Source organism: Cryobacterium zongtaii (assembly GCF_002909375.1).
GTDB classification, from domain to species: Bacteria; Actinomycetota; Actinomycetes; order Actinomycetales; family Microbacteriaceae; genus Cryobacterium; species Cryobacterium zongtaii.
On record NZ_PPXD01000004.1, the window covers coordinates 1 to 57671 of the forward strand.

The following is a 57671-nucleotide window of genomic DNA, read 5'->3' on the forward strand; positions in this document are numbered from 1 at the left end:
TGCAGCCGGGGTGAACGTCACCACCCTGGTCGTCGCGTTATAAGCAGACGTGCCCGCCACCGAGGTACCGGCCCTGGACAGAGCCAACGTCGGAGTGCCCGAAGCCGGAGCAGCCGACAGAGTCGCCGACACCGCACCAGACACCGCAACATTCGTCGCACCCGCCGCCGGGGTGGTCGACGACACCGTCACCGCCGCCGGAGCGGCCGCCGTGGTGAACGACCACGCCCCGCCGGACACCGCGGCCCCCGCCAGCGTCACCGCCGCGGAGTACGACGTTGATGCTGCCAAGGCCGCAGCCGGGGTGAACGTCACCACCCTGGTCGTCGCGTTGTAGGCGGACGTGCCCGCCACCGGACCCGCGGCGCTGGACAGGGCCAACGTCGGAGTGCCCGAAGCCGGAGCAGCCGACAGGGTCGCCGACACCGCACCGGACACCGCGACATTCGTCGCACCCGCCGCCGGGGTGGTCGACGACACCGTCACCGCCGCCGGAGGAGTCGTCGTGGAGGTGGAGAAGACCACGTCGACGAAGTAGTTCGCGGCTTGCCAGGTGCTCTCCGGGAAGCCTCCGGCCGAGGCATAGAGGTATCGGCCGTTGTTTGCCGTGCCGGCCGTGAGGGGACCGACGGTGCGCGGGGTGGAGAAGAAGTTTGTCGTGGAGGCGTAGCGGCCGTTGGGTGCGAAGTAGGACACCACGTAGGTCTGACCGGCGGTCAAGACCACGGGTGTCGCCAGCTGCGCGGTCTGCCAGCCTGACGCCGTCTCGTTGGTGAAGGTCACCGTCGCCAGCCGTTGGCCGGTGGACGACCAGAGCGACCCGGTGTGGGTGCCCGTGTTCGCCGACCCCTTGTAGAACCGGATCGCCGTGACAGAGCCCGATTCGGCCGAGCTGAAGGACATTCCCAGTTCAACCGGCGAGGTGTCGTCGGGTGACGCGGCCTCCGCCGGGGTGAGGTTGCCGAGCAGGCTGTACGAGGTGCCGGTGCCGGGTGCTGCGGCCGTGGTGAACGACCAGGACCCACCGGGGAGGGCGGCGCCGGCGAGGGAGACGACCGCGGAATGCGCCGTGCCCGCCGGAAGCGCCGCCACCGGGGTGAACGTGACGACCCGAGTGGAGGCGTTGTAAGTCGACGCACCGGCAACCGCGCCGGTCTCGTCGGATACGGAGAGGGAGGGTGTGCCGGACGCGGGCGCGGCCGTCAGGGTCGCGGACACCGTCGCGGTCGCCGCGACACCGGTTGCGCCGGCGGCGGGAGTCGTCGAGGACACCGCGACGGCCGCCGCGCCTCCTCCGGTGAAGACCACGTCGACGAGGTAGTCGGTGGAGGTTTGGTTGGTGGGGAAACCGGCCGCGTAGCTGAAGGTGCCCGCGTTGACGCCCGCGCTGAGCGGACCCCGCGTGTACGCGGCGGAATACCCGCCCGGTGTCGCGGAGTATTGGCCGACCGTGGTGCGATAGCCGGCGACATACTCCGTGGCCGCCTGGATACTGACCGGCGACGCGAAGACCAGGGTCTGCCAACCGGAGGTGCTCTCGGCGGTGAAGGTTCCCGAGGCGAGGACGGTTCCGTCGGAGGCCCACAGTGTGCCGGTGTGGCTACCCGTGTTGCCGGGCCCCTTGTAGAACTTGATCCCGGTGATCTGTCCGGCGGTCTGGGCGGAGAAGCGCACGCCCAGGGTCACCGCCTGGTTGTCCGCGACGGTCACCACGCTGGGCGTGGTGCTGTCGTCGTACAGGCTGCACGGGCATCCGCTGCCCGGGGCAGCTTGCACAGTGGTGAACGACCACGTGCCGCCCGAGCTGAGCGCGGCCCCCGCGGCGTCCCTGGCCGCCAAGGTCACGGTATACGTGGTGGCCTCGGCGAGCGCACTGGTCGGCGTGAAGGTGGCGACGCGGGTGGCGGCTGTGTAGCTCGTGCTGCCTGCGACGGCCGCGCCCTGCGCGTTACGCACCGTGAAGGCGACGGAGGAGGCGACGACCTCTGTGGAAATCGTGGCGCTGATGGCCGTGTTGAGGGCGACGCTGGAGGAACCCGGTCCAGGGGACTGGGCCGTCGCCGAGGGGGCGGTGTTGCCCGACCGGGTGAACACAGCATCGACGTAGTAGTTGCTCTGACCGTAGATGTCGGTCGGGAAGTCGCCGTTGGTGTTGTAGACGCTGGCCGGTTGGGCGCCGAAGCCGCCCGCGACGGCAAGGGGCGCACGGGTGACTCCCCGGTAGGCCCAGGGGTCGTCGTCAGCTGAATACCGGCCCCTCGGCGCCCAGTACGAGGCAACGTAGGTCGTTCCAGCGGTGACGGTTACCGGGGTGGCGAAGGTGGCGGTCTGCCATCCGGACGCGGTTTCGTTCGTGAAGGTCGCGGTCGCCAGGCGGGTGCCGGTGGAGCTCCACAGCGATCCGGTGTGGGTTCCGGTGTTGGCTGTGCTCTTGTAGAACCGGATGCCGTCGATCGTTCCGTTCTCCGTCGGTGTCACCCGAAGGCCCAGCTCGACCGCGCTGGGGTCCTGCGAGTCGGGCTTGGCCGGAGCCTGGGCTCCGAAGACAGAGTGCGGCCCGGTGACGGTCACGGCGAGTGTGGTGGGCGTGGTCGGATAGTTGGCGCTGTCGTCGATCGCCCGGATTCGGATGCTCTGGGTGGCGACGCCGTGTTGAACGTAGGTGTACGACCAGTTCGAGGTGCCGGTCGCCGCGCTCCAGCTGTTTCCGCCGTCAGTGGAGACCTCGACGCCGGCGACGACCCCGCCGGAGTCGGTGGCCGTTCCACTGATCGTGGTGCTGGCGCCGTTGGGCACGGAGGTTCCTGCCGCGGGAGAGGTGACGGTGACAGAGGGTGCGGTGGTATCGGTGCTCGCTGTCGTGGCTACCAGGCCGGCCGCCAACGTGGCGGGGGTGGCACCCATATCGGCCAGCAGGTTCACCTGTGCCTGTTGCATCCGCACGTCTGCCGGTGCGCCGGGGCCGTCGTGCTCCCGGTCGAGCCCCCACGTCCACTGCACGCTGCCGGCCGAGAACACGAGGGCCCCGCTCGGTGCCTTGTAGAGGGTGACATGGTGCGTCGTGCTGCCTTGCCTGACGGTGTTGCCGAAGTCAGTGAGGTATTCCGGCACCGATCCCGTGGTCGTCGACAGCCTGATCAGACCGGCCGGTCGGAAGCCGTTGTCGATGTCTTCGTTTGATTCGTAGCCGACGGTGTGCGGGGCCAAGGCCGCGGAGGTTCCCGCCGCGAGGCTGGACAAACCGGTGTTCCGCCACAGGCGTGTCTTGCCCTCAGCGGCCGAGACCGTGACAGGCAGGTCAGAGTAGTTGGACTGGTATTGCGTGCCGGTCAGCCCGTTCTCGGGGAGGCCCCCACCGTTGGCCGAGGACGCAAACCGGGGGTCACGCCAGGTACCGGTCCACTCGGCGGAGGGGTCGATCTTCCGCTGGCTCCAGGTCTCCTTGTAGGACACCAGGGTGCGGTAGGCCGTTGCGCTGCTGTCGGCGGACGGCTCGTACCGGGTCCGCCAGTACACCTCGTTGCCGGACAGGAACTGCAGGTTCACACCGGCGTCTCGTGCGGCCTCCACGTTCTTGCGCTGGGCTCCTGACCAGTACTCGTCGTGGCCGACGGAGAGGAAGACTTCGTGGTTCTTCAGGCTGGCCCCGAAACGATCGGTGTCGACGCCGCTGAAGTAGGAGACGTCATAACCGTTCTTCTCCAGGAACCTGACTGCCGGATACTCGTTGCTGAAATAGAAGTCGCGACCGTCGATCCCCCCACGGGTCGCGACGGGCCGGTTGTAGCTGACCTTGTAGGCGCGGCCGTTATCGGCGCCCTGGTAGAAGTCGGAGCCGCCGTAGGTGTTGTAGGCCTGCCAGGTGGGATCGGAGGTCTGGAACAAGACCTGCGACGTGCTGGCCTGGTCCCTCACGACGAAGGTGATGTGGCTTTGGCCACCGGTGTCGGTACGGGTCAGCAGCGCGATGTACACACCGGAGACCGCGTCGGCGGGCACCGGCCAGGATGCCGACAGGGCCCAGTTGCCGCAGTCGTAGAACTCGGTCGCGGCCTCGGTGATGCACTGGGGTTGGCTCTGTGGGAGCGCCGCGGCCGGTGTGACGTCGGCGATCTTCCGGGCGCCGTTGCCCTGATACCAGCCGGTGCGGTAGATCGCAATCGTGTACGCCCGGGCGTTGGTGTCGATCTTGAACCCTACGGTGCCGCCGACGTTGGTGCTGATGTCTGTGGAGAACCCTTGGATGGACGGATCACCGGCTCCGCTGATGTCCCACACCGACGCGGCGGTCCCCGGAAGGGCGTTCTCGCACACGATGGGGTTGGGCGCCGTTCCGCATCCGGCCGCATTCGCCGGCAGCGCCCCGAGCGGGATCAACAGTCCGCTCACGACAACGATGACCGTCGCCAGAGCCTTGGCGGCGAGGGAACCGAACGTCTGGAAGAACGTGGAGGTTCTGGCTCGGCCGTCGACGGCGGGCAAACGTTCAGACACGGTGCTCCTCTGATTGCCTGTGCGAAAGAACGGGAGATCGGGCGGCAGTCAGCGTGACAGCTGAGTATCGCTCACACCGCACAGAGTGCCACGGGGGCCATAGGCCCGCTCGCCCCCGAAGGGGGGTGTTCGAATCCGCTCGCCGGGGATGCGCACCGTCGGGATCGGTGCAACGATCTCACCCGCCTGAGAGCATCGCTCACTCGCCTGCGCCCGCGCTCGGGCTCTGTCGCTACGGCTGACCCCTGTCTGAGGGCCTCGCCCCAACCGTCCCGAAGGCTGGTATCGATGTCGATAACCACAGAACCGCCCACCCCCACCGAAATCTATGACTGCTGCGTCGTCGGAGCGGGACCCGTCGGTCTCTCCCTCGCCCTTGAGGCCGCGAACGCCGGGCTCCGGGTTCTCGTCCTGGACGCCGGGACCCAAGCCGCCAAAGAGGATGCCGCGGCCCGGGCGGCACGTCCTCCGGTGCATGTGCTCGATCCCGCCACGCACGCACCCATCGAACAGGCAACCCGACGCGGGCTCGGCGGATCGTCCTGGTTGTGGGGCGGCCGGTGTGTGCGCTTCGAGGCGATCGACTTCGAAACCCGCGACTACGTCGACGGAAGCGGCTGGCCCCTGAGCCAAGCCGACGTGCTGCCTTCGGAAGCGGCCGCCGCGGCCTACCTGGATTGCGGAGCACCGACCTTCCGGAGCGCCGCCGCGGACTGGGCCGGCCTGGGAGAGGTCAGCCTTTCGCAATTGGAACGCTGGGCACGACAGCCCAAACTGGCGGCCCGGCTGGGCTCCAGGGTTGCCGCGCATCCCGGCATCTCGGTGCTGTGCGAAGCGACCGTCACCGACATCATCATCAACCCTGACGGCGCCGGCGTCACCCACCTCCAGGTGCTCCACCAGAGCCAGACCTTCGCGATACGCGCCGCGACGTACGTCCTGGCCTGCGGAGGACTGGAAACCACCCGACTGCTCTTGACCGTGCAGCGCCGGCTGCCCTCCCACTTCGGTGGCGCCGACGGACCGCTGGGCCGCTACTACATGGGTCATCTCACGGGAAGCATCGCGAACATCCAGCTCACCGACGCGGCGGACATCCGCGACCTCGATTTCAGCCTCGACGACCACAATGCCTACGTCCGTAGGCGCTTCACGTTCTCCGAGCGCACCCAGCGCGAGAGACACCTATTGAACACCAGCTTCTACGCCGACAACCCGCCGTTCTACGAGGAAGGGCACCGCAACGCGACTCTCTCGCTGGTCTTCCTCGCCCTCTCCCTGGCCCCGGTGGGCCGGCGGATCCTGGCTGAGGGCATCCGCCTGCGCCACATCGGGCCGCGCCCGCGCCGGTACGCACCTCATCTGCTGAACATCGCGAAGCGGCCGTTTCGCGCCGCGGCCGACGTGACAACGATCCTCCGCAAGCGCTACCTCTCACCGGTTCGAAAACCCGGCTTCCTGCTGCGGAACGCCGGGGGCAGCTACGCGTTGCACTTCCACGCCGAGCAGACGCCCAATCCGGATTCCAGGATCCGGCTCAACGGGACGACGGGCGCCGACGGCCAGCCGGGCCTGGACATCGATTTCAGGTACGCGGTGCAGGACCTCGACTCGGTGCTCGCGGCGCACCAGTACCTGGACGAGCAGCTGCGAGCATCCGGACGCGGTCGGGTGGTCTACCTCGACGCCGAGGACCAGAGGGTGTCCTCGGTGCTCGCTCAGGCAACGGATGGATTCCATCACATCGGCACGACCCGCATGAGCGCCGATCCAGGCGACGGTGTGGTCGACAGCGACTGCAAGGTGCACGGCATGGCCGATCTTTTCATCGCCTCCAGCAGCGTCTTCAGGACCGCCGGCGAAGCCAACCCGACGTTTCTTGCGGTGTGCCTGGCGGTGAGACTGGCGCGGCACCTCTCCGAGGAGTTGGCTGCGCCGGCTGCCGATGCCCCGCCTCGGCCGGTCGAAGCCGCGTAGCCGTTGCAACCTGACCCCCTTTCAGGTCACAGCGCCGAAATCTGATTGCAGGGTATGGTCAGCTCGTGAGTTGCTGAGGATATATCAGCTCACTCACGAGACCATCTGCGACACCCGTCACAACGTGACACCTGCGCCATCCGACATTTCCGTCACCCAGTACCCGTTTCACTTCCCGTACGAACCTGTAAACCCGAACTGCAGGGGAATCTCCGTGAATACGTCCTTGACGTGTCGACCGATCCGTCGACCCCGAAAACCTCAACCCCCGAACCCGGCCCGGCGAGCCGGCCCCGGGCACGCCTGGTCTGCGGCCGGAAGCTTCGGTCACACATGAGCGCGCCCAAGCCGGGTTCTCCGCTGACCGAAGCGATCCCCGGCGGATACCGCGCTCCGTTACGCCTGGTCAGGCCCGCGACGGTCCCGGTCCCTGACGTTCAGGCCACGGCCGCCGCCGCCAGCGGCCTGTCCGGTGCGGCGTGGGCACGCCAGTACCGCACCAAGCTCCAGCTCACGGACGCCGCGGTGATCGTCGCCGCCGTCACCGCCGCCTTCCTGGCGCGGTTCGCGTTGGGCACCCCGATCGCGGACACGACCCCGATCCCGCTGTCGGCTTGGGCGGTCATCGGACTGGTGATCGGAACCTGGATCGTCACGCTGTCCACCTTCCGCACCAGGGCGCCGCGGGTCGTCGCGGTGGGAGCCACCGAGTACAAGCTCGTCATCAACGCCAGTGCGCTGGCCTTCGGTCTTCTCGCCATCGCCTTCCTGCTGTTGCAGGTCAACACCGCCCGTGCGTACTTCGTCTTCGCCCTGCCACTCGGGGTCGCGGCCCTGGTCCTGGAGCGGTGGCTCTGGCGCAAGTGGCTCATCCACCAAAGAAAGTTCGGTCACTACCTCGCCCGGGCCATCGTCGTCGGCGGCCGGGACGACATCGAATACGTCGTGCGGCAGATCAACGACAAGTCGGGCGCCGCCTATCACGTGGTGGGGGCGGCGCTGGAGGACGAGAACACGACCAGCGTCACGTCGGCCGGGCACCGGGTTCCCGTGGTGTCCGATTTCGCTCACGTCGCCGCCGCGGCGCAGTCGTTGGGGGTCGATGCCGTGATCGTGGCCGGGCATCCGAGCCTGGGAAACACCTTCATCCGCAACCTGGGCTGGGACCTCGAGAAGACCTCGGCCGAGCTCGTGCTGTCGAGCCGGTTGACCGACGTCGCCGGTCCCCGCATCCACTTCCGCCCGGTCGAGGGCCTTCCCCTCATCCACGTCGAGATCCCCCAGTACGACGGCGCCAAGCACGTGCTCAAGCGCGCTCTGGACATCACCCTCGGCGCCACCGCGCTCCTGGTGATCAGCCCACTGCTCGTCGTGATCGGCGTCCTGGTCAAGCTGGACAGCCCTGGACCCGTCTTGTTCCGGCAGGAGCGAGTCGGGCGCAACGGTCGCACCTTCCACATGATCAAAATTCGTTCGATGGTGCGAACGGCCGAAGACGATCTGGCCGGGTTGCTCGACAAGAACGAGGGCGCCGGGGTGCTTTTCAAGATCCGCAGCGACCCGCGGATCACCCGGGTGGGCCGGGTCCTGCGCAAGTACTCCCTCGACGAATTGCCCCAGCTATGGAACATCGTGGTCGGCCAGATGAGCCTCGTCGGGCCGCGCCCGCCGTTGCCCGCCGAGGTCGAGAACTACGAGTCGCACATGCACCGGCGTTTGTACATCAAGCCCGGTCTCACCGGCATGTGGCAGGTCAACGGGCGCTCCAACCTCAGCTGGGAGGAAAGCGTTCGCCTCGACCTCTATTACGTCGAGAACTGGTCACTGGCCGGCGACCTGATGATCATCTGGCGAACCGTGAAGATCGTCATCCGCCCCCTGGGGGCCTACTGACATGGCGGATCCCGGCCACACCGATCCGGTCACCCCCTCCAACGTGGGGGCGCTCCGGATCGCGATGATCGGCACCCGAGGCGTGCCGGCCGCGTTCGGTGGATTCGAAACGGCGGTGGAGGAGGTCGGCCGCCGACTGGTCGATCGTGGGCACGCCGTGACGGTCTACTGCCGCTCCCGCAACTCGGCGCCCGGCCACCTCCCCCCGGCCACCGTCTACCTGGGAATGCGTCTCGTGCATCTGCCGGCACTGCGTCTGGGCGCATTCGGACCGCTCAGCCACACCGCTTTCTCGGTGGCACACGCCGCCACCGGGTCGCGCCCGGACGCCGCGTTCGTCTTCAACTCGGCGAACGCACCATTCGTGCCGTTCCTGCGCAGACGCGGCATCCCGACCACCGTGCATGTCGACGGCCTCGAGTGGAAGCGGGACAAGTGGGGCGGGACTGCCCGCCGCTACTACCGCTGGGCCGAGCAACAGGCGGTGCGATGGGCAGACGCCCTCATCGCCGACGCGCCCGGCATCGTCGACTATTACCACGCGGAGTTCGCCATCCCCACGGAGCTCATCGGCTACGGGACACACCTCCTACAGAATTCCCCGGCGACGCGGCTGGCCGAATTGGGCCTGCGGCCCCATGGTTATCACCTCGTTGTGGCCCGCTTCGAACCCGAGAACCACGTTGACGTGATCATCGACGGCTACCGGCGCAGCAGTGCCGCTCTCCCCTTGGTAGTCGTGGGTTCCGCCCCTCATCCAGGCGCATACGCGCGCAAAATCACCGCCCTGGCCCACGACCCGCGGGTGCGATTGCTCGGCAGGCTGTGGGACCAGGACCAGCTCGACCAGCTGTACGCCCACTCGGTCAGCTATCTGCACGGCCATTCCGTCGGGGGAACGAACCCGTCACTCCTGCGCGCGATGGGAGCCAGGACCGCCGCAATCGCCTGGGATGTCAGGTTCAACCGCGACGTGCTCGGCGTGTATGGAGCGTATTTCCGGGACGCCGGGACTCTCGCGGCCCTGATCGAGGACGCCGAGCTGAATCCCCACCACACCCAGGAGGTCAGTGAGGCTCTGCAGCGTCGCGCCGCCGCCCTGTACAACTGGGGCCACGTCACCGACGGCTACGAAGATCTCGCCCGTCGCCTCGTCTCCGGATACAGCACCCAGGGCAAAAGCCCGGGACGCACCGGTCGCTCTCCCCGAAGAGGACGCACCGGCGCGCGGCCGCCGTCCACCGCGGCGCGAGGCGCTCTGTGACCATGTCGGCGGACCGGAGTCCGGGTGCCGCTGCCCGCTGAGCTGGGGATCGTTGTCGTCAACCACGGCGAACCCGATCTTCTCGAGCTCAATCTGGTCGGAATCGGGCGGCGCGCGCGCACCGGACGGGTCGTCGTCGTCGATAATTTCAGCGGACTCGCCACCCGCGAAGCGACGACGGTGTTGTGCGCTCGCGAAGGCTGGACGCTGATCGCGCCGGGAATCGACCTCGGCTTCGGAGCGGCGGTCAACGCCGGGGTGCGGCTGCTTCGATCGCACGGCTGCGATCGCCTGTTGATACTGAGCCCCGACGTGCGCATCGACGAACCGGGGATGCTCACGCTGGCCCAGGGCTGCTCAGCGGAACCCCAGCGCATCCTGAGCCCTCGCATCGTCGGCACGGATGGCTCCTTGTGGTTCGGCGGCGGCACTGTGGACATCCGTCGTGGCCGCGCGCTGATGGCCGATGATGCGGATAGTTCCGCGCCAGGAGGCTGGCTCAGCGGGGCGTGCCTGATGATCCACGCCTCCCTCTGGGATTGGCTGGACGGATGCGACGAGGGCCATTTCCGCTCGTGGGAGGACGTCGATCTGTCCTGGCGTTGCGTGGCCGCCGGCGGCTGCCTCGCGGTGCACAGCGACGTCACCGCGGTGCGGAGCACCCGTTCGTTCCCGGTCGCCGGAGTGGTGTCGCCGCTGGACGTCTACTCCGCCTGCCGCAGCCGGCTGACATTCGCCGCGCGTCACCTCGGCCGGCGTCACATCGTGCAGTGGCTCCTAGCCAGCCCGGGGTACGCCGTCAGCGTGCTGCGCAACGGGAGGCACCGCTCCCGGACGGGTCGGCCGGGCGCGCTACTGGTCGCCGCCGTGCGTGGCACCGCCGCCGGTGCCGGGACGGCGCTCCGGACTATCGGCGCTGACACGCACGGTACCGGCGGTCGCCGTGTGCACGCAGAACAGACGGCCGCCGGGTGATGCCGATCCTGACCCCGCAGGCTAGTTCGCGAAGCGGTCGGTGGCGTCGAGCAAAGCGGCGCGGATGCCGGGCTCCTCGAAGGAATGGCCGGCATCCGGGATCATCTGGAAGTCGGCCTCCGGCCAGGCCTGATGCAACGCCCAGGCGGTGAACGCCGGCGTGCACATGTCGTAGCGGCCCTGCACGATGACTCCGGGAATGTCCTTGAGCTTGGCGGCGTCACGGAGCAGCTGCTCGGGTTCGAACCAGCCCTTGTTCATGAAGTAGTGGTTCTCGATGCGGGCGAACGCCACGGCGAAGGCCGGCTCGGTGAACCGCTCGATGGTCTCCGGCTGTTGCAGCAGGGTGATGGTGGAGGACTCCCAAGTGGACCAGGCCACACCGGCGCGTTCACGGGTTGACTGATCGGGGTCGTGCAGCAGGCGGCTGTACGCCTCGATGAGCCGTCCCCGTTCGTCGACGGGTACCGGCGCGATGAAACCCTCCCACAGATCGGGGTAAATGGCCGCGGCTCCCCCCTCGTAGAACCAGTCCAGCTCGATCGGGCGCAGGGTGAAGATGCCGCGCAGAACGAGTTCGGTGACCTTCTCTGGGTGTGTTTCAGCGTAGGCGAGCCCCAGGGAACTGCCCCAGGAACCGCCGCAGACCAGCCACCGGTCGATGTCGAGGTGCTCGCGGAGACGCTCGATGTCGGCGACCAGGTGCCAGGTGGTGTTGGCTGTCAGGTCGGCATCCGGCGCACTGGCGTGCGGGGTGCTGCGGCCGCAGCCGCGCTGGTCGAACAGCACGATGCGGTACCTCTCAGGGTCGAACACCCGCCGCTGGGTGGCGCTGGACGCGCCGCCCGGCCCGCCGTGCAAGTAGACGGCCGGCTTGCCATTCGGGTTTCCGGACACCTCGTAGTAGAGGGTGTGGCCGTCACCGACCTCGAGCATGCCGGTGTCGTACGGTTCGATCTCGGGGTAGAACTCTCTCATACCTCGAGCCTACGGCCCGGGCCTCCGTCCCGGCCGGTGGCGCATCCGCCCGGCGCGCCATCGCCCGGGACCACCGCGCCGCCGCCGCGGACGTCTCGCGGCCCGTGGTGCGCGCCGCGGCCCGCCGTACGTGCGGCGGCCCGTGTTAGATCACGGGCCGCCGCAGCTGGCACGGGCCGCCGCGGGTTGCACGGGCCACCGCGGGGAGGAGGTCAGGCGTCCCGGCGTTTGAGCAGCACCGCGGCGCCGGCCAGCGAGACGACCACCCAGCCCACCACGATGAGGATGTTCTGCCAGGTCTCAAAAGAGGCGCTGGTGAAGCCGTTGAGCCCGAAGCTGGCGAGGCCGGCGTTGGAGATCAGGTACGGGAGCAAGTCCGCCAGCCACTGGGCCGGAATCATCGACAGCACGATCGGCAGCAGCAGCAGGATGCCTAGGGAAGCGGCAATGCCGCCGGCGCTGCTGCGCAGCATGGCGCCGATGCCCAGGGCGAAGACGGCGACCAACGCAAGGTACAGCGCCCCACCGAGCAACGGGAGCAGCAGGTCGGAGTCAGCCAGGCTGGCAGTGACGCCCTTACCGGCGAGGAACATCGCGGCCACCAGGTAGGACCCGATGGTGCTGATCAGGCCGACCACGAAGGTGCAGACGAAGAGCACCACGGCCTTGGCCGCCAACACCGGCAGCCGCCGGGGAACGGCGGTGATGCTGGACCGGATCATGCCCGTGCTGTATTCGCCGCTGATCGCGAGCACTCCGAGAACCGCCACGACGAGTTGACCAAAGAAGACGCCGAAGGTGGCGGGCTGGGCGAGGAAGGTGGCCTGTTCGACGGCGGGGATCTCTCGGCCGGCGAGGTCGATGGAGGCCGACATGAGAGCGGCCAGGCCGAGCGAGATCACGATGACGGTGGCGTACGACCAGATGGTGGAGCGCACCGTGCGGAGCTTGATCCACTCCGAGCGCAGTTCACCACCGAAACTGAGGCCGGGTCCGGAAGGGACGAAGGCACGGACGGGGGCCGGGGCGATCGTGGTCATCGGACACTCTCCGTAAGGTCGGCGGCCGAGTATTCGGCGGCGGGGTCATCGGAGGTGCCGCCGGTGCGGTACTCCACGTCGTTCTGGGTGAGGGACATGTAGGCCTCCTCGAGCGACGCGCTGATCGGCGTCAGCTCGTGCAGGGCAATGCCGGCACGGGCCGCCTGGTTGCCGATGTCGGCGGCGGTGATGCCGACGATCTCGAGAAGGTCGGCCTCGGTGCGGGTGACGGTGATGTCGGCGCTCTGGAAGAGGGCGGCGAGCTCCGGCGCGTACGGGGTGCGTACCCGCACGACCTTGCGCGTGGCGGCGCCGATCAGTTCGGCCACCGGGGCATCCGCGATGACCTTGCCGCGGCCGAGCACGATGAGGTGGTCCGCGGTGACGGCCATCTCGCTCATCAGGTGGGAGGAGAGCAGGACTGTGCGGCCCTCGGCGGCGAGGTGGCGCACCAGATGGCGCACCCACTGCACGCCCTCGGGGTCGAGCCCGTTGACGGGTTCATCGAGGATCAGCGTGGCCGGGTCGCCGAGCAGCGCCGCGGCGATGCCGAGGCGCTGGCCCATGCCGAGCGAGAAACCGCCGACGCGCTTGCGGGCGACGGAGTCGAGTCCGGTGAGTTCGATGACCTGCTTGACCCGGCTGGCCGGGATGGAGTGTGTCGCGGCCATGGCGAGCAGGTGGTTGTAGGCGCTGCGGCCGGTGTGGATGGCCTTGGCGTCAAGCAGCACCCCCACTTCGCGCAGGGGCGCCTTGTGCTCGCGGTACTGTTTGCCGTTGACGGTGACCGAGCCGTGGCTGGGCCGGTCCAGGCCCACGATCATACGCATGGTGGTGGACTTGCCTGCCCCGTTCGGGCCCAGGAACCCCGTCACCCGGCCGGGCTGCACCGTGAAGTCGACGGCGTCGACCGCGGTCTTGCTTCCGTAGCGTTTGGTCAGGGACTGTGCCTGAATCATCCGGTTCCTCTTCCCGTCGGCGGGGACGGAACGCATGCCGCGTCGACCCCACAGACGAGAGTATGACGCCGGACCGGGTGCCCGCATCCGTCGAGCGGATGGTTACGGAGCGCCGCCCCTCATCCTCTGGCCGGACCGGGCGGGGCCGGCGGGTCAGGGGCGGCGGACCGGTTTTTCGGGGACGGGAGCGGTGCCGGCGGCCCGCTGTGCTCGGTAGTAGGCGCGGGCCTCGACCTGGCGTTCGCGTTCGGCCCCGGTGGCGATCGATGCCCGCAGGTGTTCGGGGGCGTAACCGAACGCGTCGACGAGGTCGAGAGCGTGCGGCCGCAGCCTGGAAATGATGCGGTCGATGTACGCCGTGACCGCCAACGCCCGTTTGCCGGAGAGCCGTCCGTTGATGAGGTACCAGGCCGCATGCTCTTCGATCAGGCGCAGGCCGAACAGGTCGCGCAGCCAGGTGAGCACCTGCCGGGTGCCCGCGTGGGTGGTCGTCTCGACAGCGCGGGTGAACGCCTCCCACTGGAGAAGCTCCGCGTGGGCGCGGGCCGCCTCGATCAGCTCGTTCTGGTGGGAATTGAAGAGAGCGGCCGCCTCCTTCTTGGGCAGCTTGCTGGCGTTCCGCAACGACTGGGCGATGGCGGCGATCATGGTCTCAACCCTGTCGGTGAGCAGTGCTCGTTGGGTTCCGGTCTCCCGCAGCGCTCCGACGCTGCGCGCCGTGGAGCCGAAGTCGGCGACGGACTGGCCGAGTGTGCGCAGGCCGGTGCCATGGTAGGCGCGCCCCGCGGTCTGTTGCACCACATACCTGGCCATCGCTCCGGCATCCGCGCCGGCGAACTTGCGGTTGTAGTCGGTGAGCAGACGCTTGGCCACCAGCTGCAGCAAAACGTTGTTGTCGCCTTCGAAGGTGGCGTAGACATCGAGGTCGGCGCGCAGCCCGACGAAGCGGTTCTCGGCGAGGAAACCGGCGCCGCCGCAGGCCTCCCTGGCCTCCTGCAGAGTGTCCAGGGCGTTCCACGTGGACAGCGGCTTGAGGGCCGCTGCGAGGGTTTCCAGGTCCTGCCTGTCGATATCCGTGGCCGCGGCGCCGCTGAACACCTGGTCGAACTTGACCAGGAACTCGTCGTGCGCGAAGGTCTGCGCATAGACGGTGGCCAGGCGCGGGATGAGGCGGCGCTGGTGGCGCTGGTAGTCGAGGATGACCTCTTCATCGGTGTCGCTGCCGGCGGTGAACTGGCGGCGTTCGCTGCCGTAGCGGATGGCGATGGTGAGCGCCAGGGCGGAGGCCTGGGTGGCGGCGCCGTCGAGGGACACCCGGCCCTGCACGAGGGTGCCGAGCATGGTGAAGAAGCGCCGGCCGGGGCTGCCGATCGGGCTGGAGTAGCTGCCGTCGACGGCGACATCGCCGTACCGGTTGAGCAGGTTGGTGCGCGGGATGCGCACCTGGTCGAAGTGCAGCCGGCCGTTGTCGATACCGTTCAGGCCGCCCTTGAGGCCGTCGTCCTCGCCTCCGATGCCGGGCAAGAACGCCCCGGTGGCGTCGCGGAGGGGCACGTAGAAGGCGTGCACGCCGTGGTTGACGCCCAGGCTGATCAGTTGCGCGAAGACCACCGCGGCGGTGCCGTCGATGGCGGCGTTGCCGAGGTAGTCCTTCCAGGCCGCCCGGAACGGGGTGTGCACAACGAACTCGCCGGTGGCCACGTCGAAGGTGGCGGTGGTGCCGATGGCGGCGACATCCGACCCGTGGCCGGTCTCGGTCATCGCGAAGACGCCGGGCACTGCGAGGGACATGATGTCGGGCAGCCAGGTGTCGTGATGCACGGTGGTTCCCAGGTGCAGCACGGCGGCGCCGAACAGCCCCCACTGCACGCCGGCCTTGATCTGCAGGCTCGGGTCGGCCGTGACGAGCTCCTCGAATCCGGCGATGTTGCCGCCGTGGTCATCCGAACCGCCGAGCGAGCTCGGGAAGGCCCGGTGCACGTGGCCGTTGTCGGCGAGGATCTTGAGCTGACCGAGCACCCGCAGGCGGTGGTCCGCCATGGACTGCCCCTCGATGCGCTGCAGGTCAGGGCGGGCGGTGAGCTCGCGGGCCTTCAGCCGCACATCGGCCCAGGTGCCGAGCAGGGTGCGCGACAGGGCGGGCAGGTCGATGCGCGGGGCGAGCGGGTCGCCGGCGACCCGGACGGGCCCGGTGTCGGTGCCGACCGCGTCGGGCCGGGCGGGAGTGGGGCGCTGGGCAGTGTCAACCATCATTGGTCCTAACGTCGGCGCGGAAGTCGAGTGTTCGACCACGTTAGATCGGGGGCGCCGAGTGCGGAAATAGTGCGTGACGGGGCTACAAAGAAGGGCGCGGCGCGGCGCACTCAGACTGTAGCTCTTCTACAACAACGGGGCGACTCAACCTACCAAGGCCCACAAAAGGGGCGGCGGATGAGCTCCGCCACCCCCGTCGATCCGGGTGGGTCAAGCGTTCGCTGCGACGACCTCGAGCAGGGCCTCGCCGTAAGACTCGAGCTTCTTCGCACCGACGCCGGTGATGCCGTCGAGGTCCGCCAGCGTGCGCGGTTTCGCCGCCGCGACGGCCACCAGGGTGGCATCGCCGAAGACCACGTAGGCGGGAACGCCCTGCTGGCGTGAGGTGGTGCTGCGCCAGGCACGCAGAGCCTGGAACAGCGCCTCCTGCTCGGTGCTGAGCTCGGCGAGGCCGGCCTTGGCGGTGGCGGCGCGGGCAGCGGGGGTGCGCTTCACGGGCTTGTCGGGTTCGCTGCGCAGCTGCACGGGGCGGTTGCCGGCGAGCACCTCTGCGGCGGCCTCGGTGAGGATCAGGGTGCCGTATTCGCCGGAGGTGGCGATGAACCCCTGCGCGAGCAGCTGCCGCACGACTCCCCGCCACTGCTGGTCGGTGAGGTCGGCGCCGATGCCCCAGGTGGCCAGCTGGTCGTGGTTGTGCTGGGTGGTGCGCGGGGTGGTCTTGCCGCGCAGGATGTCGATGAGCTGGCCGGCGCCGAAGCGCTGGTTGCGTTCGCGCAGCAGGCGCACGATCGTGGAGAGCAGTTTCTGGGCGGGAACGGTGCCGTCCCAGGCCTCCGGCGGCGTGAGGCAGGTGTCGCAGTTGCCGCAGGGTTCACTGGCCTGGCCGAAGTAGCGCAGCAGGTTGACCCGCCGGCAGTGCACGGTCTCGCAGAGCGCGAGCATGGCGTCCAGGTGCGCGCTCATCTTGCGGCGGTGCGAGAGGTCCCCCGGCGACTCGTCGATCATGCGGCGCTGCTGCACGACGTCCTGCAGGCCGTAGGCGAGCCAGCCGGTGGATGGCAGGCCGTCGCGGCCGGCCCGGCCGGTTTCCTGGTAGTAGCCCTCGACGGACTTGGGCAGGTCGATGTGCGCGACGAAGCGCACATCCGGTTTGTCGATGCCCATGCCGAACGCGATGGTCGCCACGATGATGACGCCCTCTTCGCGGAGGAACCTGGACTGGGTGCGGGCGCGCAGGCCCTGGTCGAGGCCGGCATGGTACGGATAGGCGTTCAGGCCGTTGGCGCGCAGGAACTCGGCGGTCTGCTCGACGGTCTTGCGGCTGAGCGCGTAGACGATGCCGGCGTCGGTGGGGTGCTCGGTCTTGATGAAATTGAGCAGCTGCTTGCGCGGCTCGTTCTTGCCGACGATGCGGTACTGGATATTGGGCCGGTCGAAGCTGGCGACGAAGTGCTGCGCCTCGCCCATTTGCAGGCGCTCGGTTAGCTCCTTGTGGGTGGCGTCGGTGGCCGTGGCGGTGAGCGCGATGCGGGGCACGTCGGGCCAGCGGTCGGCGAGCTCGGACAGCGCGAGATAGTCCGGGCGAAAGTCGTGGCCCCACTGGGAGACACAGTGCGCCTCGTCGATGGCGAAAAGGGCGATGGTGCCGCGATCGAGGAACCGCTTGGTGGCCTCGTTGCTCAATCGCTCGGGGGCGACGTAGAGCAGGTCGAGGTTGCCGGCGAGGTAGTCACGTTCGACCTGGTTGCGGGCGGCGGAGTCCTGGCTGGAGTTGAGGAACGCGGCGCGCACGCCGACGAGGGTGAGCGCATCCACCTGGTCTTGCATGAGTGCGATCAGCGGGGAGATGACGATGCCGGTGCCCTCGCGCACGAGCGACGGGATCTGGTAGCAGAGGCTTTTGCCGCCACCGGTGGGCATCAGCACGACGGCATCGCCGCCACCGATGAGCTGGTCGATGATCTGGGCCTGCTCACCACGGAACGAGTCGTAGCCGAAGACCGTGTGCAGCGCCTCGGCGGCGGTGCTGAACTTGGCGGTGGCCCGCTTGGGCGGCGGCGGGGCGAGCAGCGTTGCTCCGGCGGCGGGCGGGCCGAAATCGACGGGACCGGAGCCGGCCGGGCCGGCGGCGGCGGACGCGGGCGTGGCGAAGCCACCCTGACCGTAGGGGTCTGGGGGCGGTGGGGCATCGAAGTCGTCCGGTGGCTCGAACTCGTCAGGATCCCACGGTATCTCGGCGTTCCAACTCACCCGCCAACTCTACCCGCGCCCACCGACGCCACCGGCCGGGGCGGCGGCATTGTGGATGGATGCCACGGCCCGCCCGCAGCTCTCGCGAAAGCGGTGGTGTGGTTGCTTCGGAGCACCCGAGGTGACCGTTCCACCGCTTTCGCGAAATTGCCCTCTGCGGGATGGGGTGATGGCTATTTCGGGGTGGGACGGCGCAGCAGCAGGAGGGTCACGCCGATCGCGGCGAGGATTGCCACGAGCGCTCCGCCGATCCAGAGCAGGTCGGTGACGTCGACCGCCGAGCCGGACTCCGAGACATCGGTGCCGGCCGCATCCGGGTCGGCCGGTCCGGTCTGGCCTGAACCAGCGGTGGCGCACTCGGGCGCGGTCGCGGAACCCTCGTTGAGCACCTGGGCCGCGTCGGGCTGCCAGGTGAAGCTGAAGGTGTCCGAGATCGGATGCCCATCGGTCGACACGACCTGCCAGGTCACCGTGTACTCCCCCGGCTGGCCGAGCTGCACCGCGGTCTCGAGTGTGGGCCCGGCGATCGTCGAACAGCCGTCGCCGTAGTATCTCGGCGCGTCGGCCGGGCCGGTGACCTGGATGACACTGCCGTCGCCCTGGCCCGAGAGGTCGAGCAGATTGTCGTTGGTGGTGATCGATACGGTCCCGGGCTGCTCGGTGACGATCGAACCCGCCGCCGGCGTCGAGCCGACCAGGTAGTTGTGCGCAAACGCCGGGGCGGCCGTGGCGCCGAGACTGGCGACGGCCAGCACGACCCCGGCCAGCGCCGACCGCTTCAGCATGCGGGCGTGCCGGCGGCTGTTTCGGATGGGTGCCATGGGGAGCTCTATGCTGCGTTCTTGCGGCGGGCGGCGACGGCGACCACGAGGCCGACGGCGCCGACGATGAGACCGCCGATGCCGAGCAACCGGGCCAGCACATCGTCGGTGGCGGTCGGCTCGGTCGCGGCGGCGTCATCCGCTGCGGCAGCGGCATTGTGACCGTGGCCGGACTCTGCGCCGGCCTCGGTGACGGTGAGCGACGGGGCCGGGTGGGCCGGTTCGGTCTCGCCCTCGACGACGGCCTCTGACCAGTCGGTCTCCCCGACCTCGCAAGACTGCAGCACGGGGAACGCCAGCGTGTCGCCGACGGCGGCGTCCTCGGGGATCTGCAGGCTGAGTACGAAGGTGGTGCGCAGGCCGTCGGCGAGCGGGGTGAGAGCCGTGTAGGAGACCTGGCCGTCGGTGAGTGGCGTGATGTCCCAGCCCGGGTTGATGGTGGGGGTGACGCTGGTGATGGTGTCGGGGATGTCGATGGTGATGCCGGTGGTGGCCGACCCGTCGCAGCCGTGGCCGAGCGAGAAGGTGAGCAGGCTGTAGGAGCCGGCGGCGGTCGACGACGGTTCGACATCGACGTGGGCGCTGGCGGCCAGCGGCGCAGACAGGGCGAGCAGGCCGGCTCCGAAAAGGGCGGTGGCGGCGAAGACGGGCGTGGAGAGCTTCATGATGGGTCCTTGGTTTTGTGGCCGGTCGACACGCGAGAGGTCGAATCGTGGCCGCAGCCCGCGCGGGGCCGACAGGCACGGCGGGGCTCGGTACGAAAATTCGGCGGGGCGGCCGACGGATGGGTCGACATATATATAAGAGGTGCGAAGACTGAAGGTGGCCGAGCGTGACGCTCAGGCGAACAGGTGCACCGGCGGCCCGCGATGCCGCATCGGACTCAGCAGGACGAGAAGGTCGCGGGGCGGCAGAGCGGCCGAGGACGCCGAGATCGTCTGGGGGATGTTCGGGATCGGGGTGAGCACGAGGATCCGCACGAGGGCCTGCAGGGCCACCGTCGCGGTGCTGAACAGACCCCAGAAGGCCCGCTCGCCGAAGCGGAGCGCCAGGACGGTCACCACGGCGGCGAGGACGTGGGCCCCGGTCATCATCAGCCCGTGGTCGGCTCCGGACATGGTGCCGGCTTGCATCGATGATGGCACCAGCACGGCGACGCTGCCCGCGCTGTGGGCGTGCGCGGTTGACGCATCCGTGGTCACCAGGGCGCCGCCCGCGCTGCCGAAGGAGAACAGCCCATGGAAGATGAGCTGACTCAGCAGCACCGCCGCGGTGAGTCGCCAGGTGGACAGGGTGCGGCCGGACAGGGCGATGGAGACGATCCCGGCGAAAGCCAGGGACACGACCACGGCCAACAGGCCGGGCACGCCTCCGCCACCCACGGTGTGCGACAACGCGGCAACAAACGTGGAGACGGCCGCGACGATCCACCCACGGGCGAAGCGCGCCCAGCGTGTGGTCATGATTCTCCCTTTGTCGCGGTTCCTCGAATCTATCAGGACCGCGCCGTTCAGCTGCCTCTCGGAGAACACGCGGCGCCGGTCGGGCAGAATGGGAACCGTGATGGCACCAAACAGGCACCCGGCATTTTCCCTCGGCACGTCGATCGCGGTGGCCGCCCTGCTCCTGTCGGGTTGCGCCGCCAACGAATCCGGTGACGAGACGAGCACTCTGGCCGGCACGCTGGACGGTGCCGGGTCGAGCGCGCAGGCCTCCGCCGAGGACGTTTGGGTGTCGCAGTTCCAACGGACCAACGCCAGCGTGACGATCAACTACGACCCGACGGGCTCGGGAGCGGGCCGGGAACAGTTCATCGGCGGAGGCGTCGACTTCGCCGGCTCCGACTCCGCCCTCAGCGACGAGGAACTGGCCGGGGAGTTCGCGGCCTGCGCGCCGGGGTCCGCCGCCATCGACCTGCCCGTCTACGTGTCACCGTTGGTGTTGGTCTACAACGTCGATGGCGTGGACAACCTGCGCCTGGATCCGGCGGCGATCGCGAACATTTTCTCCGGTGCGATCACGCGGTGGAACGACCCCGCCCTCGTCGACCTGAACCCCGACGCCACCCTGCCCGACGAACAGATCTCCGCGGTGCATCGCTCGGACGATTCGGGCACGACGAAGAACTTCGCCGATTACCTGTACCAGAATGTGCCGGAGATCTGGACGAGCGAGCCTGCCGACGCGTTTCCGTATTCCGGTGAGGGCGCCCAAGGCAACTCCGGCGTCGTGAGCGCCGTCGCCAACGGCAACAACACCATCGGCTACGCGGATGCGTCCAGGGTCGGTGACCTCTCTGTCGCGGCGTTGCAGGTGGGCGACGAGTTCGTCGATTACTCCACCGAGGCCGCTGCGGCCATCATCGATGCCTCGCCCCTGGTGGAGCGGGACAACCCCAACGACCTGGTGGTGGATGTCGACCGCACCTCCACGGCCCCCGGCGTGTACCCGCTGGTGCTCGTGAGCTACCTGATCGCCTGCGAAGACTATCCCGACGCCGACCAGGCCGAGCTCGTCGCGGCCTACCTGGCTTACGTGGCCAGCCCGGAGGGTCAGGCCGCCGCCGCAGAGAGCGCCGGTTCGGCGCCGCTGTCCGCTGACTTTTCTGACCGGGTGCTCGAGGCCGTCGCCAGCATCCGCTGAGCCGCGCGCATCCGCCCCCCCTGACCAGGCCGGGCGGATATCTGTGGAGCACCCGCGGATGCCCCACAGACATCCTGTGCTCGCGCGCGCTGTCACAAACCCGAATTGTGAGGGAGCACGCGAACGACAAAACCGTACCGCATCCCCGATCGTGCGCGACGGATTCGCGCGCCGGTTAACCGCCGGCAGGGCACCCGCCGAAACGGATGCCCTGCCGGTTGTGCGCTGGTGTTACAGGTTCGCCAGAGCGGTGATCGAGGCGTCGCCCGGCGTGGCCGAGGTGAAGCTGGAGTCGATCTCGGCCCGGTCGAGCAGGTCTTCCATGCGACGACGACGCTGCTTGGGGATCAGCGTGACGACGGTACCGGACTTTCCGGCGCGGCCGGTGCGGCCGGCGCGGTGCAGGTAGGTCTTGTACTCGTCGGGCATGTCGGCCTGGATGACCAGGTCGATGTCGTCGACGTGGATGCCGCGGGCGGCGACGTCCGTGGCGACGAGAACGTTGACGCGACCGCTGGTGAGCATCTGCAGGTTGCGGGTACGGCGGGCCTGGTTGAGGTCGCCGTGCAGGCTGGTGGCCTTGACGCCGGCGTCCTCGAGCTGGTCGGCGAGCTGCTCGGCGTAGGCGCGGGTGCGGCTGAAGATGAGCGTCTTGCCCTGGCGGTCGACAAGCTGGCCGATGATGGAGGCCTTGTCGCGGTGCTCGATGAGGAGCACCTTGTGGTCGATCGTGCTGGAGGCCTGGTCTTCACCGGCGACCTCGTGCACGGCTGGGTTGGTCAGGAATTCCTTGACCAGCGAGGCGACGCCCTTGTCGAGGGTGGCCGAGAACAGCAGACGCTGGCCGCCCTTCTTGGTGAGGCGCAGGATGCGCTGAACCGGCTCAAGGAAGCCCAGGTCGCACATGTAGTCGGCCTCGTCGAGGACCGTGATGACAACCTCGGACAGGTCGAGACGACCCTGCTCGACGAGGTCCTCGATGCGGCCGGCGGTGCCGATGATGATGTCCACGCCGCGCTGGAGGGCGCTGACCTGGCGGTACTGCGGAACGCCGCCGTAGATCTGGGTGGTGAAGAGGCCGACGCTGCGCGCGATGGGCTGCACGGTGCGGTCGATCTGCAGGGCCAGCTCGCGGGTGGGGGCCAGGATCAGCGCGCGGGGCTTGCGGGCCATCTTGCGGTCCTTGGCGCCGTTGTTCTCCATGAGCTTCTCGATCATGGGAGCGGCGAACGCGATGGTCTTGCCGGAGCCGGTCTTGCCGCGGCCGAGCACGTCGCGGCCGGCGAGCACATCGGGGATGGTCGCGGCCTGGATCGGGAACGGGGACGGAGCGCCGAGGAGAGCGAGCTCGCGCACGATGTTGCCACCGAGCCCGAGGTCGCCGAACGTCACGCCGACAACATCTTCTGCGGTCGTGGCGATGGCCTCGAGGCGCTCGAGCACCACGTCGTCGCCGGCGGCGAACTTGGGCTTGGAGTCGCGGTCGGGGTAGAAGTTGCTGGAGTGGCCGCCGTCGTTGGAACGGTCGTTGCGGGCCGCGCGGTCATTGCTGTACGCGGGACGTTCGCCACGGGCCGGACGGTCGTTGCTGTACGACGGGCGGTCGGTGCGGGCGGGGCGATCGCCGTAGGACGGACGCTCCGTGCGGGCCGGACGGTCGCTGTTGTAGGACGGACGCTCGGTGCGGGCCGGACGGTCGCTGTTGCGGTCGTTGTAGGCGGGGCGATCGGTGCGCGGGGCACGGTCACCGTACGACGGGCGGTCGTTGCTGTATGACGGACGGTCGTTGTTGTACGACGGGCGGTCGGTGCGGGGGGCACGGTCGCCGTAGGACGGACGCTCGGTGCGGGCCGGACGGTCGCTGTTGCGGTCGTTGTAGGCGGGGCGATCAGTGCGCGGGGCACGGTCACCGTACGACGGACGGTCGTTGTTGTACGACGGACGGTCGGTGCGCGGGGCACGGTCGCCGTAGGACGGACGCTCGGTGCGAGCCGGACGGTCGTTGTTGTACGACGGGCGATCGGTGCGCGGGGCACGGTCGCCGTACGACGGACGGTCGTTGTTGTACGAGGGACGGTCAGTGCGCGGGGCACGGTCGCCGTAGGAGGGACGGTCGCCGCGAGCGGGACGGTCGTTGTTGTAGGAGGGACGGTCGCCGCGAGCGGGACGGTCGTTGTTGTACGAGGGACGGTCGGTGCGCGGGGCACGCTCGTTGGAGGCCGGACGCTCGGTGCGGGCACCGTAGGCGGGACGGTCACCGTAGGCGGGACGGTCGGAGGAGGAGCGCTCACCGGAGCGCGCTGCGCGCTCGTCGGCGTTCCAGCGCTGCTTCTTGGGAGCGCCCTCGTCTGCGCGGTAGCCGCGGTGTCCGGGGCTCTTACTGCCGCCCTTGGGTGCGCCCTTGGGGCCGCCCTTGGAGTGGCTCGGGTCGAAGTTCTTGGCTGCGCGGCCGACGGCCGGCTTCTTGCTAGAAGGCATAGAAGTATTTCTGGGTTGTGTTGAGTACATGGCAGTAGTGCGTCGCACGGCGACGCAACCTGAGAACCCGGGCAGTCTATGGCCGGGGCCGTTCACATACAGTGATTTTTCACCAGCGGATTACTGGGAAACCGGCCCATCCTGACTTACAAACCCATCCGCGCACACAATGAAACACGCGGTGTCAAGAGCCGACTTGTCTACGTTACCTTATCGAGTCCCAAAAGTCACGGTTGCTAGCCGGCCGGCTTTGGGTGCGCGATGCCGTCGAGCCACTGTGCGAAGGACTGGGCACCGCGTTCGGTGTTGGGGGCCGGCAACAGGGTGCCGTCTCGCATCGCGGTGCCCATTCGGCCTGGGAGCTTGAATTGCACGATGCGGGTGTGAGTGCGCGTGACTCGGGCGTAGTCGCGCACCATGTCGACAAGGCGTTCCTCCCGTGGGCCGCCGAGATCGGGCACCTGCCCGCGCGGCGGGCCCACCGCAAGCTCGACGAGCCGCTGGGCAACCTCCCGCGCTGCCACGGGCTGCGTTCGCATGACGGGCACCAGGGTGAGGATGCCGCGCGAGCCTCGCCCGAGGGTCTGGGCCGCGAACTCGTGGAACTGCGTGGCCCTGAGCATGGTCCACGGCACGGCGCCGCGTTTCACCGTCTCCTCCTGGACGACCTTGCCCGCGTAGTACCCGGCGGAGACCGTGTCGGCATTCACGATCGAGAGGGTGACGTGGTGCCGCACCCCGGCGGCGGCCTCTGCCCTGAGCAGAGTGGCCGTGGCCGTGCCGAAGAAGCGGGTGGACGCTTTAGCGGACAACGTGGAGGTGTTGACCACATCGATGACCCCGTCAACACCGTCGAGCGCCGAGGAGAGCCCGTCTCCGGTCACGAGGTCGAGTCCGGTCGACCGGGCGAGGACGACAGGCTGGTGCCCAAGACGGCTGACCAGGTCGGTGACGTGACGCCCGACGGTGCCGGTTCCTCCCGCTATCGCAATCTTCACGACGCCTCCTTTTCGAGCTCTCCCCGCGGGGACAGGCCCAGGTGATGCCGCGATTCTATGCCGATGGCGCCGAAACCTCTGGGCCTGCGGGGCCCGCCGCGATTGGGCGGGAGGCCCGGGATCGTGCAGACTCGTTCGATGCGCACTCCCGATCTCTCCCCGCGTGCCACCGGTGGCCTGGTGAAGACCGCTGTGGCACATCCCCGCCTTCTGCAGGCCGTGAAGACGGCCGTTGCGGTGGCGATCGCCTGGAAGCTCGCCCCCCTGATGCCCGGCGTCGCCAACGATTACCCCTACTACGCGCCGCTCGGCGTCATCGTGGCCAGCTTCCCGACCCTGATGGGGTCGATCAAGAACGCCATGCAGACCCTTGCCGGGCTGGTGATCGGCATTGCTCTGGCGGCCGCGGTGATCATCTTCAGCGAACCCAGCGTGCTGACGGTGTCGCTCGTGGTGGGGATCGGCATGCTGTTCGGCGGCATCCGCCAGCTGGGCGCCGGACGGGAGTACGTGCCGATCGCGGGACTGTTCGTGCTGATCGTCGGCGGTCCGAACGCCGACGGCTATTCGATCGGATACGTCTCGCAGATGACCCTGGGCATCGTTGTCGGGCTGGCGGTGAACCTCCTCGTCGCACCCCCGCTGCGGGTGACTGCCGCGGTGAAGGAATTGTCCAGGTTGCGGAGTGCGCTCGGATTACACCTGGGTTCGGTTGCCGACGCGCTCGAGGCGAGCTGGCCGCCCGAGGAGGGCGAATGGTCCAAGCAGGGCGCCACGTTGGCGAGCACCAGCACCGCCGTGCGTCGCGCGTTGGCGGAGGCCGACGAGAGCCGCCGGATCAACCCGCGGGCGCGCATCCGGCCGCACGATCTCAGCACCGACTATGACGACCTGGCGGCGCTCGAGAACGCGACCTTCTATGTGCGCGACCTCACCGACGTGCTCGCTGGGGCGGCCTGGGGTACACCGGTGCCCGTGGAACTGCCGGCGGCGCTGCGACCGGCGCTGAGTGCGGCGGTGCGGGCGACGGCCACCCTGGTCAATGAATGGGACACCGGGGAACCGAGTCTCGACACCCTGCGGGCGGCCGAGGATGCCGCAGCCGCCATGACCCAGGCGATCCATGAGCACCGTGACCTGGGTGCGGAAGCCATCGTCGCGGCCAGCGCGGCGGCCCTCGACGTCACCCGGATGCTCGCCGCTCTGAGCCCGGGGATTACCCGCGACGTCCCCGCGAAGGCCTGAAGCCCCGCTGAGGCCGCCGTCGGGCCGCTCTGCGACGCGCCCGGCCGGCGTTTTGACGCCCGCCGATTAGCGGGCCGGGCCCGACCGATCTATTCTCGAAAGCACCCGCACCCAGCACATTTCAGGAGCATCCGTGAGTAACGGTCGCCGCATCATCGGACTCGGCTCCCGACGCTTTCTCGTTCTCTTCGTCGCCTATGCCGGCGGCATGGCCGTCGTGGCCACCGCCTTGCTCGGCGGCCTGCATTGGAACCTGCGCCCGGTGGCGCCCGCACAGGCCGGCGGAACCGCGAGCGAGGTCGACACCACGGCGATCGTGGGCATCCGCACCTTCACCGCGCCCGGGGACGCCGTGATCGATGAGGACGTCGTCTACGCCACCCAGCCTGACGGCACCCAGCTCACCCTCGACGTCTGCTCGCCGCCGGAAGCGGATGCCGGGTCAACCGCTGACGTGGACGGCGGCACCGGGGACGCGGCGGCCGGCCAAACGGCCGCGCCCGATCCGTCCGCTGAGCCCGAGCCGACGGCGGCTCCCGCCGACGACGCATCCGCGGATCCGGCCACCGCTGGCGCGATGGAACCGGGCACGGACACCGAGACGCCCTCTCAAGCCACCCTCCGGCCGGCGGTGCTCTCCATCCACGGCGGCAGCTGGGCTCGCGGCGACAAAGGCAACAGCGACTGGCGCAATGTCTGCGAATGGCTCGCCTCCGAGGGGTTCGTGGCGTACTCGGTGAACTACAGGCTGGTGCCGGCGGTGAGTTTTCCGGCTGCCATTGAAGACCTGGGCCGCGCCGTCGAGTGGATGCGCGCCAATGCCGAGCGCTACGGCGTCGACCCCGACCGAATCGGTGCCTTCGGCGGCTCGGCGGGCGGCAACCTGGCCACGCTGCTCGGTGCCCGCGGCAGTGGATCGCTCACCGACGGCAGCCGGGTCGCGGCAGTTGCCGAGCTCTCCGGGCCCGTCGACCTGAGCTACGACGGCATCGTGGTGGCCGGCGGCTCCTCTGGGCTTGAGCAGATCGTGCTCGACTACCTGGACTGCGAATCGCTGCTGGACTGTCGGGCGGCCCGGGACGCGTCGGCCGTCAGGTCGCTGGATCGCACCGACCCGCCCGTCTTCGTCGGGGCGTCCACTGACGAGTTCATTCCGCTGAGCCAGTCCACCGGCTTCGCCGCGGAGCTCAACGCCCTCGGCATCGTCAACCAGCTCGTCACCGTGCCGGGCAGCCTGCACTCCATCGGCATCCTCGATGCGGCGATGCGCGGTGCGGTGTCGGCCTTTTTGCACGAGCACCTCGACACGGACTGAGCCCGGCGCACGGCTCGAAAAGAGTTATCCACAACTCGAGGTTTTATCACACACGGGTTCGATGTCGGGATACTCTGCTTGCATGTCCACCATCGAAGATGCATTCACCCCTGGTCCCGGCGCTCCGCCCGGCCCGGTGGCCGGTGCTGTGGTCGGTGCTGTGGCCGGTGCTGACGGGTCGGCGGATGCGCTGGCGGTGGCGGTCGAGGCCGTGTCGGGGTTGGGCTGCTGCAGCGCCGATTACGACGCCCTGTCGGATACGCAGGTTCTGACCGGTCAACGTGATCTGGCCCGGTTGCGCAACCTGGTCGAGACCCGGGCGGTGTGGCTGGCGAAGACTCTCGCGTACCGGTCGCGGCCGGAGCTGGGCCAGCAGGGTCTGGCCGCTCAGCAAGGCTTCCTGTCGCCCGACGCGTTGATTCAGAAGGTGACCGGGGCGACGAAGACCGATGCGCGCAAGCTGGTCGACGTGGGCCGGATGCTCGCGCGCACCGAAGCCGCCGAGGCCGAAGCCGCAGCAGCGGCCGAGGAGGAAGCCGCCCGCCGGCTCGTCGATGGGACCGACGAGGGCGGCGAGACCGAGGGCCCCGGCATGACCGGTGCCGGTGGCAGTGCCGGTGGCGAGCCGGTCCCGCTGCCCTGGTACACGCCCATCTCGCACACCATCGCCGACGGCACCCTGTCGGTGGCCGCGGCACACGCGATCCGCACCGGGCTGGGCGACGTCGACACCGTCGTCACCGGGCCAGCCCTCACCGACGCCGTGCACACCCTGCTCGGTCAAGCGCGCACGATGACCGTGGACCACCTCCTCAAACGCTCCCGCCGGATGCGCGACAGCCTCGACGAGGCCGGCATCGCGGTCCGAGAACAGAAAGCCTGGGACGACCGCTACCTGCGAGTCTGGAAACTACCCACCGGGCAGGTCTGCATCAACGGGTTGTTCCCGCCCGAGCAGGGCGAATTCATCGTCTCCACCTTCGACAGCCTCACCAGCCCCCGCCGCGGCGGAGTGCACTTCGTCGACCCGGCCCGCGCCGAATGGGCCCAATCCGTGCGCGATGACCCCCGCAGCACCGACCAACTCACCGCTGACAACTTCCTCGACCTGCTCACAGCCGGCACCAAGGCCAGCCCCCACCGCATGCTCGGCGGCCGCAAACCCGCCGTCCGCATCCTCACAACCCTCAGCCCCACCCCCACACCGCCGCCCGGGAAACAGGTGCACCTGCAGGACCCGGCCGAGATCCTCGCCCCACTACCGGACGGCACCGGAAACGGCTACCTCGAAGGCAACCCCGCACCCGTGTCCCAGCAAACCATCGACCGACTCATCTGCGACTCCGGCACCATCGACATCACCTTCGACCCCACCGGCCAACCCCTCGACGTCGGCCGCGAAGAACGCCTCTTCACCCCCGCACAACGCATCGCCCTAGCCGCCCGAGACGGCGGCTGCCGATGGGGCGACTGCGACAAACCACCCACCCTCACCGAAGCCCACCACATCCAACACTGGGCCCGTGACCACGGCAGCACCGACCTCCGGCTCGGCATCCTGCTCTGCAACCCCCACCACCGACTACTACACACCCAAGGCTGGCAAATCCTCGAACACCAGGACCAATACTGGCTACGACCACCGGCAACCATCGACCCCGGCCAAACACTCATCGAAATGCCCAGCAAGAACCCAGCCACGCAGGAGCAACATCGGAAACAGGAGCCGAACGACAGGACCTGACCGGACGGCGGGTCACGACACCGCAAATACCAGTAGCGCCAGTTGAACCCGTAGGACCTCGCAGTGCGAGTAGGACCAGTAGGACCCGCAGTCCCAGTAGGGCCAGTGAGGCCAGTTCTGTCATCCGACTCCAGCTCGATCTGGAGCGCTGGAACGGCCGATTCATCGGTACGGCCGGACGCGTAGCGGCCGCCAGGGCGCGGTGCGATACTGGCGCCACTGCCGGTTGACCGGCCAACTTTCTACCGCTCGGGATTGCGATTCGGACATGGCCCTGACGTCGCGTGGCTGCGCTGCACACCGAGTCCTGCGCGCACGCCGACTGCGAACGACCGCCATTGCGGGTCTGCTCGTGCTGGGTTCCACGGTCCTCACGGCGGGCGCGCCGACAAGCATGGACGCCGCGTCAACCCTCGCCGCTGCCACGGGCACGACTACCGGCACGCGCCAGCCAAGCGACAATCCGACACCCACACCCACACCCACACCCACACCCACACCCACACCCACGGACACCCCACCGCCCACCCCGACCCCGACTCCGCAACCGACGGAGTCACCGATCGACGAGCCTTCGGAGCCGGGCGTGTCCCCGGAGCCGTCCGGGCCGCCGCTCAGCCCCAGCCCGACCAGTCCGCCAACGCCGGGTGTCCCGACGAGCCCGGAGCCGACGCCCACCCCGGAGCCGACGGCGGAGCCTACGCCGACCCCGCAGCCAACCCCCCAACCCACGGATCCGCCCACCGACTCCACGCCCCCGACGTCTCCACTCACGCCCCCCACGAGCCCAGAAAACATCCCCTCGACATCAACAAGGCCGTCGTCTCCGGCCCCACGCTCGCCCGGCCGCGCGACGAGGCCGCTGAGCACCGCGGTGGCGGCTCCCTCGCTCGATGCCGCCCGCGCAGCATCCGCTCTCGCGGCCGCGGAGGGCGCCCGCGCCAACGCCCAGTCGGCCTACGACGCCGCCAGACTCGATCTCGCGGCGACGATGGCCGATAAGACCGCCGCCCTCACCAGGCTCGAGGAGGTTCGCGTGTTGGCCGACGCGGCCGCACTTCGCGCAGAGGTATCGACGCGCACGATGGCCAACCTGGTGCGAACGATGGTGCAAGAGGGCTCCGGCACGGCAGCACTGGACGCCTTGCTCAGCGATCGGGGCTCGGCGGACCTGCTCTCCCGGCTGGGAACCGTCGACCGGATCTCGATGCTGGCGGGCAATATGAGCGAGATCCGAGCCCTTGTCGACAGGGACAGCCAACGTGCGGCCACCCTGCAGGCTGACCTCGCCACCGCGCAGACGGCGGCGCTGGCTTTTACCGTCACCGAGCAGCAGGACGCCCTCGCGACCGCGGAGGTGTCGCTGAGCCAGGCCACCGCGGCCTTCGCAACCGCCAGCACGAACGCCGAGGCGGCGCTGGCCGATTCAGTCCAGGCCTCCGCGGACCGCGCTACTCAGGCGGTCAGCCAGCTGGCCGGCACCCTCGGGGCCCGGCTGAGTGACCGGGGTTGGGCCACTCCTGCTGTGGGAAGCCTCACCGACGGATTCGGCCCCCGACCTGAGCTGCCGTTGCCCGGCGTTCTGCCGTTCCACTCGGGTGCCGACCTCGCCACCGCGTGCGGCTCCCCGGTGTACGCCGCCAGCGCCGGCGTCGTCGCCCAGACGGGCCGGTTCGGGACATACGGCAACTGGGTGCTGATCGACCACGGCGACGGGGTGACCACCGGTTATGCCCACATCGCAGACGACGCCACCCTCGTGGCTGCCGGCCAGAGCGTCACGGCCGGTCAGGTGATCGCCGGAGTGGGCACCACCGGCTCCTCCACCGGCTGCCACCTGCACCTCGAGGTGCGCGTCGACGGCGTGGCTCTCGACCCACTCCCCTTCTTCACCGACCGCGGGATCGGACTCGGGATCGGCTAGATCAGCGCAGTGAACGTCGCATCCGACGGTTCTCCCGGCCGCCCTCGACCACCAGGTACAACACCGGCAGCACCACCAGGGTCAGCACCGTCGATGACACCAGGCCGCCGATGACGACGAGCGCCAGCGGCTGCGAGATGAAGCCGCCGTGTCCGGTGAGCCCGACGGCCATGGGCAACAGGGCGAAGATGGTGGCGAGCGCCGTCATCAGAATCGGCCGCAACCGGCGAGACGCGCCGTGCACCAGGGCGTCGTAGACGCTCTGCCCCCGGCGCCGGTACTGGTTGACCAGGTCGACGAGCACGATGGCGTTGGTCACGACGATGCCGATGAGCATCAGAACGCCGATCAATGAGGCGACGCCGAGCGGGATGCCCGTGACCACCTGCAACGCGATCGCCCCTGTCGCCGCGAACGGCACCGATACCAGCAGGAGCAGCGGTTGCAACAGCGACCGGAAGGTGGCGACCATGACGATGTAGACGATCAGGATGGCGACGAGCATCGCGATGCCCAGCTGCTGGAACGCGTCAGTCTGGTCGGCCGAGACGCCGCCGAGACTCGCCGTGGCACCGGTGGGCAGCTCGGTGTCGGCCAGGGCTGTCGTGACCTGGGCGGTGGCGGTACCGAGGTCGTCGCTGTTGGGCGTGGCTGAGATCGTCGCGGTGCGCAGCCCCTTGGTGGTGGTGAGGGTGGACGGTCCGTCGACCTGCTGCACGGCGGCCAGGCTGTCGAGCGGGACCAGCCCCGCGGGAGTGGGGATCTGCAGGGCGGCGAGCTCCGCCGTGGTGGTCGGGGACGAGCCCGACTGCAGGTAGACCGACAGGGTGGCCTCGTCGATCACGATCGAGCCGATCGTGCTGGGCTGCATCGCCTGTGACACCAGCGTGCCGAGGGCCAGTTCGCTGAGCCCGGCGGCGGCCGCCGCACTGCGGTCGATGGTCACGGCCACGTACGGGCGGGAGGCGGCGAGGTTGCTGCTGGCCTGGGTGAGGGAGTCGAGCTCGCCGACGACCGCGAGAATATCGTCGGATGCGGTCTGCAGGTCGGCGCCGGACGCCGCCGTGATGTCGATTTCGATGTCCGACGAGCCGCCGAAGCCGCCCCCGGACGAGACCGTGATCTCGCCGGCGTCGTCGAGGGTGTCGAGTTGCTCGCGCACCTCGACCTGGACCGCGTCGGCATCCGCGGAATCGTCGGTGGTCACCGAGTAGGTGACGGTGCTGGAGGACGACCCTCCACCGGCGAAGGCCGCGAACGCACTGCCGCCACCGATGGAGACCTGCACGATGCTCACCCCGTCGACGGCGCGGACGGCGTCTTCGACCGCGGTGGAGGCGGCATCCTGGGCGGCGAGACTGGTGCCCACCGGAAGCTCCTGGCTGACCTGGAAAGTGGACTGGCCGGTCGAGCCGAGGAAGTTGACCTTCATGAAGGGCAGCATGGCGACGGTGCCGACCAGGACCAGTGCGGCGAGCAAGAGAGTGGCCACGTAGTGCCTGAGGGTCCAGTGGATGACCGGCAGGTAACCCTGCTGCAGACGACTGGGCTGTTCGCGGGCATCGCGTTCGTCGAAGCCGTCGGCGTCTGGCGCGGCGTGCCGGTTGCGGGTGGTCGGCGTGGACGAGGTGGTCGGTGCGACGGCGGCCGGTGCCGTCCCGGCGCTGACCAGCGCGGCTGTGAGTGGCAGGGCTGTGACTGGCGGGGCTGCGACTGGCGGGGCGGTGATGGCGGCGGACGCGGCGATTGCCTGACCGTCCGGGGACGGCTCGGCGGCGGCGGGCTTCGGCGCGCGCAGGAACCAGTAGGCCAGCACCGGAACGATCGTGAGTGAGACCAACAGCGATGCGAGGAGGGCGATGGTGACCGTGAGCGCGAACGGTCGGAAGAGCTCGCCCGTGGAGCCGCCGACGAACGAGATCGGCAGGAACACCGTGACGGTGGTGATGGTGGAGGCGGTGATGGCGCCCGCCACCTCTCGGACCGCGCGCACGATGGTCTCGGCGCGGTCGGCGCCCCAGACCAGGTGCCGTTTGATGTTCTCGATGACGACGATGGAGTCGTCGACGACTCGGCCGATCGCGATGGTGAGGGCGCCGAGCGTGAGGATGTTGAGCGAATAGCCCACCGACTGCAGGCCGATGAACGTGATGAGTACCGAGGTGGGGATGGAGATCGCGGTGACCAGGGTGGCGCGCACCGACAACAGGAAGACCAGGATCACCAGGACCGCGAAGATCAGGCCGAGGATGCCCTCCTGGGTGAGCGCGTCGATGGACTCCTGGATGAACGGGGCCTGGTCGAAGACCACGGTGATGGTGGTGCCGGGAACGGCGTCTTCGAGCTGCGGCAGGATGGCGCGCACGGCGGTCGAGACGTCGACGGTGTTCGCGGCCGGCACCTTGGTCACCGAGATGGTGAGGGCTGGTTCGCCGTCGACCCTGGAGATGCTGGTGACGGGGTTGTCGACCACCGCGACAGCGGCGACGTCGCCGATCGAGGCCGGTCCGGCCGCCGCGGGCGACAGGCCGGCTGCGGCGCTGGCGATCAGAGGCAGCGCGGCGATGTCCTCGGCGGAGCCGAGCTTGGTGCCGGCCTGCACCGACAGGGTGGTGTCGTTCTCGGTGAGGGAACCGGCCGGGATGAGCGACCCGTTCTGCTGCAGAGCGTCCCGGATGGCGCTCGCGCTGAGGCCGCGCGCGGCCAGGGCCGCGGCATCCGGCGTGATGGTGACGCGCCGGCCGATGTCGCCGACGAGGGCGGCATCGCGCACCCCGTCGATGTCGCGGATGTCGCCGAGGACGCTGCGGGTGAGCTGGTCGGCGATGGTGTCGGCGTCGCCGCCGGACACGGCGAGCGACAGCACCGGGAAGTCGTCGATGCTGCCACTGATCACCTGGGGGTCGAGGTCGGCGGGCAGGGTGGTCTTGATGCGGTTGACGGCCTGGCTGATCTTGGATTCGGCCTTGACCAGGTCGGTGCCGTAGGTGAACGTGGCGTTGACCAGCGACGAGTTGGTGCTGCTGGTGGTGGAGGTGGATTCCAGGCCCTCGATGCCCTGGATGGCGGTCTCGATCGGCGTGGACACGTCATCGTTGACCACCTCGGGCGAGGCACCCGGGTAGCTCGTCGAGATCAGCAGCGTCGGCAGCTGCAGGGAGGGGATCAGCTCCTGCTTGAGGCTGGTCAGCGCGAGGGAGCCGAAAACGGCCGCGACGATGGTGATGAGCGCGATGAGCGCCCGGTTCTTCATGCTCAAGACCGAGAGAAAATACACCCGATCAGTATCCCATTGCACAGTAGCCACCTGCGGGGCCGGCGGCCGTGAGATGTGACGGTCTGGTTACGGTCAGACCACATCGGCGAGGTACCCGGTGTCGGGCAGTGGATGCCGCAGCAGCGACTCCCAGGCCAGCCCGAGGGCGTCGAGGGCACGCGGCATCTCGTCGGGACCGGAGCAGAACGGGATGCGCAGGAACCTCTCGAACGCTCCGTCGATGCCGAAGCGCGGGCCGGCCGGCAGCAGCAGCCCCTGGGTGCGCGCCGCGAGGGCGAGCTGGGAGCTGACCGGCCGGCCGAGGTTGACCCACAGGGTGACGCCGCCGTCCACGTGGGGCACCTGCCAGTCGGGGAACCGCGTGCTCAGACCCGTCACGAGACGGTCCCGCCCCGCCCGCAACAGCGTCCGGCGGGACTCGAGAATCTCGGGCAGCTCCCGCAGCAGCCGGGTGACGATGAGCTGCTCCAGCACCGGGGTGCCGAGATCGTTGGCGAGCCGGGCCGCGGCCACCTTGCGGATCAGGCCGGGGTCGGCCCGGATCCAGCCCACCCGCAGACCGCCCCAGACCGTTTTACCCACGGACCCGACGGTGACGGCGAGGTCGGGCCGGTCGGGGTCGGCCGAGGCGGCGAACGGGCCGAACTCCCCCGGCCGGTCGATGTCGAGTTCGCCGATGGTTTCGTCGCTGATCAGCACGGTGCCCTGCCGGGCGGCCGCGACCAGCACCCGTTCTCGTTGGGCAACGGGCATGGTCTGCCCGGTGGGATTCTGGAAGTCGGGCATCAGGTAGCCGAGCACCGGATTGCTGCGCTGGATCGTCTGCAACAACGCCGACTCGTCCCAGCCGGCGTCCGCGCCGGGCAGCGCGGCGGTGACCGACACCGGCATCAGGCGACCGCCGGCCGCCCGCAGCGCCTCGTAGGCATGCGGGTAGGTCGGCGTCTCGACGAGGACCCTGTCGCCCCGGCTGATCAGCACCCGCGCGAGCAGGGCGATGGCGTGCTGGGCGCCGACGGTGACCATGATCTGTTCGGGCTCGGTGGGCAGCCCCCTGGCCCGGTAGCGGTCGGCGATGGCCCGGCGCAGTTCGGGCAGGCCGACGGGGTCGAAGCCAGAGCCGGTCAGGTGCGCCGGCAGGTCCGCCGCGGCGAGCGCGGCCACCTCGGCGAGGCCGGGCCAGGCGGGCAGCACCGCCTGGCCGAGATCGAGCACGCCGGCCGGCACCGCGGCATCCGCCACGACGGTCACCCCGGGCAGACGGGCGACACTGCCGGAGCCCCGCACACTGTGCAGATAACCGGCTTCGCGCAGCTGCCGGTACGCGGCCGTGACCGTGGTGCGGCTGAGCCCCAGCCTGATGCCGAGGTCGCGTTCGGCGGGCAGCCGGCTATCGGTGGGGATGCGGCCGTCGAGGGTGAGTAGGCGGATGCGGTCGGCCAACGCCCGGTAGGCGCTGCCCGCCGTGCGCCAGTCGCCCAGCAATGACTCCAGGCCGCGGGCGGTGAGCTGGTTCGACGACATGAAGCCACTCTAGGCAAATTGGCTACTTGAGGACAGGGTGCTGATGCAATTGGATTGACTCTCATGACCCGTCGTGTGATTCAGCTCATCATTGGCCTCTTCCTGTATGGGATCGGTATCGCGTTGATCGTGCGCGGCGCGATCGGGGTGGCCCCGTGGGACGTACTGACCCAGGGCATCGACGGGCAGCTGCACCTCGGTTTCGGAGTCATCACCACGATCATCAGCGGCATCGTGTTGCTGCTGTGGATCCCGCTCAAGCAGCGGCTGGGCATCGGCACCGTCCTGAACGCTGTGCTTGTGGGCCCGGCGGCGGATGTGGGCCTGTGGCTGGTGCCGGCAGACCTCGCCCTGTGGCTGCGAGTGTTGCTGTTCGCCGCCGGGTTGCTGCTGCTGGCCATCGCCTCGGGTATCTACATCGGTGCGGGACTCGGCCCCGGTCCGCGCGACGGCCTGATGACCGGGCTGCACGCCCGCACCGGCTGGCCGATCTGGACGGTGCGCACCGGCATCGAGGGCCTGGTTCTCGCGACCGGCTGGGTGCTCGGCGGCAACGTCGGGGTGGGCACCGTGCTGTTCGCCCTCCTGGTGGGGCCGCTCTGTCAGTGGACGCTGCCGCTGTTCGCCAGGGACCGGGACCGCAGCCGTCGTGAGGCGACGACCCCCGCGTTCGATCCCGCGTAGCTCGCGAAAGCGGCCCGGTGGCGACCTCGGCCGGCGGAGGCGACCACTTTCCCGCTCTCGCGGGATGAACGCCGCCTCGTTAGAGGGTGCGGTCCAGGTGGGCCGCTAGGGCGTCACGCACGAAGCCGGCCCCGGCCTGGCCGCCGTAGTGGGCCGCGAATCTGTCGTCGGCGACGTACATCTCGCCGAGCCCGCGCACGTAGGCGGCGGCCGGGTGGCCGTTCTCTCGCGGGATGCCGGGCACACCGTCGAGCCACTCCACGTGCCGCCGGGCTAATTCCTGCGCCTCGGCACCGGCGGGAGCGATCCGTCGCGCGGCGGCATCCTGCCAGTCGGCCTGGAGCGCGGCGGTCGTCGCCTGCCACTGGGCACGTTGCGCGGGGCTCATGCCCCGCCACCACCTGTCGCCGCCGGCGTAGGCGTCGGCTCCCCAGCGCTGTTCGACCTCCTCCTTATGAGTGGTGTGGTCGAAGCCGTCGAACATCGCCTCTGCCATGAGCTGGTCCTTCCTCTCCAAAGCTGTGATGGTGGTCTGCACCGACCGGATCTGACGCTGCAACCTGTGTTGCTCCTGCTCGAGCCAGCCGAGGTGCGATCGCAGGGCCGCCGCTTCGTCGGTCTCAAGGTCGAGCACCTCACGAATCGCCGGCAGCCCGAGGCCCAGCGCGCGCAGCAACAGGATGCGTTGCAGCCGCACGAGCGCCCGGTCGTCGTAGTAGCGGTAGCCGTTGGCTGCGATCCGGCTCGGTGGGAGCAGCCCCTCGGCGCCGTAGTGGCGCAGGGTGCGGCTCGTGGTTCCGGCCAACCGGGCGATGTCCTGGATCGAGTGGTCCATCGGTGTCGCGGTCCTTTCGGTAGCGGCGTCGGGCGGGCCGCCCGGCGACGTCCAGGATAATTCTTGACGCTACGTCAATGTCAACCGCAGAATGCGACGATGGTGTCTTCGAGGATCTCGGCGACCTGATGGATCGACGACTCCGTGGCCCACTCGACAGGGGCGTGCGCTCCGGCGCCGTCGACCCCGAACAGCAGGCACTGGATGCCGGCCTCCCGGACCAGGCCGGCGTCGGTCCAGAACGGCTCGCCCCTCTGCACGACAGCGTGGCCGAGCACCCGTTCGGCCTGCTCGTCGAGCAGGCGCACGATGGGCCAGTTTGGATCGGCCTCGAATGCGCCGCGGGCGACGAGACGGGTGAGGTCGTAGCGGAAGTCGGCGGTGTCACGGGCCAGGCGGTCGAGGAGGCGCCGCAGCTCGGCCTCGATCAGCTCCGGGGTCTCGCCGGGCAGCGTGCGCCGCTCGATGGTGAGGGTGGCACTCGCGGCGACGGTCGCGGCATCCGTACCGCCGGTGATCGTGGCGACCCGGACGCTGCCGTGGCCGAGCAGCGGGTGCGCGGGTTTCTGCTCAATGCCGGCCCGGAGCTCATCGAGGCCCTGAAGCACCAGGCCGGCATGCCGGATGGCGTCGACGCCCTGGCCGGGCATCGACCCGTGGGCCGCCCGCCCGTGCAGGGTGAGCTCGAACCAGGCGAAACCGCGGTGGCAGACGGTGAGGCTGAGCTCGCTCGGCTCCACGACGATGGCCGCGTCGGCGGTGAACCGCCGCAGCACCTCCTCGGTGCCCAGGCTGCCGAATTCTTCGTCGGCCACCAGCGTCACCAGCAGATCGCCGGCCAGCGGCGTGAGGGTGGCCCGGTGCGCGGCGACCAGGACGGCGGCCAGGCCTCCCTTGGTATCGAAGGCACCGCGACCGTGCACCCGGTCGGAGTGCCGGGCGCCGGAGAACGGGTCGCCCTCGTAGCCGTCGACCCCGACGGTGTCGAGGTGGGCGTTGAGCATCAGGGAGGCACCATCGCCGGTGCCGCGCTTGATGCCGACGATGGACGGCCGGCCGGTACGTTCCTCCAGCCGATGCACCTCGAAACCTCGCGCGGCCAGCCACTGCGCGCACCAGTCGGCGATCTCGGCCTCGCCGGCGCCGTCCGGGCAGAGGTCGGGGTTGGTGGAATCGATGGCGATGAGGCGGGCGGCCAGCACGACGGGATCCAGGTGACCGTTGTCACCCGGCTCGAGCGAGCCGGGTTCGAGGGCGCCGGTCGGGCCCGGCTCGTGAGAAGGGTTCGTCGCCATTCACCGAACCTAGTGCCCGATGGCCCGGTCCGGCAGGGGGCCTCCCCCGGCGGCCGGGCGGAGCACTGTTTACCCTGGCGATGGTTTCGGCCAGAATTGCATGATGGGAGACGAAGCCGCCGTGGATGCTCCGGCGACGCCGGAGCGGGCATCCGCGAACGCGCCGCTTCGCCTGCTGGCAGCGGCACTGATTTCGACCTCGGCGGTGCTGTTGTTCGCACTGCGGATGCCGCTGCCCGGCTACGCCACGCTCGCGGCGGCCCTGCTCGTGGCCGTGCTGGTGGACCGGGCGCTGTTCCGCGACCTGCTCCTCATCGCGGTCGGGCTCCTGATCATCAGCACCATCTCGGTCGAGGCCGACATCAGTTATCCCAACATGGCGCTGATGGGGGTGGTGCTCTCGGCCGCGGTGGCCGTGCCGTACCTCATCTCACGGCGCGCCTTCGGGGACCGCCAGGTCTGGTTCCCTATCAAGACCGGGCAGCGCTGGACCACCCTGGAACGCTGGTACCTGGTGGGTGTGCTGCTGCTGGGGTACCTCATTCTGCCGAGCTATTTCATCCGCTCCGGCGCCTACTTGAATTGGCCGAGCATCAGCGCGCCCGACGAGCTCGGCCGGCTTTTCGTTGGCGTGGGGTTCGTGGGCATCTGGGACGAACTGTTCTTCATCTGCACTGTGTTCGCCCTGTTCAGGCGGCACTTCTCCTTCTGGACGGCGAACCTCCTGCAGATGGTGATCTTCGTCTCGTTCCTGTGGGAACTCGGCTACCGCAGCTGGGGGCCCCTGTTGACGATCCCTTTCGCCCTGCTGCAGGGCTACACCTTCTCGATCACGAAATCGCTGACCTACGTGGTCTGCGTACACCTGCTCTTCGACCTCGCGGTGTTCCTCGTGCTGGTGCACGCCCACAACCGCGACTGGCTGACGATCTTCCCCTACTGACCGGACTGGTCGGGCTGGCCGGGCTACCTTCGGATTTGCCGTGAGGGCCTTGCCGGGCGTCAAGACGCGATATATCTTGAGATGCATTGAACGCGATATATCGCGAAGGAGAAGACTATGACGCAGGAAAAATGGCTCGTCGCCCCCGGGCAGACGAAGGTCATCGATGTTGAGCTGGTTCGCTCGCTCAAAGTGGGCCTGATCGGCGGAAAAGTCGACGTGATCGGCAGCGACGAACCGGGCGCGCGCATCGAGGTGCACAGCGTCTCGGGCAAGGACCTCAAGATCTCGGTGGTCGATGACACCCTCGAGATCGATCACCCCCAGCTGCGCTGGGACAACTTCATCGACGTGTTCGCCTCCTTCCGCGGCAGCGCCAAGGCCGAGGTGAGCATCACCGTCCCCCGCGATGTCGCCATGAAATTCGGCGTCGTCACGGCTGACGCCCTCGTAACGGGGCTGCGCAATGACGCCAAGCTCAGCACGGTCTCCGGCGACCTCGTGGTCGACGACATCATCGGCGACCTCGAGCTCAACGGCGTGAACGGGGAGATGTCGGTTCGCAATCACACCGGCAACATCGTGGCGCACACTGTATCCGGCGACGTCACCGCGAGCGGCGACATCGGCCGGTTCACCGTCGACGGCGTCACGAGCGCTGTCTTCCTCGATATCGACGGCGTGCCAGACCAGGTCTCCACCAACCTCGTCAGCGGCAGCCTGACCGTTCGCATCGGCGCCGACGTGCCGACCCGCTACAAGATCAACACCGTCTCCGGCACCCTGCAGCTGGACAACCAGACCATCCGCGGCACCCTCGGCAAGGGGTACGACGGCAGCACCGGCAACCTCGACGGTGCCTGGCTCGACCTGCGCGCGAACTCGGTATCCGGAAACATCTCGGTCATCCGCCGCCACGGCGCCGGCGTCAACGACGCGGGCAGCACGGCCGGCAGCACCGACACCGCGGGTGACGGAGCGTCATCATGACCCCGATCTTCGCCCATGGCAGCCTGCGCCTCTACCTGCTGAGCCTGCTTGCCGAGCGTCCTCGGCACGGCTACGAGCTCATCCAGGCATTGAGCGACCGCTTCGGCGGCACCTACAGCCCGAGCGCCGGGACCATCTACCCGCGCCTGGCAAAGCTCGAGGAGGAGGGTCTGGTCACCAAGACGGCCGGCGACCGCAAGACCGTGTACGAGATCACCGACGCCGGCCGCGCCGAGCTCGCCGCCCGCGCCGACGACCTGGCCAATATCGAGAGCGAGGTCACCGACTCGGTGCGTCGCCTCGCCGACGAGGTCCGTACGGGGGTCACCGAGGCCATGAAGAGCCTGCGCGCCGACCTGGCCTCGGCCGCCCGCCAGAAGCCACCAGAGCCGACGAAGTCCACGGCGGACGCCCGCCCCACCGGCGACGCGAACCTGGCGCTGAGGGAGGCCGACATGGTGCTCAACGAGTTCCGGCAGCAGGTGCGCGCCGACCTGCGCCGCCAGGCCTACCGTTCGACGATGCCGGCCGACACCGTGCCGGAACTGCGGCGCCAGCTCGACGCCGTGCGTGCCAGCATCCGCGACTCGCTCACGCGGTAACCTGCGCGGCAGCTGGGAGAGTCCGGACGCACGGTGGAGGCCCGGACTCCCCAGGCACAGCGTGCGGAACTGCGCGCCCATCAGCCGGAACGATGCGAACGATCGACCGGACTTCAGCTGCGAAAACGCCCGGCTGATCCTGTCAATGTGCCGACAACTTGACAGCGAGGTGCATCGGAGTAGTGTCGTCCCTCGTGACACCAGAGGGGAACCCCCCAGCACCTGAAGCCCGATCACCGAAACGGTGGATAATCGGCGAACCGCTCGCCAGCGAACACCTGGACGGGCAGCTGCTTCCGAAGCACCTGGCGCTGCCGATTTTCGCCAGCGACCCGCTGTCCAGCGTCGCGTACGCTCCGCAGGAACTGCTGATGATCCTGACCCTCGGCGGGCTCGCCTTCCTGAGCTTCGCACCCTGGGTCGCGGCCGTGGTCGTGCTGCTCCTGGTGGTGGTGGTGGCCTCCTACCGGCAACTCATCAAGGCCTACCCCAACGGTGGTGGCGACTACGAAGTCGCCTCCAAGAATCTCGGCGAGAAGGCCGGCCTCGTCGTCGCATCCGCCCTGCTCGTGGACTNTCGTCGTCGCATCCGCCCTGCTCGTGGACTACGTGATGACCGTCGTGGTCTCGGTGTCCAGCGGCGTGGACAACATCATCTCGGCGCTGCCCGGGCTGGCACCACTACGGGTGGAACTGGCCGTGCTTTTTGTCATCGTGCTCGCCGCCGTCAACCTGCGGGGAGTCGCCGAGTCGAGCAAGGCCTTCGCTCTGCCCACCTACCTGTTCATCGGCAGTGTGCTGCTGATGATCGTCGTCGGCCTGGGCCGTGTGGCCCTGGGCGACGCGCCGGTCGCGGAGTCGGCGGGATTCGAGGTGGAGGCCCACAACCTCGCCCAGACGGCGTTCATCCTGCTACTGCTGCGCTCCTTCGCCAGCGGATGTAGCGCCCTGACCGGCGTGGAAGCCATCGCCAACGGCGTACCGGCCTTCAAGCGCCCCAAGATCAAGAACGCCCAGATCACCCTGACCCTGATGGGCGGCATCGCCATTGTGCTGTTCGTGGGGCTCACCGCGCTGGCGCTGTTCTCCAAGGTGCACTACGCGGAGAACCCCTGCGACCTGATCGGCTGGGCGGAGTGCGAGACCCAGCCCCAGCGCAGCCTGATCGCCCAGATCGCTGCGGCCACCTTCGGCAACAACTCGCTGATGTTCTTCATCCTGCAGGGCGCAACGGCCCTGATCCTGCTGCTGGCCGCGAACACGGCCTTCAACGGGTTCCCGCTGCTCGGCAGCGTGCTGGCCCGCGACTCCTACGCGCCCAAGTCGCTGAGCACCCGCGGCGACCGGCTGATCTACTCGAACGGCGTTGTGCTGCTCGCTCTGGCCGCCATCGTGATCATCGTGATCTACCAGGCCAACCTCACGGTGCTGATCCAGCTCTACATCATCGGCGTTTTCGTGTCGTTCACCATCGGCCAGACCGGCATGGTGAAGCACTGGCTGACCCTGTTGAAGACGGATCCGCCCAACCGGGGTTCGATCATCCGGAGCCTCTCGATCAACGGTTTCGGGGCCGCGCTCACCGGCGTGGTGCTGATCGTCGTCACGATCACCAAGTTCACCCATGGCGCCTGGCTGGTGTTCCTGATGATGCCGATCCTGTTCGTGCTGATGATCGGCGTGAACCGGTACTACCGCGACGTGGCCAAGGAGATCGAGGTCGACCCGATCACAACGTTCGGTTCGCAGGGCGACCACGCCATCGTGCTCGTGGGCAAGATGCAGAAGCCCGTGCTCAAGGCCCTCGACTACGCCATCGCGGCCAGGCACGTGAGCCTGGAGGCCGTGCACGTGTCGATCGACGAGGAGGAGACCGAGGACCTCATCATCGACTGGGCCAAGCAGAACATCCAGGTGCCGTTGAACATCGTGGCGTCGCCGTACCGCGACATCAGCTGGCCGCTGATCTGTTACATCAAGGACCGCCGCGAGGAGTACGGCTCCGAGGTTGTCACCGTGTACACGCCGATCTACATCGTCGGGCACTGGTGGGAGTCGCTGCTGCACAACCACAAGGCCCGCCGACTGCGCCAGAAGCTGATGCTCGTGCACGGCGTGACCATAGCGCTGGTGCCGTGGCTGCTGGACTCCTCCGAGCTCATCTACGGGCGCAGGTCCCGACCGATCCCCGGCCAGGAGCGTCGCGGTGAGCCCGTGCGCTCGCACCCGATCCCGCGCAAGCCCCTCGCTCCGGCGGGCATGGACACGACGAGCGTGGCAGTGCAGACAGAGGATGTCGGCCCCAAGTCGAGCCCGGCCAGCCCGCCGATGAAGCCGCGGCCCCGGCCGGTCAACCCGAACCGGCGCAAGCGCAAGTAGGCACGCGTCAGAGCAGGGCGAAGACCTGCCGAGCAATGGTCCGGCCGGCCCGTCGGGCGCCGATGGTGCTGGCCTGTGGCCCGTAGCCGGCCAGGAAGATCCGCGGGTCCGTCCAGGAGGAGCCGGCGCCGACCACGAGCCCGCCCGCCTGGTCTCGCAGCTTGAGCGGTGCCAGGTGGCGCAGCTCCGGCCGGAACCCGGTGGCCCAGATGATCGCGTCCGCTTCGGTGACGGAGCCGTCCGCCCACCGCACCCCGGTCGGCTCCAGACCGACGAACATCGGCCGCGCCACCAGGGTGCCCCTATCGATACCGCCCTGGATGCGTCGGCTGACCGGCACGCCGGTGCCGCTGACGATGCTCGGCAGCGCGCGGCCATTGCGGGCGGCGTCGTCCTGCATGGCCACCGCGGCCGATGCCCCCTCGAGATCAAGATGCTCGGTGTGCACCCAATCGATCGGGCGACGCGAGGCCCAGGTCAGGCTCGCCGCGACACCCTCCAGCTCGAGCATGAAGCCGATCGCGGAGGTGCCGCCACCGACCACAACGACCCGCTGACCGGCGAATTCGGCGGCATCCCTGAAGCCCGTGGTGTGCAGCTGGCGGCCGGCGAACCGCCCGGCGCCCGGGTAGTGCGGCACAAACGGTGCGCCCCAGGTGCCGGTGGCATTGACCAGCAAGCCGGCGAGGGTCTCCCGCTCGCCGTAGACCGGGGATGTTGTGCGCACGACGAGGTCGGCTCGTCGGTTGAACACCGACTGAACTGAGACCGGGCGCACGACGTTGAGTTCAAAATGCTCCTCGAAACGTCGGTAGTACTCGCTCACCACGTCCCGCGCGGGCCGGGAACGGTCGGCGGTCTCGAAGCTCAGGCCGAGCTCGTTCAGGCCGGGGAGGTCGTTGACCCTGTGAGCAGCGCCGAGGCGCAGAGACTCCCAGCGGTATTGCCAGGCGCCACCGGCATCCGCACCGCGGTCGAAGATCACGAAATCACGCCCCGCCGTGAGCCCGAACCGCTTGAGGTGGTACGCCACGGAGAGTCCGGCCTGGCCGGAACCGATGATCACCACCGGCACAGCCGTGGCGTTCACCATGCGTCCTCTTCCCTGGGGTTCTGACCGCGGAACCGCGGCATCGGGGCGAGAGGCCCACCATGCTAAACTAGCGGCTAGATTTCACTATTCCGTTCGGCAACTCCCGGGTGACTCATCACTCACCCGGCCTGGCATCGTTAGGGGGTCACGCATGGGGCGCGGCCGTCAAAAAGCAAAGCACACCAAGGTTGCCCGCGAGCTGAAGTACTTCAGCCCGGACACCAACTACAACGCGCTCGAACGCGAGCTCACCGGGCATCCGGTGACCGACCCGCGGCTCGACGAGGACCTGGCCAAGTGGCCGGAGTACGAAGCGAACAAGACGACGTCGGACGAGTCGGACGACTATGTCGACCACTACGACACCGAAGACGAGAAGAAGCGCGCCTAGCCCGTTTCTCGATCAGCCGCGCACGTTCTCGTGCGCGGCTGTCGTGTTGGCGCGCCCGTCGACCGCTTCCCGGGCAACTCTCAGCGTCGGTTCCGCCCCCAGGCAGTTGCCTCGGGGCGGTCCGTTGTCGCGCCCGGTGGCCGGGTGAGACGGGGTCAGGCGGCGTAGCCGCCGACCAGGCGAACGGCCCCGCCGTTGACGCCCTTGGCTCCCTGCTCGAAACCGGTGAGGTCGTGCGGCGCCATCGAGACTCGGCCGGCGACCCAGGACGGGATGCCTTCGTTTTGCAGGCGGGCGATCACGGATGACGCGGCGTGTGCCGCGACGACGGCGAACATGCCCACGCCAAGGTTCCAGGTGCCTTCTGCGCTCTCCAGCGTGGAGCCGGCCATGTCGCCGAGCACCCTGAAGACCGCAGGAGGTGACCAGGTGGACCTGTCGACCTCGACCCAGCTGCCCACTGGCAGCACCCGGGCCAGGTTGGCGGCGATGCCGCCACCGGTGACGTGGCTGAGCGAGTGCACAACGCCGGCCAGTTCGGGGTCGGAAAGCACGCTGAGCAGCGGACCGGTGTAGAGCCGGGTGGGCTCGAGCAGCGCCTCACCGACGACCCCGCCGAGCTCGGCGGAGGTGTCGGTGTAGCCGATGCCGCGCTGGGCGAGGATATGCCGCACCAGGGAGAAACCGTTGGAGTGCAGACCGGAGGAGGCCATCGCGATGACGACGTCGCCCGACTGCACGCGCTCGGCGCCGAGAACCTGGTCGGCCTCGACGACACCCGTCGCGGCTCCCGCCACGTCGTAGTCGTCGGGTCCGAGCAGGCCCGGGTGTTCGGCGGTCTCCCCGCCGACGAGGGCGGTGCCGGTGGAGGCGCAGGCCTTGGCGATGCCCTCGACGATGGACGCGATGCGCTCGGGGACGACCTTGCCGCAGGCGATGTAGTCGGTCATGAACAGGGGGCGTGCGCCGACGACGATGATGTCGTCGACGACCATGCCCACCAGGTCCTGGCCGATGGTGTCGTGCTTGTCGAGCGCCTGGGCGATGGCGACCTTGGTGCCGACGCCATCCGTCGAGGTGGCCAGCAGCGGGCGTGTGAAGCCGGTGAGGAACGAGACGTCGTAGAGACCGGCGAAACCGCCGAAGCCGCCGAGCACCTCTGGACCGTGGGTGGCCGAGACGGCGGTTTTCATCAGGGACACCGCGAGGTCACCCGCATGGGTGTCGACTCCGGCGGCGGCGTAGCTTGCGTTGCTCATTCTGGTCTTCCGGGATCGCCGAACGGGACCTGACCGTGTTCGATGAGCACGGTGGCTCGCTCCGGGTCAGGGGTGAGCACGCTCTCGAACTCGGCGTCGGGACCTGGATCGCATCCGTCGGAGGTGGAGAAGTCGCGCTCGAGGAGGTTCTTGCCCAGGTGCTGGGTCTCGGGCAGCTTGATCGGGTACACGCCGGTGAAGCAGGCTGTGCACAGGCTCTCTCGCGGCTGCTCGGTGGCGGCGATCATGCCGTCCTCCGAGAGGTAGCCGAGCGAGTCGGCGCCGATGGCCTGCCGCACCTCATCGACACCGAGGCCGGTGGCGATGAGTTCCGCACGCGAGGCGAAGTCGATGCCGTAGAAGCACGGCCAGGTGATCGGCGGGCTGGAGATGCGCACGTGCACCTCGGCGGCGCCGGCCTCGCGGAGCATGCTGACCAGGGCGCGCTGGGTGTTGCCGCGAACGATGGAGTCGTCGACGACGATCAACCGCTTGCCCTTGATCACGGCCTTGAGCGGGTTGAGCTTGAGCTTGATGCCGCGCTGGCGGATGGTTTCCGACGGCTGGATGAAGGTGCGCCCCACGTAGGTGTTCTTGACCAGCCCCTGGCCGAACGGTATGCCGGATGCCTGGGCGTAGCCGATTGCCGCGGGGGTGCCGGACTCGGGGGTGGGGATGACGAGGTCGGCTTCGACGGGATACTCGGCGGCGAGCTGGCGGCCCATCTCGACGCGGGCTTCGTGCACGCCGCGGCCGGCGATGGTGGTGTCGGGCCGGGCGAGGTAGACGTACTCGAACACGCATCCGGCGCGCTTGACCTCGGCAAATCGCTGGCTGCGCAGGCCGTCCTCGTCGATGGTGATCAGCTCACCGGGTTCGACCTCCCGCACGAAGCTGGCGCCGACGATGTCGAGGGCGGCCGTTTCGGAGGCGACGACCCAGCCGCGCTCGAGCCGGCCGAGCACCAGCGGGCGCACGCCCTGCGGGTCGCGGGCGGCGTAGAGGGTGGTTTCGTCCATGAAGACCAGGCAGAAGGCGCCGCGCAGGCGCGGGAGCACCTCCATGGCGGTGGTTTCGAGGGTGTGGTCGAGGTCGCCGGTGAGCAGGGCGGTGATCACCGCCGTGTCGGTGGTGTTGCCGCGGGCCAGTTCGCCGTCGACCTTGGGGTAGCGCTCGCGCACCAGCTCGAGCAGCTCGGCGGTGTTGGTGAGGTTGCCGTTGTGGCCGAGCGCGACGGTGCCGGCTGCGGTGCGGCCGAGGGTTGGCTGGGCGTTCTGCCAGCTCGACGACCCGGTGGTGGAGTAGCGGGTGTGCCCCACCGCGAGGTGGCCGAGCAGGGTGCTGAGCGAGGCCTCGTTGAAGACCTGGGAGACCAGGCCCATGTCCTTGTAGATGAGGATCTTCGAGCCGTCGCTGGTCGCGATACCCGCCGATTCCTGGCCGCGGTGCTGCAGGGCGTACAGGCCGAAGTAGCTGAGCTTGGCTACTTCTTCGCCCGGAGCCCAGACACCGAAGACTCCACAGGCATCCTGCGGACCCTTCTCGCCAGGAAGAAGATCATGATTCAGTCGTCCGTCGCCACCGGGCAAGCCGCAGCCCCTTTACTAGGAATTCTCGTTGGAAGGTTGGGGGTCGGATCCAGGATCCGCATTCTCGAAGGCGCGTGTTGAGTTCGCGTCAAGTCTATCGACGACGACCGTGGTTGAGGAGCGACCCACGATTCGATCGAGCACCATGGCGACGAGGCAGCTGACCGCGACACCGATCGCGACGCCGCCCAGCAGCAGGAATCCGAAGACCTGGGCCGGATCGAAGTCGGCGTTCCGCGGATAGATCACGGTGAGCAGCAGGGCCAGGAGGGCGCCGACGACGGCACCGACGATCATGAAGCTGGTGTACCTGGGCGACCGACGAACAACGAGAGTGTCCTCCGACACGACGGTCTCGGTGGGTTCGACGGGTACCGGGGTTCCGGCGACGACGGCAGGGCCGGGCCGGATCGCGGCTGGCTGGACGCTGCCGGGCTGTCGCGTCTCGGCGTCGTCGTGCTGATCTGCGGAGCTCACGCTTCTATTGTCGCACGCGGCATCCGTCAGACTGGGCCGGTGAACGATTTCAGCAGGACCAACCGGATCGCCGTGCTCGGCAGCGCCAACATGGACCTCGTGGTGCGCCAGCCCCGCCTACCGAAGCCCGGCGAGACGATGTTCGGCACCGGCTTCAGCACCGTGCCCGGCGGCAAGGGCCTGAACCAGGCCGTGGCCGCGGCCCGGCAGGGCGGCGACATCGATTTCATCGGCGCCATCGGCGCGGACGGCTACGGCCGCGAGCTGCGGGACCTCGTGGCCGGCGAGGGCATCGGTGCGGTCGGCCTGGCCGAGGTATCGGCGCCGACGGGCACCGCGCACATCTCCGTCGTGGACTCCGGCGAGAACTCGATCGTCGTGGTGTCCGGCGCCAACGCCACGGTGACCGCGCTGACCGCGGAGCAGGAATCGACGATTCAGCGGGCCTCGTTCCTGGTGATGCAGTGCGAACTTCCGGTGGCGGCGCTGGCGGCGGCCATCACGATCGCCCGGGCGAACGGCGTCTTCACAGTGCTCACCCCCGCGCCCGTCGTTGAGTTGCCCGCGGGTTTCCTGGCGTCGGTGGACCTGGTCGTGCCCAACCAGATCGAGGCCGCCGAACTCACCGGTGAGAGCGATCCGGCCCGCGCCGCCGAGGTGCTCAGTAACGCCCGCACCTGGGCGATCGTGACCCTCGGCGCCGAGGGATGCATCCTCGCCTACGACGGCACGGTGTTGGGGCTGGCACCCGCCCGACCGGTCACGGCCGTGGACACGACCGCCGCGGGCGACACCTTCGTGGGCGCGCTGGTGGCGCGACTGGCTGCGGTGCAGTCGCCCGGCGCCGTGTCCGCCGCCGGCATCACCGAGGAGCGGATGATCGACGCCGTGCGCTGGGCCACCGTGGCGTCGTCGATCTCGGTGACCAGACACGGCGCCACCAGCTCGATGCCGTCGCTGGCCGAGGTCAGCGCCGTCCTGGCCTGAGCCGCGCACCGCAACTGTTGCCGATCCGGGGCACGGGGTGCGGCTAGGGGTACAGCGGCAGCTCCGCGCTGAGGTCGGCGCGCTGCCCGGAGGCGTGGATGCGGCCGGAGGCGAGACCGTCGCTCCAGGCCAGGGTGCCGGTGGCCAGGCCGAGCCAGGTGGCGACATCCGTTTCGACGACGTTGGGCGGGGTGCCGCGGGTGTGCCGGGGGCCGGCGATGCACTGGGTGGCGCCGAACGGGGGAACCCTCACCTCGACGGTGTTGCCCTCGGCCTGCTCGGCGAGGAGTTGCAGGGTGTACCGCACGGCGAGCGCTCGGGTGTCGCGGGTCGCGCCCGCTTCGTCGGCCAGGTACGCCTTCACGGCGGTTCTGCCCAACCCGTCATCGATCCTCGCGCGTGCCATGCTCCCAGTCTGCCGCCTCCTGACGGTTCTGTGACGCCCCGCAGGCGCTCGGGTGCGCACGACCGTGTTCGCCGGGTAGCCTGATCCGGTGAGAATATTGGTCCTCGGTTCCGGTGCCCGCGAGCACGCCATCGTCACTGCCCTCCTGCGTGAGGAGCCGCGACCCCACGTGATCGCCGCCCCCGGCAACGCCGGCATCGCCGCCGACGTGCCCGTGGTCGATCTTGATCCCACCGACTCAGACGTGGTGACGAACTTCGCTCAGGAACACAACATCGACCTCGTCGTGGTGGGGCCCGAGGCGCCGCTGGTGGCCGGCGTCGCCGACGCCCTGCGCACCCGCGGTATCCCCGTGTTCGGCCCGGGCCAGGCCGCCGCCGCCCTCGAGGGCAGCAAGACCTTCGCCAAGCGCATCATGGACGAGGCCGGCGTGCCCACCGGCCGCGCCGTGCGCGCAGGCAACCTCGCCGAGGCGCAGGGCGCCCTCGACGAGTACGGTGCTCCCTACGTGGTGAAGGCCGACGGCCTGGCCGCCGGCAAGGGTGTGCTCGTCACCACCGACCGTGATGACGCCCTCGCCCACGCGGTGCGTTGGTTGCAGCACGGCGCCGTGCTCGTCGAAGAGTTCCTCTCCGGCCAGGAGGTGTCCCTCTTCTTCCTCAGCGACGGCCACACCGTGCTGCCGCTCTCCCCCGCCCAGGACTACAAGCGCCTCGCCGACAATGACGAGGGCCCCAACACCGGCGGCATGGGCGCCTACTCGCCGCTGCCCTGGCTCGATGCCGGCTTCGGCAGCGAGACCGCCTTCGTCGACGAGGTCATCAAGACGATCGCGCTGCCCACCGTACGCCGGCTCGCCGCCGAGGACACCCCGTTCATCGGGCTGCTCTACTGCGGGCTGATTCTCACGGATGCCGGCATCCGGGTAATCGAATTCAACGCACGCTTCGGCGACCCGGAGACCCAGGTGGTGCTGCCGCGCCTGGTGACGCCACTGTCCGGCCTGCTGCTGGCCGCCTCGACCGGGGAACTGGCCGGGCTGCCCCGCCCGGAGTTCTCCACCGACGCCGCCGTGACCGTGGTGATCGCCAGCGAGAACTACCCGGAGACCCCCGTGACCGGCCGCGTGATCACCGGGCTGGCCGAGGCCGCGACCGTGACCGGTGTGACCATCGCGCACGCCGCGACCGCCCTGGACGGTTCGGCGCTGGTCGCCACCGGCGGCCGGGTGCTCAGCGTCGTGGCCGTTGGCGCCGACTTCACCGAGGCCCGCGCGCGTGCCTACGAGGCCGTCGGGTTGATCGGGCTCGAGGGTTCTCAGCACCGCGGAGACATCGCCGCCAAGGTCGCGAACTGATGGCCGCTCTGGCCCTGGCGGGCTGGCAGCACGTCTACTCGGGCAAGGTGCGCGACCTGTACGTGCCGGACGGTGCGACCGGCCTGGCCGACGCCGACCGGGTCCTCGTCGTGGCCAGCGACCGGGTGAGCGCGTTCGACCACGTCCTCGAACCGGGCATCCCCGGCAAGGGCGAACTGCTCACCACCCTGAGCCTGTGGTGGTTCGACCAGCTCGACGGCGTTCCCAACCACCTCGTGCCCGACCACCGGGTTGATGCGTCGAGCCTGATCCCCGCCGCCGTCGCCGGCCGGGCGATGCTCTGCAAGACCCTGGACATGTACCCGATCGAGTGCGTCGTGCGCGGCTACCTCACCGGCTCCGGCTGGCTCGAGTACGTCGCCAGCCAGACTGTCTGCGGCATCCCGCTGCCCGACGGCCTGCAGAACGGCGACAGGCTGCCCGAACCGATCTACACGCCGGCGTGGAAGGCCCCGATGGGCGAGCACGACGAGAACATCTCGTTCGAGCGCACCGTGGAGCTCGTGGGCGCCGACGTGGCCGCGGCGCTGCGGGACGCATCGCTGGAGATCTTCAACCGGGCCTCCGTGATCGCGGAAACCGCCGGCGTGATCCTGGCCGACACCAAGTTCGAGTTCGGCGCCGACCGCGCCACCGGTCTGCTGACTCTCGGCGACGAGGTGCTCACCAGCGACTCCAGCCGGTACTGGGATGCGGCGCGATGGCTGGACGGTGCCACCCCCAGTGAGCGCATGGCCAGCTTCGACAAGCAGATCGTGCGCGACTGGTTGGCCGCGAACTGGGACCAGACCGGCACCCCGCCGGAGCTGCCCGCCGAGATCGTGGCGCAGACCGCGGCCCGGTACCGGGAGCTGCTTGGGCTGCTGACCGCCGCGTAGCGGGGACCTCGCGGCACTCCGTCGATCCGGCGGCACGGGTTGTCTGCGGCGGCACGGGTTGAGACACGGGCCGCGGGGCACTACACCTGCCGCGGGCACCAACACGTGCCGCCAGTGGGCATGGGCCCGACCGGGGCGGGTGGATCAGGTGGCGGAGCGGGAGCCTCGGGCGGCGCGTTTGGCGCGGCGGGTGAGGCCGTGCACCGTGGCCTGGAACTCCTTGACGCTCAGCGGTCGCCCGGGCAGCTTGGGGCGGGGCTTCTCCGGCATCCGCAGCCCGTCGAGAACGAGGGAGAGCTGCCGGCGCCACTGGCCGGTGTAACCGCCGCCGAGGGTGCCCAGCGACCCGATCATGGTGACGAGCACGGCCAGGTCCATCGAGTCGACATCCGGGCGCAACTCGCCGTCTTTCTTGGCCTGCAGCACGAGGGCGGCGATGAAGCTCTCGAGCTCAACTGACGGCCGCGCCGTGGGATCGATGGTCGCCATCCGCTTGAGGATCGGCGGCAGCGACGGGTCAGCCACCAGCCATTCGGCGAGGCGCTCGGTGTAGAGCACCACACCCGCCCAGGCCGACGGTGCCGCCTCGATCTCGCCGCGCACGGCGAACAGTTCGGCGAGGGCGATGTCGTACAGGGCCCTGACCAGGTCGTCGCGGGTGGGAAAGTTGCGGTACAGGGTGGCAACGCCCACATCGGCGCGGCGGGCGATCTCTTCGAGCGAGGCGTCGACGCCGTGCTCGGCGATCATGCTGCGGGCTTCGTCGATGAGGCGTTCCCGGTTCTGCCGGGCGTCGCGGCGCCGCGGTTGGGACGCGTCCTGCGGGGGCCGGGCAGAGGTAGTCATGGGGTCGATTCTAGATCCCCTTCCTGCGAGGTCGCGGAGGGAAGCCTCCCCGCAACCCGGGCCGGCGGGGCGGCGCCCAGCGGCCTGGCGGGTCCGCCCGCCCGGCTGCACCCAGTACTGGGGTACCGGGCGCCGGCCACGAACTGTGGACCGTGGGCCGATGTGGTGCGCGCGCCGGGCTCCTAGCGTGATTGGCATGCGAAAGAACACACATGATTGAGGCACGCACGCTCACGAAACGCTATGGCCAACGAACCGCCGTCGATGGGATCGACTTCCAGGTGCTGCCCGGCAGAGTGACCGGGTTCCTCGGTCCGAACGGGGCGGGGAAGTCCACGACGATGCAGATGATCGTCGGTCTCGACCGGCCGACCGCCGGCAGCGTCGAAGTGAACGGACGCCCGTACCATGAGCACCGCGCACCGCTCCGGGAGGTCGGCGTCTTGCTCGACGCCAAGGCCGCTCACAGCGGCCGCTCGGCCTACAAGCACCTGCTCTCCATTGCGGCGACGCACGGCATCGGTGCGGCCCGGGTGCGCGAGGTCGTCGGCCTGGCCGGGCTGGACTCCGTTGCCGGTAGACGCGTCGGCGGATTCTCGCTCGGGATGGGCCAACGGCTGGGAATCGCCACCGCCCTGCTGGGGGATCCAGCGACGATCATTCTCGACGAACCGGTCAACGGCCTGGACCCCGAGGGTGTCCGCTGGGTGCGGACGCTCATGCGAAGCCTGGCGGCGGAGGGGCGCACCGTGCTCCTCTCCTCGCACCTGATGAGCGAGATGGCGCAGACCGCCGACCGGCTCATCGTGATCGGACGCGGCAGGATCCTGGCGGAGGGGGCTATCGGGGACATCATCTCGGGAGCCACCCGTTCGGTGACCCGCGTGCGCACGCATGACGCAGAACGCCTGGTGAAAACTATCGCCGGCCCTGGTGTCGTCGTCTCGATGCTGACGGATGGTGCGATCGAGATCTCGGGGATGACCGCCGAAGAGGTCGCCGTCGCAGCGTCCACGGCCGGCGTCGTGCTGCACGAGGTCGCATCGGTGTCGGGCTCGCTCGAAGAGGCGTACATCGCCCTCACCGCCGGAGAAGTTGAATACCGCTCGTCGAATCCAGCAGCAACAGGAGCCCACCAATGACCACCATCGACAAACAGCGTGTGACCTTCATCCCCGGTCAGGAAAGTCTGAGTTTCGCCGGCGTCCTGCGTTCGGAGTTCATCAAACTCACCAGTCTTCGCTCGACCGTTGGGCTTGTGCTCGCGATCATCGTTTTCGGGCTCGGCGTGAGCGTCCTCTTGGCCATGACCATGAAAGACGCCGGATTGCCGACAGGGCCCTCGGTGGGGTTCACGCTCGATCAGATCACGATCGGCACTGTCTTGTTCGGGCAGCTCATTGCCGGGATTCTCGGGGTGCTCGTGATCAGCGGGGAGTACTCGAGCGGAACCATTCACTCGACGCTGATCGCCGTTCCGTCCCGGGTGACCGTGCTCGCCGCGAAGACCATGGTGCTGTTTTGCACCGCGACGTCCGCGGCGCTCGTCGCCCTGTTCGGTTCGTGGGCCGTGACGCACCCGATGTTCGCCGCCCTCGAGATCGAGATCGGGTTGACCGCCCCCGGGGTGTTCTTCGCCCTCATCGGTGGATCCGTGTATGTCGGTCTCTCGGCTGTCCTCGGCTTGGGCATCGGGACGTTGCTGCGCTCTGTCGCTGCCAGCGTCGCGACAGTCCTCTCGGTGATCCTCCTGCTGCCGGTGGTGCTGTCCGTCCTCCCCGCGTCAACACTGGTGCGGAACCTCCACCTCCTCTCGATGTCGAAGGCCGGCGACGCCATGAGCAACGCCCTTGATGCCGATGGAGTGTTCCTGGATCTCGTCGACGGGTATGTCAGCCCGGCTGCCGGCTTGACGGTCGCCGTTGTCTGGGCCGGTGTCTTCATCGTGCTGGGCGCCATCCGGCTACGTCGCCGGGACGCCTGATCGCCGCACGAAGACTCAGCCCGGTGTCGAGCGGATTGGTGGTGTTAGCGTGGACTGCCGTTTCGCTGCAGACCGGCGCGATGCTGCCTCGCAAGGAGGAACCCTGACACCCACACGGAGAGGACCGTTCGGCGATGCGACGTCACCGCCGAACGGTTTCGTGCTGCCGTCACCGCCCGGCGCCCTGCGCCGGACTCTGCTGCGCTTCCCGTGGCTGTCGGATGCCATCACCGCCGGTCTCTACGGCCTCTTCGCCGCCGGGCTGGCCCTCATCTCCGCGAACCCGCCGCTGCGCACCCCGGCGTGGTTCACGGTGATGCTTCTCCTCGCGGGCGTCGCCACGGTACTGCTCCGCCGGCACCGGCCGGTCCTGATGCTCGTGGCCGCCACCGTGCTCTGCGTGCTGTCGTTGGCGGGAGGCACTGGTGCGGAAACAGTGCTCCCGCTCATCACCCTGTTCGCGGTCGGCACCTACCGCTCCGCCATGACGGCGTGGGCCTGCTACCTGGCGACGTCGGTGGTCGCCAGCGGTGCCGCGTGGATCCTGATCGAGCGCACCAGGGACGGCCTGCCACTCTGGGAACCCACGGCACCACCCGTTTCAGCGGACCCGCTCAACGACTGGCTGAACGCCGCGATCGTGATGCTGGTTCCGCTCCTGGTCGCGCATCTGTTCGGGGTCAACGCCGGACAGCGACGCCGATACGTCGCGGCGCTGGTCGACCGGGCCGTTCAGCTCGAGCGGGAACGGGATCAGCAGGCCGAGATCGCGCGCGCCAGGGAGCGTGAACGCATTGCCAGAGAGATGCACGATGTCATGGCGCACAGCGTCTCGGTGATGGTCGCTCTCTCGGAAGGGGCGCGGGTGGCCGCAGCCGAACGTCCGACGGAATCCATGGCGGCCATGGCGCAGGTGGCCGAGACCGGCCGGCACACCCTGGGCGAGCTCCGCAGGCTGCTCGGGGCCGTACGCACCGACGGAGAGACGCCCACGTTGGAGCACGCTCCCCAACCCGGGGCCCTCCAGCTGACCGACCTGGCCGCACAGTTCAGGCAAGCCGGGCTTCCGGTGCGGCTGGACCTGGCCGGCTCGGCATCCGCAGACCCGGCCGTGGGGCTGACCGTGTACCGGATCGTGCAGGAGTCGCTGACGAACGCACTGCGGCACGCGCGCGGCGCGACGCAGGTGACGGTGGGCGTGACGTGGTCGGCCGAGTCGGTCACGATCGTGGTGCAGGATGATGCCCCGGCCGCGCCCGGCGGACAGCCGCCGGGTCGTGGGATTCTCGGCATCCGTGAACGAGCCGCGCTCTTTGCCGGGTCGGTAGAGGCCGGTCCGGCTGCCGGCGGCGGCTGGCGCGTTCTCGTGCGACTGTTCTGGACGAAGGAGAGAGCATGACCGACGCCATCCGAGTACTCCTGGTGGACGACCAGCAACTCGTCAGGTACGGGTTCTCTCTGGTGCTCGAGGCAGAGCCCACCCTGATCGTCGTGGGCGAGGCCGGCGACGGCGAGGCCGCCGTGGATGCGGCCGTACGACTGCGCCCAGACGTTGTGCTGATGGACGTGCGGATGCCCGGCATCGGCGGGATCGAAGCCACCCGGCGGATCACGTCACTGGTGCCCGACACCCGGGTGCTGGTGCTGACGACATTCGACCTCGACGAGTATGCCTTCGGCGGCCTCCAGGCCGGAGCGTCCGGGTTCCTGCTGAAGGACACCCGTCCGGCCGACCTGGTCGCAGCGATCACCGCCGTCCACCACGGCGACGCCGTCGTCTCGCCGCGGATCACCGCGAAGCTGATCGAGGTCGCCGCCCCCCACCTGGCCGCGGTCGTCGCCCCCGAACCGGCAACACTTCTCAGCACGCTCACGGCGCGCGAGAGCGAGGTCTTCCGTCTCATCGGCCTGGGAGCGACCAACGGCGAGATCGCCGAGGAGCTTCACCTCAGCGAATCGACGGTCAAGGCGCACGTGGGGCGGGTGTTGTTCAAGCAGGGCCTCCGCGACCGGGTCGAGGCCGTGATCCTCGCCTACAGACTCGGAATCGTGGGCCGCTGAAGACCCCGGTCGGCATGACACCGCCGGTCGCCCCCACGATGCCGACCTCGCGGGTTACCGTTAGTCGCGGGATCCGGCCGAAGTCACCCCGCCGCTTCGCCGCCCGCGCGCTCCCCCGGCCCGACCTCGAGGACCTCAGAACATGACCCAGCACGACAGCACCGTCGCCGAGGGCCTCGACGCCCACCTCGCGTTCGCCCGGCGGATGGACCGCATCGACGGGCTCGGCCACTACCGCCGCCGGTTCGTGGGCCTGGACGACACCGCAGTGGCCGGCCCCGACGCCCCGTCGATCGTCTACCTCGACGGCAATTCCCTGGGCCGCCCCACCATCGCCAGCGTGGCGCGCATCACCGAGTTCCTCGGCACCGCCTGGGGAACCCGGCTGATCCGCGGCTGGGACGACGAGTGGATGGCACTGCCGCTGACCATCGGCGACGCGCTCGGCACGGCCGCCCTCGGCGCCGGCCCCGGCCAGGTGTACATCGGCGACTCCACCACCGTGACCCTCTACAAGCTCGCCCGGGCCGCCGTCGACTCGC

44 protein-coding genes (1 of these 44 running past the window's edge) are annotated in these 57671 nt (G+C 69.1%); 23 read left to right on the forward strand and 21 right to left on the reverse strand.

Going from position 1 to position 57671, the window contains the following annotated elements; genetic code table 11:
- Positions 1–4494 (reverse strand): DUF4082 domain-containing protein (locus C3B61_RS01915; protein WP_133160210.1); only part of this gene is annotated, 4494 nt, incomplete at its 3' end.
- A gap of 288 nt (positions 4495–4782) precedes the next feature.
- Here C3B61_RS01915 and C3B61_RS01920 point away from each other — a divergent pair.
- From C3B61_RS01920 to C3B61_RS01935, 4 genes are all read left to right on the forward strand, one after another.
- Positions 4783–6471: an FAD-dependent oxidoreductase gene (locus tag C3B61_RS01920; RefSeq protein ID WP_103459351.1), complete on the forward strand. Its 1689-nt coding sequence runs from the start codon at positions 4783–4785 to the stop codon at positions 6469–6471.
- A gap of 333 nt (positions 6472–6804) precedes the next feature.
- Positions 6805–8364, forward strand: a complete 1560-nt coding sequence (locus tag C3B61_RS01925; protein ID WP_103459352.1) for a sugar transferase — start codon at positions 6805–6807, stop codon at positions 8362–8364.
- Between the two features lies 1 nt (position 8365).
- Positions 8366–9628 carry a DUF1972 domain-containing protein gene (locus C3B61_RS01930; protein ID WP_103459353.1) on the forward strand — a complete coding sequence of 421 codons (1263 nt, stop codon included), beginning with the start codon at positions 8366–8368 and terminating at the stop codon, positions 9626–9628.
- Between the two features lie 24 nt (positions 9629–9652).
- A complete protein-coding gene (locus C3B61_RS01935) occupies positions 9653–10603 on the forward strand; it encodes a glycosyltransferase family protein (protein ID WP_103459354.1) in 951 nt (316 codons plus the stop codon).
- A 21-nt stretch (positions 10604–10624) separates the two neighbouring features.
- Here C3B61_RS01935 and pip read toward each other — a convergent pair whose 3' ends face one another.
- From pip to C3B61_RS01975, 8 genes are all read right to left on the reverse strand, one after another.
- Positions 10625–11581 carry a prolyl aminopeptidase gene (gene pip / locus C3B61_RS01940; RefSeq protein ID WP_103459355.1) on the reverse strand — a complete coding sequence of 319 codons (957 nt, stop codon included), beginning with the start codon at positions 11579–11581 and terminating at the stop codon, positions 10625–10627.
- A gap of 212 nt (positions 11582–11793) precedes the next feature.
- Positions 11794–12621: an ABC transporter permease subunit gene (locus C3B61_RS01945; protein WP_103430281.1), complete on the reverse strand. Its 828-nt coding sequence runs from the start codon at positions 12619–12621 to the stop codon at positions 11794–11796.
- Positions 12618–13580, reverse strand: coding sequence for an ABC transporter ATP-binding protein (locus C3B61_RS01950; protein ID WP_103459356.1), 963 nt, complete (start codon positions 13578–13580; stop codon positions 12618–12620). The genes C3B61_RS01945 and C3B61_RS01950 overlap by 4 nt, the downstream gene beginning before the upstream one ends.
- A gap of 153 nt (positions 13581–13733) precedes the next feature.
- Positions 13734–15830, reverse strand: a complete 2097-nt coding sequence (locus C3B61_RS01955) for an acyl-CoA dehydrogenase family protein (RefSeq protein WP_103459401.1) — start codon at positions 15828–15830, stop codon at positions 13734–13736.
- Positions 15831–16043: 213 nt separating this feature from the next.
- On the reverse strand, positions 16044–18083 hold the full coding sequence (gene recQ, locus C3B61_RS01960; RefSeq protein WP_165791113.1) for a DNA helicase RecQ: 2040 nt from the start codon (positions 18081–18083) through the stop codon (positions 16044–16046).
- Positions 18084–18256: 173 nt separating this feature from the next.
- The gene (locus tag C3B61_RS01965) at positions 18257–18904 is read right to left on the reverse strand and encodes a copper resistance CopC family protein (protein ID WP_244285810.1); all 648 of its coding nucleotides are present in this window, start codon (positions 18902–18904) and stop codon (positions 18257–18259) included.
- 8 nt (positions 18905–18912) lie between these two features.
- Positions 18913–19569 (reverse strand): YcnI family copper-binding membrane protein, encoded by a 657-nt coding sequence (locus C3B61_RS01970; protein ID WP_103459358.1) that lies wholly within the window; start codon positions 19567–19569, stop codon positions 18913–18915.
- Positions 19570–19743: 174 nt separating this feature from the next.
- Positions 19744–20367 (reverse strand): hypothetical protein, encoded by a 624-nt coding sequence (locus C3B61_RS01975; protein WP_103459359.1) that lies wholly within the window; start codon positions 20365–20367, stop codon positions 19744–19746.
- Between the two features lie 100 nt (positions 20368–20467).
- On the opposite strand from C3B61_RS01975, the gene pstS reads away from it, so the two are divergent.
- Positions 20468–21547, forward strand: coding sequence for a phosphate ABC transporter substrate-binding protein PstS (gene pstS / locus C3B61_RS01980; protein ID WP_103459360.1), 1080 nt, complete (start codon positions 20468–20470; stop codon positions 21545–21547).
- 231 nt (positions 21548–21778) lie between these two features.
- Here pstS and C3B61_RS01985 read toward each other — a convergent pair whose 3' ends face one another.
- Together C3B61_RS01985 and C3B61_RS01990 are read right to left on the reverse strand one after the other, a co-directional pair.
- Positions 21779–24025: a DEAD/DEAH box helicase gene (locus C3B61_RS01985; protein WP_103459361.1), complete on the reverse strand. Its 2247-nt coding sequence runs from the start codon at positions 24023–24025 to the stop codon at positions 21779–21781.
- A gap of 236 nt (positions 24026–24261) precedes the next feature.
- Positions 24262–25023, reverse strand: a complete 762-nt coding sequence (locus C3B61_RS01990; protein ID WP_103459362.1) for an SDR family oxidoreductase — start codon at positions 25021–25023, stop codon at positions 24262–24264.
- Positions 25024–25161: 138 nt separating this feature from the next.
- Between C3B61_RS01990 and C3B61_RS01995 the strand changes: the two genes are divergently transcribed.
- The 4 genes from C3B61_RS01995 to C3B61_RS02015 all read left to right on the forward strand — a co-directional run bounded on the left by C3B61_RS01995 (position 25162) and on the right by C3B61_RS02015 (position 31251).
- The gene (locus C3B61_RS01995) at positions 25162–26268 is read left to right on the forward strand and encodes an FUSC family protein (RefSeq protein WP_103459363.1); all 1107 of its coding nucleotides are present in this window, start codon (positions 25162–25164) and stop codon (positions 26266–26268) included.
- Positions 26269–26401: 133 nt separating this feature from the next.
- Positions 26402–27583, forward strand: a complete 1182-nt coding sequence (locus C3B61_RS02000; protein WP_103459364.1) for an alpha/beta hydrolase — start codon at positions 26402–26404, stop codon at positions 27581–27583.
- A gap of 82 nt (positions 27584–27665) precedes the next feature.
- Positions 27666–29327 (forward strand): HNH endonuclease signature motif containing protein, encoded by a 1662-nt coding sequence (locus C3B61_RS02005; RefSeq protein WP_103459365.1) that lies wholly within the window; start codon positions 27666–27668, stop codon positions 29325–29327.
- Positions 29328–30201: 874 nt separating this feature from the next.
- Positions 30202–31251 carry a M23 family metallopeptidase gene (locus C3B61_RS02015; protein WP_103459366.1) on the forward strand — a complete coding sequence of 350 codons (1050 nt, stop codon included), beginning with the start codon at positions 30202–30204 and terminating at the stop codon, positions 31249–31251.
- A 1-nt stretch (position 31252) separates the two neighbouring features.
- Here C3B61_RS02015 and C3B61_RS02020 read toward each other — a convergent pair whose 3' ends face one another.
- On the reverse strand, positions 31253–34528 hold the full coding sequence (locus C3B61_RS02020; protein ID WP_103459367.1) for an efflux RND transporter permease subunit: 3276 nt from the start codon (positions 34526–34528) through the stop codon (positions 31253–31255).
- A 72-nt stretch (positions 34529–34600) separates the two neighbouring features.
- Positions 34601–36052, reverse strand: a complete 1452-nt coding sequence (yczR, locus tag C3B61_RS02025; RefSeq protein WP_103459368.1) for a MocR-like transcription factor YczR — start codon at positions 36050–36052, stop codon at positions 34601–34603.
- A 63-nt stretch (positions 36053–36115) separates the two neighbouring features.
- Here yczR and yczE point away from each other — a divergent pair, with 63 nt between their 5' ends.
- Positions 36116–36736, forward strand: a complete 621-nt coding sequence (yczE, locus tag C3B61_RS02030) for a membrane protein YczE (protein WP_103459369.1) — start codon at positions 36116–36118, stop codon at positions 36734–36736.
- Positions 36737–36815: 79 nt separating this feature from the next.
- Here the strand turns inward: yczE and C3B61_RS02035 are convergent, their stop codons facing one another.
- Both C3B61_RS02035 and C3B61_RS02040 read right to left on the reverse strand, forming a co-directional pair.
- Entirely contained in the window at positions 36816–37571 is a 756-nt protein-coding gene (locus C3B61_RS02035) for a MerR family transcriptional regulator (protein WP_103459370.1), read from the reverse strand.
- Between the two features lie 80 nt (positions 37572–37651).
- Positions 37652–38866 (reverse strand): M20/M25/M40 family metallo-hydrolase, encoded by a 1215-nt coding sequence (locus C3B61_RS02040; RefSeq protein WP_103459371.1) that lies wholly within the window; start codon positions 38864–38866, stop codon positions 37652–37654.
- A 100-nt stretch (positions 38867–38966) separates the two neighbouring features.
- On the opposite strand from C3B61_RS02040, the gene C3B61_RS02045 reads away from it, so the two are divergent.
- From C3B61_RS02045 to C3B61_RS02060, 4 genes are all read left to right on the forward strand, one after another.
- Positions 38967–39809 (forward strand): CPBP family intramembrane glutamic endopeptidase, encoded by an 843-nt coding sequence (locus C3B61_RS02045; RefSeq protein ID WP_341866758.1) that lies wholly within the window; start codon positions 38967–38969, stop codon positions 39807–39809.
- Positions 39810–39926: 117 nt separating this feature from the next.
- Positions 39927–40799, forward strand: coding sequence for a DUF4097 family beta strand repeat-containing protein (locus tag C3B61_RS02050; RefSeq protein WP_103459372.1), 873 nt, complete (start codon positions 39927–39929; stop codon positions 40797–40799).
- Positions 40796–41401: a PadR family transcriptional regulator gene (locus tag C3B61_RS02055; protein WP_103459373.1), complete on the forward strand. Its 606-nt coding sequence runs from the start codon at positions 40796–40798 to the stop codon at positions 41399–41401. The genes C3B61_RS02050 and C3B61_RS02055 overlap by 4 nt, the downstream gene beginning before the upstream one ends.
- Before the next feature lie 612 nt (positions 41402–42013).
- On the forward strand, positions 42014–43780 hold the full coding sequence (locus C3B61_RS02060; protein ID WP_425266406.1) for an APC family permease: 1767 nt from the start codon (positions 42014–42016) through the stop codon (positions 43778–43780).
- A gap of 7 nt (positions 43781–43787) precedes the next feature.
- Here the strand turns inward: C3B61_RS02060 and C3B61_RS02065 are convergent, their stop codons facing one another.
- Complete coding sequence (locus C3B61_RS02065; RefSeq protein ID WP_103459374.1) at positions 43788–44873, reverse strand: NAD(P)-binding domain-containing protein; 1086 nt, start codon at positions 44871–44873, stop codon at positions 43788–43790.
- Between the two features lie 151 nt (positions 44874–45024).
- On the opposite strand from C3B61_RS02065, the gene C3B61_RS02070 reads away from it, so the two are divergent.
- Positions 45025–45264: a DUF3073 domain-containing protein gene (locus tag C3B61_RS02070; RefSeq protein ID WP_088457376.1), complete on the forward strand. Its 240-nt coding sequence runs from the start codon at positions 45025–45027 to the stop codon at positions 45262–45264.
- 155 nt (positions 45265–45419) lie between these two features.
- On the opposite strand, the gene purM is transcribed toward C3B61_RS02070, so the two are convergent.
- From purM to C3B61_RS02085, 3 genes are read right to left on the reverse strand one after another with little or no spacing between them, the layout of a single operon-like run.
- The gene (purM, locus tag C3B61_RS02075; protein ID WP_103459375.1) at positions 45420–46523 is read right to left on the reverse strand and encodes a phosphoribosylformylglycinamidine cyclo-ligase; all 1104 of its coding nucleotides are present in this window, start codon (positions 46521–46523) and stop codon (positions 45420–45422) included.
- Positions 46520–48112: an amidophosphoribosyltransferase gene (gene purF / locus C3B61_RS02080; RefSeq protein ID WP_103459376.1), complete on the reverse strand. Its 1593-nt coding sequence runs from the start codon at positions 48110–48112 to the stop codon at positions 46520–46522. Before purF ends, purM begins: the two co-directional genes overlap by 4 nt.
- A gap of 15 nt (positions 48113–48127) precedes the next feature.
- On the reverse strand, positions 48128–48589 hold the full coding sequence (locus C3B61_RS02085; protein WP_103459377.1) for a hypothetical protein: 462 nt from the start codon (positions 48587–48589) through the stop codon (positions 48128–48130).
- A 39-nt stretch (positions 48590–48628) separates the two neighbouring features.
- Here C3B61_RS02085 and C3B61_RS02090 point away from each other — a divergent pair, with 39 nt between their 5' ends.
- Positions 48629–49576 (forward strand): ribokinase, encoded by a 948-nt coding sequence (locus C3B61_RS02090; RefSeq protein ID WP_241990258.1) that lies wholly within the window; start codon positions 48629–48631, stop codon positions 49574–49576.
- Between the two features lie 43 nt (positions 49577–49619).
- On the opposite strand, the gene C3B61_RS02095 is transcribed toward C3B61_RS02090, so the two are convergent.
- Positions 49620–49982 carry a sterol carrier family protein gene (locus C3B61_RS02095; RefSeq protein ID WP_103459378.1) on the reverse strand — a complete coding sequence of 121 codons (363 nt, stop codon included), beginning with the start codon at positions 49980–49982 and terminating at the stop codon, positions 49620–49622.
- 88 nt (positions 49983–50070) lie between these two features.
- Here C3B61_RS02095 and purD point away from each other — a divergent pair, with 88 nt between their 5' ends.
- Positions 50071–51339, forward strand: coding sequence for a phosphoribosylamine--glycine ligase (purD, locus tag C3B61_RS02100; protein ID WP_103459379.1), 1269 nt, complete (start codon positions 50071–50073; stop codon positions 51337–51339).
- The gene (locus tag C3B61_RS02105) at positions 51339–52238 is read left to right on the forward strand and encodes a phosphoribosylaminoimidazolesuccinocarboxamide synthase (RefSeq protein ID WP_088457382.1); all 900 of its coding nucleotides are present in this window, start codon (positions 51339–51341) and stop codon (positions 52236–52238) included. Before purD ends, C3B61_RS02105 begins: the two co-directional genes overlap by 1 nt.
- 144 nt (positions 52239–52382) lie before the next feature.
- Here the strand turns inward: C3B61_RS02105 and C3B61_RS02110 are convergent, their stop codons facing one another.
- Positions 52383–53084, reverse strand: coding sequence for a TetR/AcrR family transcriptional regulator (locus C3B61_RS02110; protein WP_088457383.1), 702 nt, complete (start codon positions 53082–53084; stop codon positions 52383–52385).
- A 212-nt stretch (positions 53085–53296) separates the two neighbouring features.
- Here C3B61_RS02110 and C3B61_RS02115 point away from each other — a divergent pair, with 212 nt between their 5' ends.
- From C3B61_RS02115 to C3B61_RS02135, 5 genes are all read left to right on the forward strand, one after another.
- Positions 53297–54226: an ATP-binding cassette domain-containing protein gene (locus C3B61_RS02115; RefSeq protein WP_103459381.1), complete on the forward strand. Its 930-nt coding sequence runs from the start codon at positions 53297–53299 to the stop codon at positions 54224–54226.
- Positions 54223–55068, forward strand: coding sequence for an ABC transporter permease (locus C3B61_RS02120; RefSeq protein WP_103459382.1), 846 nt, complete (start codon positions 54223–54225; stop codon positions 55066–55068). The genes C3B61_RS02115 and C3B61_RS02120 overlap by 4 nt, the downstream gene beginning before the upstream one ends.
- Positions 55069–55228: 160 nt before the next feature.
- On the forward strand, positions 55229–56467 hold the full coding sequence (locus tag C3B61_RS02125) for a sensor histidine kinase (protein ID WP_103459383.1): 1239 nt from the start codon (positions 55229–55231) through the stop codon (positions 56465–56467).
- Positions 56464–57129 (forward strand): response regulator, encoded by a 666-nt coding sequence (locus C3B61_RS02130; protein ID WP_103430642.1) that lies wholly within the window; start codon positions 56464–56466, stop codon positions 57127–57129. The genes C3B61_RS02125 and C3B61_RS02130 overlap by 4 nt, the downstream gene beginning before the upstream one ends.
- Before the next feature lie 142 nt (positions 57130–57271).
- Positions 57272–57671 carry the 5' end (the start) of a kynureninase gene (locus C3B61_RS02135; RefSeq protein ID WP_103459384.1) on the forward strand. It continues 917 nt past the right edge of the window, so only the first 400 of its 1317 coding nucleotides appear in the window; its start codon is at positions 57272–57274; its stop codon lies beyond the right edge, outside the window.

Excerpts from the sequence above, each read along its gene's own strand:
- C3B61_RS01920 (WP_103459351.1), top strand. The coding sequence starts at position 4,783 with ATGTCGATAACCACAGAACCGCCCACCCCCACCGAAATCTATGACTGC.
- C3B61_RS01925 (WP_103459352.1), top strand. The coding sequence starts at position 6,805 with ATGAGCGCGCCCAAGCCGGGTTCTCCGCTGACCGAAGCGATCCCCGGC.
- C3B61_RS01930 (WP_103459353.1), top strand. The coding sequence starts at position 8,366 with ATGGCGGATCCCGGCCACACCGATCCGGTCACCCCCTCCAACGTGGGG.
- pip (WP_103459355.1), bottom strand. The coding sequence starts at position 11,581 with ATGAGAGAGTTCTACCCCGAGATCGAACCGTACGACACCGGCATGCTC.
- C3B61_RS01945 (WP_103430281.1), bottom strand. The coding sequence starts at position 12,621 with ATGACCACGATCGCCCCGGCCCCCGTCCGTGCCTTCGTCCCTTCCGGA.
- C3B61_RS01950 (WP_103459356.1), bottom strand. The coding sequence starts at position 13,580 with ATGATTCAGGCACAGTCCCTGACCAAACGCTACGGAAGCAAGACCGCG.
- C3B61_RS01955 (WP_103459401.1), bottom strand. The coding sequence starts at position 15,830 with ATGGTTGACACTGCCCAGCGCCCCACTCCCGCCCGGCCCGACGCGGTC.
- C3B61_RS01965 (WP_244285810.1), bottom strand. The coding sequence starts at position 18,904 with ATGGCACCCATCCGAAACAGCCGCCGGCACGCCCGCATGCTGAAGCGG.
- C3B61_RS01970 (WP_103459358.1), bottom strand. The coding sequence starts at position 19,569 with ATGAAGCTCTCCACGCCCGTCTTCGCCGCCACCGCCCTTTTCGGAGCC.
- C3B61_RS01975 (WP_103459359.1), bottom strand. The coding sequence starts at position 20,367 with ATGACCACACGCTGGGCGCGCTTCGCCCGTGGGTGGATCGTCGCGGCC.
- pstS (WP_103459360.1), top strand. The coding sequence starts at position 20,468 with ATGGCACCAAACAGGCACCCGGCATTTTCCCTCGGCACGTCGATCGCG.
- C3B61_RS01985 (WP_103459361.1), bottom strand. The coding sequence starts at position 24,025 with ATGCCTTCTAGCAAGAAGCCGGCCGTCGGCCGCGCAGCCAAGAACTTC.
- C3B61_RS01995 (WP_103459363.1), top strand. The coding sequence starts at position 25,162 with ATGCGCACTCCCGATCTCTCCCCGCGTGCCACCGGTGGCCTGGTGAAG.
- C3B61_RS02005 (WP_103459365.1), top strand. The coding sequence starts at position 27,666 with ATGTCCACCATCGAAGATGCATTCACCCCTGGTCCCGGCGCTCCGCCC.
- yczR (WP_103459368.1), bottom strand. The coding sequence starts at position 36,052 with ATGTCGTCGAACCAGCTCACCGCCCGCGGCCTGGAGTCATTGCTGGGC.
- yczE (WP_103459369.1), top strand. The coding sequence starts at position 36,116 with ATGACCCGTCGTGTGATTCAGCTCATCATTGGCCTCTTCCTGTATGGG.
- C3B61_RS02035 (WP_103459370.1), bottom strand. The coding sequence starts at position 37,571 with ATGGACCACTCGATCCAGGACATCGCCCGGTTGGCCGGAACCACGAGC.
- C3B61_RS02040 (WP_103459371.1), bottom strand. The coding sequence starts at position 38,866 with ATGGCGACGAACCCTTCTCACGAGCCGGGCCCGACCGGCGCCCTCGAA.
- C3B61_RS02045 (WP_341866758.1), top strand. The coding sequence starts at position 38,967 with ATGATGGGAGACGAAGCCGCCGTGGATGCTCCGGCGACGCCGGAGCGG.
- C3B61_RS02050 (WP_103459372.1), top strand. The coding sequence starts at position 39,927 with ATGACGCAGGAAAAATGGCTCGTCGCCCCCGGGCAGACGAAGGTCATC.
- C3B61_RS02055 (WP_103459373.1), top strand. The coding sequence starts at position 40,796 with ATGACCCCGATCTTCGCCCATGGCAGCCTGCGCCTCTACCTGCTGAGC.
- C3B61_RS02060 (WP_425266406.1), top strand. The coding sequence starts at position 42,014 with ATGACCGTCGTGGTCTCGGTGTCCAGCGGCGTGGACAACATCATCTCG.
- C3B61_RS02065 (WP_103459374.1), bottom strand. The coding sequence starts at position 44,873 with ATGGTGAACGCCACGGCTGTGCCGGTGGTGATCATCGGTTCCGGCCAG.
- C3B61_RS02070 (WP_088457376.1), top strand. The coding sequence starts at position 45,025 with ATGGGGCGCGGCCGTCAAAAAGCAAAGCACACCAAGGTTGCCCGCGAG.
- purM (WP_103459375.1), bottom strand. The coding sequence starts at position 46,523 with ATGAGCAACGCAAGCTACGCCGCCGCCGGAGTCGACACCCATGCGGGT.
- C3B61_RS02095 (WP_103459378.1), bottom strand. The coding sequence starts at position 49,982 with ATGGCACGCGCGAGGATCGATGACGGGTTGGGCAGAACCGCCGTGAAG.
- C3B61_RS02105 (WP_088457382.1), top strand. The coding sequence starts at position 51,339 with ATGGCCGCTCTGGCCCTGGCGGGCTGGCAGCACGTCTACTCGGGCAAG.
- C3B61_RS02110 (WP_088457383.1), bottom strand. The coding sequence starts at position 53,084 with ATGACTACCTCTGCCCGGCCCCCGCAGGACGCGTCCCAACCGCGGCGC.
- C3B61_RS02115 (WP_103459381.1), top strand. The coding sequence starts at position 53,297 with ATGATTGAGGCACGCACGCTCACGAAACGCTATGGCCAACGAACCGCC.
- C3B61_RS02120 (WP_103459382.1), top strand. The coding sequence starts at position 54,223 with ATGACCACCATCGACAAACAGCGTGTGACCTTCATCCCCGGTCAGGAA.
- C3B61_RS02130 (WP_103430642.1), top strand. The coding sequence starts at position 56,464 with ATGACCGACGCCATCCGAGTACTCCTGGTGGACGACCAGCAACTCGTC.